The 52,063-nt window shown below is 74.4% G+C and carries 59 protein-coding genes, 1 tRNA gene and 1 pseudogene (1 of these 61 cut by a window edge); 33 read left to right on the forward strand and 28 right to left on the reverse strand.

What is annotated here, in order from left to right; translation table 11 throughout:
• Nucleotides 1–484, forward strand: a 484-nt coding sequence (locus tag ABTY56_RS27970; RefSeq protein ID WP_350631961.1) for a YcxB family protein, incomplete at its 5' end; no start/stop codon positions are given.
• Between the two features lie 76 nt (nucleotides 485–560).
• Here the strand turns inward: ABTY56_RS27970 and ABTY56_RS27975 are convergent.
• Nucleotides 561–893: a hypothetical protein gene (locus tag ABTY56_RS27975; protein ID WP_350631962.1), complete on the reverse strand. Its 333-nt coding sequence runs from the start codon at nucleotides 891–893 to the stop codon at nucleotides 561–563.
• Between ABTY56_RS27975 and ABTY56_RS27980 the strand changes: the two genes are divergently transcribed.
• The 6 genes from ABTY56_RS27980 to ABTY56_RS28005 all read left to right on the forward strand — a co-directional run bounded on the left by ABTY56_RS27980 (nucleotide 868) and on the right by ABTY56_RS28005 (nucleotide 6,847).
• Nucleotides 868–1,407 carry a hypothetical protein gene (locus ABTY56_RS27980; protein WP_350631963.1) on the forward strand — a complete coding sequence of 180 codons (540 nt, stop codon included), beginning with the start codon at nucleotides 868–870 and terminating at the stop codon, nucleotides 1,405–1,407. The two genes, ABTY56_RS27975 and ABTY56_RS27980, sit on opposite strands and share 26 nt — an antisense overlap.
• A 289-nt stretch (nucleotides 1,408–1,696) precedes the next feature.
• A complete protein-coding gene (locus tag ABTY56_RS27985) occupies nucleotides 1,697–2,971 on the forward strand; it encodes a cytochrome P450 family protein (protein WP_350631964.1) in 1,275 nt (424 codons plus the stop codon).
• Between the two features lie 242 nt (nucleotides 2,972–3,213).
• Nucleotides 3,214–3,579: a hypothetical protein gene (locus ABTY56_RS27990; protein ID WP_350631965.1), complete on the forward strand. Its 366-nt coding sequence runs from the start codon at nucleotides 3,214–3,216 to the stop codon at nucleotides 3,577–3,579.
• A gap of 193 nt (nucleotides 3,580–3,772) precedes the next feature.
• A complete protein-coding gene (locus tag ABTY56_RS27995) occupies nucleotides 3,773–4,522 on the forward strand; it encodes a hypothetical protein (RefSeq protein WP_350631966.1) in 750 nt (249 codons plus the stop codon).
• A 485-nt stretch (nucleotides 4,523–5,007) separates the two neighbouring features.
• The gene (locus ABTY56_RS28000; RefSeq protein WP_350631967.1) at nucleotides 5,008–5,544 is read left to right on the forward strand and encodes a hypothetical protein; all 537 of its coding nucleotides are present in this window, start codon (nucleotides 5,008–5,010) and stop codon (nucleotides 5,542–5,544) included.
• 382 nt (nucleotides 5,545–5,926) lie between these two features.
• Nucleotides 5,927–6,847 carry a LysR family transcriptional regulator gene (locus tag ABTY56_RS28005; RefSeq protein WP_350631968.1) on the forward strand — a complete coding sequence of 307 codons (921 nt, stop codon included), beginning with the start codon at nucleotides 5,927–5,929 and terminating at the stop codon, nucleotides 6,845–6,847.
• A gap of 46 nt (nucleotides 6,848–6,893) precedes the next feature.
• Here ABTY56_RS28005 and ypfJ read toward each other — a convergent pair whose 3' ends face one another.
• Together ypfJ and ABTY56_RS28015 are read right to left on the reverse strand one after the other, a co-directional pair.
• A complete protein-coding gene (ypfJ, locus tag ABTY56_RS28010) occupies nucleotides 6,894–7,796 on the reverse strand; it encodes a KPN_02809 family neutral zinc metallopeptidase (protein ID WP_350631969.1) in 903 nt (300 codons plus the stop codon).
• 154 nt (nucleotides 7,797–7,950) lie between these two features.
• Nucleotides 7,951–8,781 (reverse strand): helix-turn-helix transcriptional regulator, encoded by an 831-nt coding sequence (locus tag ABTY56_RS28015; protein WP_350632038.1) that lies wholly within the window; start codon nucleotides 8,779–8,781, stop codon nucleotides 7,951–7,953.
• Between the two features lie 151 nt (nucleotides 8,782–8,932).
• On the opposite strand from ABTY56_RS28015, the gene ABTY56_RS28020 reads away from it, so the two are divergent.
• From ABTY56_RS28020 to ABTY56_RS28045, 6 genes are all read left to right on the forward strand, one after another.
• Entirely contained in the window at nucleotides 8,933–9,463 is a 531-nt protein-coding gene (locus tag ABTY56_RS28020; protein ID WP_350631970.1) for an EF-hand domain-containing protein, read from the forward strand.
• A 92-nt stretch (nucleotides 9,464–9,555) separates the two neighbouring features.
• On the forward strand, nucleotides 9,556–9,687 hold the full coding sequence (locus tag ABTY56_RS28025; protein ID WP_350631971.1) for a hypothetical protein: 132 nt from the start codon (nucleotides 9,556–9,558) through the stop codon (nucleotides 9,685–9,687).
• A gap of 5 nt (nucleotides 9,688–9,692) precedes the next feature.
• Nucleotides 9,693–10,175, forward strand: a complete 483-nt coding sequence (locus ABTY56_RS28030) for a hypothetical protein (protein WP_350631972.1) — start codon at nucleotides 9,693–9,695, stop codon at nucleotides 10,173–10,175.
• 136 nt (nucleotides 10,176–10,311) lie between these two features.
• Nucleotides 10,312–10,770, forward strand: coding sequence for an SRPBCC domain-containing protein (locus tag ABTY56_RS28035; protein ID WP_350631973.1), 459 nt, complete (start codon nucleotides 10,312–10,314; stop codon nucleotides 10,768–10,770).
• Complete coding sequence (locus tag ABTY56_RS28040; protein ID WP_350631974.1) at nucleotides 10,767–11,132, forward strand: ArsR/SmtB family transcription factor; 366 nt, start codon at nucleotides 10,767–10,769, stop codon at nucleotides 11,130–11,132. The genes ABTY56_RS28035 and ABTY56_RS28040 overlap by 4 nt, the downstream gene beginning before the upstream one ends.
• Nucleotides 11,133–11,263: 131 nt before the next feature.
• The gene (locus tag ABTY56_RS28045) at nucleotides 11,264–12,121 is read left to right on the forward strand and encodes an NAD-dependent epimerase/dehydratase family protein (RefSeq protein ID WP_350631975.1); all 858 of its coding nucleotides are present in this window, start codon (nucleotides 11,264–11,266) and stop codon (nucleotides 12,119–12,121) included.
• A gap of 127 nt (nucleotides 12,122–12,248) precedes the next feature.
• Here ABTY56_RS28045 and fusA read toward each other — a convergent pair whose 3' ends face one another.
• Nucleotides 12,249–14,396 carry an elongation factor G gene (gene fusA, locus ABTY56_RS28050; protein ID WP_350631976.1) on the reverse strand — a complete coding sequence of 716 codons (2,148 nt, stop codon included), beginning with the start codon at nucleotides 14,394–14,396 and terminating at the stop codon, nucleotides 12,249–12,251.
• 357 nt (nucleotides 14,397–14,753) lie between these two features.
• Nucleotides 14,754–15,251, reverse strand: a complete 498-nt coding sequence (locus tag ABTY56_RS28055) for a hemerythrin domain-containing protein (RefSeq protein ID WP_350631977.1) — start codon at nucleotides 15,249–15,251, stop codon at nucleotides 14,754–14,756.
• A gap of 200 nt (nucleotides 15,252–15,451) precedes the next feature.
• Here ABTY56_RS28055 and ABTY56_RS28060 point away from each other — a divergent pair, with 200 nt between their 5' ends.
• The gene (locus ABTY56_RS28060; RefSeq protein ID WP_350631978.1) at nucleotides 15,452–15,973 is read left to right on the forward strand and encodes a DUF6328 family protein; all 522 of its coding nucleotides are present in this window, start codon (nucleotides 15,452–15,454) and stop codon (nucleotides 15,971–15,973) included.
• Between the two features lie 120 nt (nucleotides 15,974–16,093).
• A complete protein-coding gene (locus ABTY56_RS28065) occupies nucleotides 16,094–16,702 on the forward strand; it encodes an AAA family ATPase (protein ID WP_350631979.1) in 609 nt (202 codons plus the stop codon).
• Nucleotides 16,703–16,740: 38 nt separating this feature from the next.
• Here the strand turns inward: ABTY56_RS28065 and ABTY56_RS28070 are convergent, their stop codons facing one another.
• Nucleotides 16,741–17,733, reverse strand: coding sequence for a GlxA family transcriptional regulator (locus ABTY56_RS28070; RefSeq protein ID WP_350631980.1), 993 nt, complete (start codon nucleotides 17,731–17,733; stop codon nucleotides 16,741–16,743).
• Between the two features lie 51 nt (nucleotides 17,734–17,784).
• Between ABTY56_RS28070 and ABTY56_RS28075 the strand changes: the two genes are divergently transcribed.
• On the forward strand, nucleotides 17,785–18,180 hold the full coding sequence (locus tag ABTY56_RS28075; RefSeq protein ID WP_350631981.1) for a cupin domain-containing protein: 396 nt from the start codon (nucleotides 17,785–17,787) through the stop codon (nucleotides 18,178–18,180).
• A gap of 72 nt (nucleotides 18,181–18,252) precedes the next feature.
• Here the strand turns inward: ABTY56_RS28075 and ABTY56_RS28080 are convergent, their stop codons facing one another.
• The 4 genes from ABTY56_RS28080 to ABTY56_RS28095 all read right to left on the reverse strand — a co-directional run bounded on the left by ABTY56_RS28080 (nucleotide 18,253) and on the right by ABTY56_RS28095 (nucleotide 19,743).
• On the reverse strand, nucleotides 18,253–18,642 hold the full coding sequence (locus ABTY56_RS28080; RefSeq protein ID WP_350631982.1) for a hypothetical protein: 390 nt from the start codon (nucleotides 18,640–18,642) through the stop codon (nucleotides 18,253–18,255).
• Between the two features lie 109 nt (nucleotides 18,643–18,751).
• The gene (locus ABTY56_RS28085; RefSeq protein WP_350631983.1) at nucleotides 18,752–19,159 is read right to left on the reverse strand and encodes an NUDIX domain-containing protein; all 408 of its coding nucleotides are present in this window, start codon (nucleotides 19,157–19,159) and stop codon (nucleotides 18,752–18,754) included.
• A 135-nt stretch (nucleotides 19,160–19,294) separates the two neighbouring features.
• Nucleotides 19,295–19,543 carry a hypothetical protein gene (locus tag ABTY56_RS28090; protein WP_350631984.1) on the reverse strand — a complete coding sequence of 83 codons (249 nt, stop codon included), beginning with the start codon at nucleotides 19,541–19,543 and terminating at the stop codon, nucleotides 19,295–19,297.
• A complete protein-coding gene (locus ABTY56_RS28095; RefSeq protein ID WP_350631985.1) occupies nucleotides 19,543–19,743 on the reverse strand; it encodes a hypothetical protein in 201 nt (66 codons plus the stop codon). The genes ABTY56_RS28090 and ABTY56_RS28095 overlap by 1 nt, the downstream gene beginning before the upstream one ends.
• A gap of 241 nt (nucleotides 19,744–19,984) precedes the next feature.
• On the opposite strand from ABTY56_RS28095, the gene ABTY56_RS28100 reads away from it, so the two are divergent.
• The 3 genes from ABTY56_RS28100 to ABTY56_RS28110 all read left to right on the forward strand — a co-directional run bounded on the left by ABTY56_RS28100 (nucleotide 19,985) and on the right by ABTY56_RS28110 (nucleotide 22,031).
• Complete coding sequence (locus ABTY56_RS28100) at nucleotides 19,985–20,692, forward strand: helix-turn-helix domain-containing protein (RefSeq protein ID WP_350632039.1); 708 nt, start codon at nucleotides 19,985–19,987, stop codon at nucleotides 20,690–20,692.
• 185 nt (nucleotides 20,693–20,877) lie between these two features.
• Nucleotides 20,878–21,588 (forward strand): DUF5919 domain-containing protein, encoded by a 711-nt coding sequence (locus ABTY56_RS28105; protein ID WP_350631986.1) that lies wholly within the window; start codon nucleotides 20,878–20,880, stop codon nucleotides 21,586–21,588.
• On the forward strand, nucleotides 21,585–22,031 hold the full coding sequence (locus ABTY56_RS28110) for an NUDIX hydrolase (protein ID WP_350631987.1): 447 nt from the start codon (nucleotides 21,585–21,587) through the stop codon (nucleotides 22,029–22,031). The genes ABTY56_RS28105 and ABTY56_RS28110 overlap by 4 nt, the downstream gene beginning before the upstream one ends.
• A 127-nt stretch (nucleotides 22,032–22,158) precedes the next feature.
• Here ABTY56_RS28110 and ABTY56_RS28115 read toward each other — a convergent pair whose 3' ends face one another.
• Nucleotides 22,159–22,944 carry an oxidoreductase gene (locus ABTY56_RS28115; protein ID WP_350631988.1) on the reverse strand — a complete coding sequence of 262 codons (786 nt, stop codon included), beginning with the start codon at nucleotides 22,942–22,944 and terminating at the stop codon, nucleotides 22,159–22,161.
• 81 nt (nucleotides 22,945–23,025) lie between these two features.
• Nucleotides 23,026–23,601, reverse strand: a complete 576-nt coding sequence (locus ABTY56_RS28120; protein ID WP_350631989.1) for a TetR/AcrR family transcriptional regulator — start codon at nucleotides 23,599–23,601, stop codon at nucleotides 23,026–23,028.
• A 180-nt stretch (nucleotides 23,602–23,781) separates the two neighbouring features.
• On the opposite strand from ABTY56_RS28120, the gene ABTY56_RS28125 reads away from it, so the two are divergent.
• Nucleotides 23,782–24,582, forward strand: a complete 801-nt coding sequence (locus ABTY56_RS28125) for a DUF2785 domain-containing protein (RefSeq protein WP_350631990.1) — start codon at nucleotides 23,782–23,784, stop codon at nucleotides 24,580–24,582.
• Nucleotides 24,583–24,689: 107 nt separating this feature from the next.
• Here ABTY56_RS28125 and ABTY56_RS28130 read toward each other — a convergent pair whose 3' ends face one another.
• Nucleotides 24,690–25,430: a C39 family peptidase gene (locus tag ABTY56_RS28130; protein ID WP_350631991.1), complete on the reverse strand. Its 741-nt coding sequence runs from the start codon at nucleotides 25,428–25,430 to the stop codon at nucleotides 24,690–24,692.
• A gap of 270 nt (nucleotides 25,431–25,700) precedes the next feature.
• Here ABTY56_RS28130 and ABTY56_RS28135 point away from each other — a divergent pair, with 270 nt between their 5' ends.
• Nucleotides 25,701–26,138 carry a glutaredoxin domain-containing protein gene (locus tag ABTY56_RS28135; protein ID WP_350631992.1) on the forward strand — a complete coding sequence of 146 codons (438 nt, stop codon included), beginning with the start codon at nucleotides 25,701–25,703 and terminating at the stop codon, nucleotides 26,136–26,138.
• Nucleotides 26,139–26,223: 85 nt separating this feature from the next.
• Here ABTY56_RS28135 and ABTY56_RS28140 read toward each other — a convergent pair whose 3' ends face one another.
• On the reverse strand, nucleotides 26,224–26,739 hold the full coding sequence (locus ABTY56_RS28140) for an allene oxide cyclase barrel-like domain-containing protein (RefSeq protein ID WP_350631993.1): 516 nt from the start codon (nucleotides 26,737–26,739) through the stop codon (nucleotides 26,224–26,226).
• Nucleotides 26,740–27,130: 391 nt separating this feature from the next.
• Between ABTY56_RS28140 and ABTY56_RS28145 the strand changes: the two genes are divergently transcribed.
• A complete protein-coding gene (locus ABTY56_RS28145) occupies nucleotides 27,131–28,552 on the forward strand; it encodes a cellulase family glycosylhydrolase (RefSeq protein ID WP_350631994.1) in 1,422 nt (473 codons plus the stop codon).
• A gap of 58 nt (nucleotides 28,553–28,610) precedes the next feature.
• On the opposite strand, the gene ABTY56_RS28150 is transcribed toward ABTY56_RS28145, so the two are convergent.
• From ABTY56_RS28150 to ABTY56_RS28160, 3 genes are all read right to left on the reverse strand, one after another.
• Complete coding sequence (locus ABTY56_RS28150) at nucleotides 28,611–29,129, reverse strand: GNAT family N-acetyltransferase (RefSeq protein ID WP_350631995.1); 519 nt, start codon at nucleotides 29,127–29,129, stop codon at nucleotides 28,611–28,613.
• A gap of 75 nt (nucleotides 29,130–29,204) precedes the next feature.
• Nucleotides 29,205–29,777 carry a cysteine hydrolase family protein gene (locus tag ABTY56_RS28155; protein ID WP_350631996.1) on the reverse strand — a complete coding sequence of 191 codons (573 nt, stop codon included), beginning with the start codon at nucleotides 29,775–29,777 and terminating at the stop codon, nucleotides 29,205–29,207.
• A gap of 77 nt (nucleotides 29,778–29,854) precedes the next feature.
• Entirely contained in the window at nucleotides 29,855–30,367 is a 513-nt protein-coding gene (locus ABTY56_RS28160; RefSeq protein ID WP_350631997.1) for a MarR family winged helix-turn-helix transcriptional regulator, read from the reverse strand.
• A gap of 191 nt (nucleotides 30,368–30,558) precedes the next feature.
• Here ABTY56_RS28160 and ABTY56_RS28165 point away from each other — a divergent pair, with 191 nt between their 5' ends.
• Both ABTY56_RS28165 and ABTY56_RS28170 read left to right on the forward strand, forming a co-directional pair.
• On the forward strand, nucleotides 30,559–30,912 hold the full coding sequence (locus ABTY56_RS28165) for a VOC family protein (protein ID WP_350631998.1): 354 nt from the start codon (nucleotides 30,559–30,561) through the stop codon (nucleotides 30,910–30,912).
• Nucleotides 30,913–30,984: 72 nt separating this feature from the next.
• Complete coding sequence (locus ABTY56_RS28170; protein WP_350631999.1) at nucleotides 30,985–32,028, forward strand: aminoglycoside phosphotransferase family protein; 1,044 nt, start codon at nucleotides 30,985–30,987, stop codon at nucleotides 32,026–32,028.
• Nucleotides 32,029–32,605: 577 nt separating this feature from the next.
• Here the strand turns inward: ABTY56_RS28170 and ABTY56_RS28175 are convergent.
• Nucleotides 32,606–33,424 carry a helix-turn-helix domain-containing protein gene (locus ABTY56_RS28175; RefSeq protein ID WP_350632000.1) on the reverse strand — a complete coding sequence of 273 codons (819 nt, stop codon included), beginning with the start codon at nucleotides 33,422–33,424 and terminating at the stop codon, nucleotides 32,606–32,608.
• A 275-nt stretch (nucleotides 33,425–33,699) separates the two neighbouring features.
• Here ABTY56_RS28175 and ABTY56_RS28180 point away from each other — a divergent pair, with 275 nt between their 5' ends.
• Nucleotides 33,700–34,620: an alpha/beta hydrolase gene (locus tag ABTY56_RS28180; protein WP_350632001.1), complete on the forward strand. Its 921-nt coding sequence runs from the start codon at nucleotides 33,700–33,702 to the stop codon at nucleotides 34,618–34,620.
• A 36-nt stretch (nucleotides 34,621–34,656) separates the two neighbouring features.
• Here the strand turns inward: ABTY56_RS28180 and ABTY56_RS28185 are convergent, their stop codons facing one another.
• Complete coding sequence (locus tag ABTY56_RS28185) at nucleotides 34,657–35,631, reverse strand: hypothetical protein (RefSeq protein ID WP_350632002.1); 975 nt, start codon at nucleotides 35,629–35,631, stop codon at nucleotides 34,657–34,659.
• 232 nt (nucleotides 35,632–35,863) lie between these two features.
• Between ABTY56_RS28185 and ABTY56_RS28190 the strand changes: the two genes are divergently transcribed.
• Nucleotides 35,864–36,490: a hypothetical protein gene (locus tag ABTY56_RS28190; protein ID WP_350632003.1), complete on the forward strand. Its 627-nt coding sequence runs from the start codon at nucleotides 35,864–35,866 to the stop codon at nucleotides 36,488–36,490.
• A 110-nt stretch (nucleotides 36,491–36,600) separates the two neighbouring features.
• Nucleotides 36,601–37,251 carry a GNAT family N-acetyltransferase gene (locus ABTY56_RS28195; RefSeq protein WP_350632004.1) on the forward strand — a complete coding sequence of 217 codons (651 nt, stop codon included), beginning with the start codon at nucleotides 36,601–36,603 and terminating at the stop codon, nucleotides 37,249–37,251.
• A gap of 66 nt (nucleotides 37,252–37,317) precedes the next feature.
• Here ABTY56_RS28195 and ABTY56_RS28200 read toward each other — a convergent pair whose 3' ends face one another.
• Together ABTY56_RS28200 and ABTY56_RS28205 are read right to left on the reverse strand one after the other, a co-directional pair.
• A complete protein-coding gene (locus tag ABTY56_RS28200) occupies nucleotides 37,318–38,040 on the reverse strand; it encodes an HAD family hydrolase (protein ID WP_350632005.1) in 723 nt (240 codons plus the stop codon).
• Between the two features lie 163 nt (nucleotides 38,041–38,203).
• Nucleotides 38,204–38,569: an ArsR/SmtB family transcription factor gene (locus ABTY56_RS28205; RefSeq protein WP_350632006.1), complete on the reverse strand. Its 366-nt coding sequence runs from the start codon at nucleotides 38,567–38,569 to the stop codon at nucleotides 38,204–38,206.
• A 264-nt stretch (nucleotides 38,570–38,833) separates the two neighbouring features.
• On the opposite strand from ABTY56_RS28205, the gene ABTY56_RS28210 reads away from it, so the two are divergent.
• Nucleotides 38,834–40,021 (forward strand): MFS transporter, encoded by a 1,188-nt coding sequence (locus tag ABTY56_RS28210; protein ID WP_350632007.1) that lies wholly within the window; start codon nucleotides 38,834–38,836, stop codon nucleotides 40,019–40,021.
• Between the two features lie 123 nt (nucleotides 40,022–40,144).
• Here the strand turns inward: ABTY56_RS28210 and pgm are convergent, their stop codons facing one another.
• From pgm to ABTY56_RS28225, 3 genes are all read right to left on the reverse strand, one after another.
• Nucleotides 40,145–41,785, reverse strand: a complete 1,641-nt coding sequence (pgm, locus tag ABTY56_RS28215; RefSeq protein ID WP_350632008.1) for a phosphoglucomutase (alpha-D-glucose-1,6-bisphosphate-dependent) — start codon at nucleotides 41,783–41,785, stop codon at nucleotides 40,145–40,147.
• Between the two features lie 140 nt (nucleotides 41,786–41,925).
• Nucleotides 41,926–42,225 (reverse strand): YciI family protein, encoded by a 300-nt coding sequence (locus tag ABTY56_RS28220; protein WP_350632009.1) that lies wholly within the window; start codon nucleotides 42,223–42,225, stop codon nucleotides 41,926–41,928.
• Between the two features lie 43 nt (nucleotides 42,226–42,268).
• A tRNA-Tyr gene (locus ABTY56_RS28225) sits at nucleotides 42,269–42,348 on the reverse strand.
• Between the two features lie 496 nt (nucleotides 42,349–42,844).
• Between ABTY56_RS28225 and ABTY56_RS28230 the strand changes: the two genes are divergently transcribed.
• Both ABTY56_RS28230 and ABTY56_RS28235 read left to right on the forward strand, forming a co-directional pair.
• Nucleotides 42,845–43,183 carry a hypothetical protein gene (locus ABTY56_RS28230; RefSeq protein WP_350632010.1) on the forward strand — a complete coding sequence of 113 codons (339 nt, stop codon included), beginning with the start codon at nucleotides 42,845–42,847 and terminating at the stop codon, nucleotides 43,181–43,183.
• Between the two features lie 59 nt (nucleotides 43,184–43,242).
• Entirely contained in the window at nucleotides 43,243–44,745 is a 1,503-nt protein-coding gene (locus tag ABTY56_RS28235; RefSeq protein WP_350632011.1) for an FAD-binding protein, read from the forward strand.
• A gap of 65 nt (nucleotides 44,746–44,810) precedes the next feature.
• Here ABTY56_RS28235 and ABTY56_RS28240 read toward each other — a convergent pair whose 3' ends face one another.
• Nucleotides 44,811–46,331, reverse strand: a complete 1,521-nt coding sequence (locus ABTY56_RS28240; protein ID WP_350632012.1) for a multicopper oxidase family protein — start codon at nucleotides 46,329–46,331, stop codon at nucleotides 44,811–44,813.
• Between the two features lie 320 nt (nucleotides 46,332–46,651).
• Here ABTY56_RS28240 and ABTY56_RS28245 point away from each other — a divergent pair, with 320 nt between their 5' ends.
• From ABTY56_RS28245 to ABTY56_RS28255, 3 genes are read left to right on the forward strand one after another with little or no spacing between them, the layout of a single operon-like run.
• Nucleotides 46,652–48,172: a pyridoxal phosphate-dependent decarboxylase family protein gene (locus ABTY56_RS28245; RefSeq protein ID WP_350632013.1), complete on the forward strand. Its 1,521-nt coding sequence runs from the start codon at nucleotides 46,652–46,654 to the stop codon at nucleotides 48,170–48,172.
• A complete protein-coding gene (locus ABTY56_RS28250) occupies nucleotides 48,169–48,894 on the forward strand; it encodes an N-acetyltransferase (protein WP_350632014.1) in 726 nt (241 codons plus the stop codon). The genes ABTY56_RS28245 and ABTY56_RS28250 overlap by 4 nt, the downstream gene beginning before the upstream one ends.
• Nucleotides 48,891–49,556, forward strand: a complete 666-nt coding sequence (locus ABTY56_RS28255; RefSeq protein ID WP_350632015.1) for a DUF6875 domain-containing protein — start codon at nucleotides 48,891–48,893, stop codon at nucleotides 49,554–49,556. Before ABTY56_RS28250 ends, ABTY56_RS28255 begins: the two co-directional genes overlap by 4 nt.
• 74 nt (nucleotides 49,557–49,630) lie before the next feature.
• Here ABTY56_RS28255 and ABTY56_RS28260 read toward each other — a convergent pair whose 3' ends face one another.
• The 3 genes and pseudogenes from ABTY56_RS28260 to ABTY56_RS28270 form a co-directional block, all read right to left on the reverse strand.
• Nucleotides 49,631–50,593: a phosphatidylinositol-specific phospholipase C gene (locus ABTY56_RS28260; protein ID WP_350632016.1), complete on the reverse strand. Its 963-nt coding sequence runs from the start codon at nucleotides 50,591–50,593 to the stop codon at nucleotides 49,631–49,633.
• Between the two features lie 283 nt (nucleotides 50,594–50,876).
• Complete coding sequence (locus tag ABTY56_RS28265) at nucleotides 50,877–51,752, reverse strand: ABC transporter permease (RefSeq protein WP_350632017.1); 876 nt, start codon at nucleotides 51,750–51,752, stop codon at nucleotides 50,877–50,879.
• Nucleotides 51,712–52,063 (reverse strand): annotated as a pseudogene (locus tag ABTY56_RS28270) (ATP-binding cassette domain-containing protein) (it continues 532 nt past the right edge of the window). Before ABTY56_RS28270 ends, ABTY56_RS28265 begins: the two are co-directional and overlap by 41 nt.

Genomic DNA, 52,063 nt, shown 5'->3' on the forward strand with positions numbered 1-52,063 from the left:
GGCCAAGCAGAGCCTGGTCAAGGTGGTCGGCACCGCGACCTCCTGCGGCAAGACCCTGGAGGGCAGCGCCTTCGCCGCGCTGGGCTGCGCGGCGAAGGCGGCGACCGGCGCGGCGCAGCTGTCGGACGTGCTGCTGGTGGCCCTGCTGGCGGCCACGGCGCTGTTCGCGCCGCGCTCCCAGGTGCTGTCGGCGCAGCGGCGGGCCAAGCGGCGCGGCGGCCGGTACCGCGCGGTGGTGGACGCCTCCGGGGTGAACGTCACCGACGCGCGCGGCACCCGCGTGCTGCCCTGGGCGCGGGTGCCGCGCTCGCTGGAGACCGAGCACCTGTTCGTGGTGCTGAACCGCAGCGGCAACTGCTTCGTCGTGCTGCCCAAGCGCGGCACCTCCTCCCCCGGCGCGCTGCGGGCGCTGCTCGCCCGGCACACGGCGCCGGCGGGTGGGTCCGGCGCCCGGGCGGCGGGTTCGGCTGCCCACTCGGGGTAGTGCAGGTGGGTGTGCCGGCGGTGGCGTCGTTGGCGGCGGTGGCGTCGTTGGCGGCGGGGCCGGCGGGGCCGGCGGTTCAGAAGTGGTCGGGCCCCGACCACTCGTACCAGTGGTCGCCGACCGGGGTGTACCCGGCGTGTGCGGGGGCGCCGGAGGGGAAGTAGGCGTAGCCGTGGCCGGCGAACACGCCGGCGCCGGAGACGGTGAACTTGACTCCGCCACCGACGAGTTCGGCGTTGCCGATCGGCAGGCCGCCGATCCAGCCCGAGGCGCCGCGGGTCGTGCCGCCGTCGAGGGCCTGCTCGGCGGCGGCGGTCAGGGCGGGCCGGGCGAGGGCGAACCGGGCCTCCTGGGGCACGTCGGAGCAGGCCAGCGGCACCGCGATGCCGGCCACCAGCGGCGCGGCCACCCACCGCCACCGGCCGCCCGTCCGCGCGGCGCGCCCGGTGCTCGCCGTCTCGCCGTCTCGCCGTCTCGCCGTCCACGGTGCGCCCGTCCGCGGTGAGCACCAGCTGCCGGACGGTCCAGGCGAGCGGCAGCACGCCGAGCGCCGCCAGGCCCGCCCCGTACAGGCCGTAGTCCAGGTCCGGCACGCTCGCGCCCGCGACGACCGCGGCCGAGGCGAGCAGGCAGCCCAGCAGGGCGCTGTTGCCGGGGCGGTGGAAGCGCCGCGCCCGGCGCCGTACGGCGGGGAATGCGGCCGGCGCCGCCGCGGCCACGGCGAGCAGCACCAGGACCGGCGCGGGGAGCACGTGGACCACGGCGAGCGGGATCATCGCGAACAGGCCGGCGATCGCCGTCAGCATCGTCGCGACCGTGTGCGCGTAGCCGCCCGGCGCCGCCGCCACCGCGGCCAGCACGGCCGCCAGCAGCAGCGGCGCGCGGTAGCCGGGCTCGGTGAGGCGGCGGAGGGCGGCGGCTGAGGCGGCGGCGGGGGGAAGGAGGCGGTTCGTGTTCACGGCGACCATCCCTACCAGAGGGCGGATTCCCGCCGTGCGGCGGACCCCTGACGAGGCGGCGGATCGGGACGACGGCGGACCGGCGGCGGGTGGGCCCTCTCGACGCGGGCGTGCCCGGGGCCGCATCCTCGTCCCGGAGCGCACCCGCGCGGGTGCGCTCCGTCACCGCACCGCGTGGCCGCAGGGCAGTGACCCGCACCAGCGACCCGCGCCGGTGAGCGCACCGGCGACCGCACCAGTGGAGGAGCCCCCCGTGGACCGTCTCGTCCTGGACCCGACCGGCCGTGACCGCGACGCCGAGACCGCCGAGCTGCACGCGCGCGGCCCCGCCACGCCCGTCGACATCCTGGGGGTGCAGGCCTGGGCGGTGGCCGACCCGGACCTGCTGGAGGACCTGCTCAAGGACCCCCGGGTCTCCAAGGACCCCCTCCTGCACTGGCCGGCCTTCGCCGAGGTGGTCCCGACCTGGCCGCTGGCGCTGTGGGTGAGCGCCCGCAACATGTTCACCGCCCACGGCGCCGACCACCGCCGGCTGCGCCGCCTGGTGGGCAGCGCGTTCACCCCTCGCCAGGTCGACGCGCTGGCCGCGCGCGTCGGGCAGCTGACCGACGCCCTGCTGGACGACCTCGCCGCCGCCGGGCCGGACACGGTGGTGGACCTGCGCGAACGCCTGGCCTACCCGCTGCCGATCCGGGTGATCGCCGAACTCCTGGGCCTGCCCGACGACCTGAAGGACCGCTTCCGCACCCGCGTCGACCGGGTCTTCGACACCACCCTCACCCCCGAGGCGTCCGCGGCCAACGCGGCGGAGTTCCTCGCCATGCTGGAGGGGCTGATCGCCGCCAAGCGCCGCGAGCCGGGCGAGGACATGACCTCCCTGCTGATCGCCGCCCGCGACACCGAGAGCGCGGACGGCGAGGGCGGCGCGGGCGTCATGGACGGCGAGGGCCGTGACGGCAGCGCCCTGACCGAGGAGGAGCTGCGCGACACCCTGCTGCTGATCGTCTCGGCCGGGTACGAGACCACCGTCAACCTGATCGACAACGGCATCGCGAACCTGCTCACCCACCCCGACCAGCTCGCCCTGGTGCGCGCGGGCAAGGCCGGCTGGGACGACGTGGTCGAGGAGGCGCTGCGCCGCGACGCCCCGGTCGCACACCTGCCGCTGCGGTACGCGGTGGAGGACATCGAGCTGCCCGGCGGCGTGACCATCCCCCGTGGCGAGGCGATCCTCGGCGCCTACGCCGCCGCCGGACGCCACCCCGCCCGCCACGGCGACAGCGGCGCGGCCTTCGACGTCACCCGCCCGGCCAAGGACCACCTCGCCTTCGGCCACGGCCCGCACTTCTGCCTCGGTGCCCCGCTGGCCCGTATGGAGGGGCGCACCGTGCTGCGCAAGCTCTTCGAGCGCTTCCCGGCCCTCGCCCTGGCCCCGGGCGCCGAGCTGCGGCCCGTCGAGTCGATGATCTCCAACGGGCACCGCACCCTGCCGGTGCTGCTCGGCGAGCAGGCGCCGCCGGCGTCCTGAGCGAGCGGCGGCGCGGCGCCGGGGGCCGGAGGGACGGCAGGGGCCAGGGGCCGCAAGGGCCGCAGGGACGGCAGGGGCGGCAGGGGCCGCAGGGCGCGCGGTACGGGGATCCGAGGCGCCCGGGGCAAGCAGGCGCGCCCCTGTCAGGTGTCAGGGACCGCCGTGGCCTGCGCGTTCCTAGGCTGACGGGCACCGGTCCGGCCGATCGCCGGGCCCCGTACCAGCCAAGGGAGTACCACCCCATGCGCAGGATCACCCACGCCCTGGCCGCCCTCGGCCTCGCCACCGCCGCCCTGACCGCGATGGGCACCGGCAGTGCCGGCGCCGCGGACGGCTCCTGGGCGAACTGCCCGTCCGGCGCGGTCTGCATCTACCCGCAGAACCAGAACCCGGCCGTCTCCCCCACCGACGTCTACTACAGCTACGGCGCGCACAACCTGAGCAACCAGTACGGCAACCACTGGGTGCTCAACAACCAGACCGGCGGCGCGCACGCGCACCTGTGCCGCGGCTCGGGCGGCGCGGACTGCGTCTACGACATCCCGGCCCAGAACGGGGTGTACTACGACCTGGGGCCGATCAACTCGATCACCCTCGACCGTCCCTGACGCTGCGTCACACGACTGTTGGCAGTGCCCGCCGCACGGGGGACGGCGGGCACTGCCCGTCGTCCGCGCCGGGCTCCCGTGCGGCCCGGCGGGCGCGTCCAAGGGGTCGTGGCCCGGAGCGGGCTTCACGCTCCCGGGGCGGCCGGGTAGCGTGGGTTCGCTGATGCAGCCTTCACGGTGAAAAAAGAAGAACATGCACATCCTGGAGGACCGTTCAGGTCTGTCCCCGCGTGCCCTGGCCCTGCTCGACCGCACCGGATACCGGCAGGAGCCGTCGGAGCCCCGGCTTCCCACGGAACTGCTGCGGGTCCGCGACCGCAGGGGCCGGCTGATCCCCGCCCCGCTGGAACTGGTGATCCGGCGCGAGGGCTTCGCACAGAGGTACGGCGGACTGCGCTACGCCGTACGGAGAAGCATCGCGCACGCGAAGGGCGGGCGCTCGGAGCGCAGCCTTGAGTGGCGCCACGAGCTGGGGTCACATGTGTGGCCGGATCCCGTTCGGGGCTGGTTCTTCGACTGGCGCGGACCGAGCGCCGCCCACCCGATCCGCTACCTCGTCCACACCGACGGGCGCGTGGGAGCCGAGGACACCGCCGGCGACGGTGTCTTCCAGGAGACGGAGGCATCCATGATCCACCGGATCGAGTCCCATGCCGTCATGGACGAGGTCTCGGAATGGGATCCGTGGCCGATCGACGGGTACGGCCTCGCCATCGCCCGGCAGCTGGACGGCCTCGGCGAGGTCACCGAAGCGTCAGGCCCCGTGCTGAGCTGGCGGATGTCCGATGCCGTCGCCGTCATGGAGTTCGCCTACGTGAGCACGGAGTTCCCGCGCGAACGTCAGGCGTGGATCTGGTGCCGGGGCGAGGAGGGCCACCGGCAGGTCAGCGCGGCAGCCCTGCACGCGGCAGCAGCCGGGACCGATGGCCGGCAGGCTGCCTGACGGTGCGCCGGATTGCGATGCTCTTGCCCGCCCGGTGATGGCTACCTCGACGGGAGGACCCCGTTCGGCATGCGGGTGGGTCGCCGCGACCGGGCCCCCGCCGAAGACTGGCCCTTGCCGCCGGACCGTTCGCAGGACGGGCCCGGGCCGAAGCCGATCCTGCATGGCAACCCCGGCTGCACGACACCGGAATGCATCGCCGGCCGTTCCACCGGTCAAGAAGCATCACTTTTCGTAGCCACCCAACCGGCAAGCCTCCGCCCCGAACAGGTCCCAAGGCCTTCTATCGCCTGGTCGGCACGCTGTTCTCCGCCGAGCAGAGAGGCAGTCGGCTGACTAGAGTGGGCACAAAGGGCCCCGCATGTGAGTGCCGATCAATGCGGCCGGCGGGAGAAGACGGCCAGTCGTTCCCGCAGTGGTGACACACCACTGTTCAACGGTTGAAAAGTTCAACACCCCTCCGACGCTCGTAAGGAGGCGGAGTCATGGTGAGCGTTCTCAAACGCCGCGGTGCCGCAGCCCTCGCAACTGCTCTGCTGGCTGCGGGAACCATCGTCGGCCCGACCGCAGCGGTGGCGGCGGCCACACCCAGTAGTCCAGCCATCCTGCCGACGCAGGTCGTCATCAACCACAACGTGACCTTCAGTGGAGGTGTCCCGGTCGGCGGCTGGTACTCACTGAGCGTCTTCCCCAGCGGGTCGTACAACTACTCCGGCCACATGCACGACTCGGGCGCGCCGAGCTACAACTTCGCCGGCGTCTGCGTCGTACGCTTCAACAACGGCACGGCCTTCGTGTTCCAGACGGCCGGCCGGATGCACGGGACCTTCGAGTCGGGGTCCCGGGACTACAACTGGAACAGCAACGGCACAAACCAGTCCATCCGTGACGCCTGGCAGGCCTCGGGCGGTGGCTGGAACGCGCGCTGCAGCAGCAAGGTCAACGCCGACATCGGCGCTCTGGTCAACTCGACGGTTCAAGCAGTCGGATACGTCACACAGGTCATCGCGATCGTCGCCTGAACCGGGTGAGCCGGTCGGCATCGTCAGGTCTTGAGAGGAGCTGTGTCCGATGGACGCCCCTGCGGGGGGCGCCCATCCGGACACAGCTCCTTCCGGCAGCCGCAGCAACGCGCCTGACGGGACGTGAGGGTGGTGGGTGCGACCCTGCGGCCATGGACAGCAGCACGGCGGTTGTGGTTCATCCGTGTTCGGCCCTGGGGTGCGGGTCATCAGCAGGCGGACAGCAGGGATCGCGCAGCATCTCCGCGCGGGCCTGCCACTGGCCCGCAGCTGGCCTGATGACGCACTGCCCGCCAGCCCGCGTGAAGCCACGGATACCCTGCAGGATCAGGGATGGCGTTGTGCCGTCGGAGAGTCGGGGACAGGACGGGACGGGACGCCGGTGGACCTGCACACGCTCGGCCAGTTCCTCGCCGTGGCGCGGCTGGAGCACCTGAGCCGCGCGGCCGAGGAACTGCGCGTCGCCCAGCCGTCGTTGAGCCGCAGCATCGCCCGCCTGGAGGCCGAGCTGGGCACCCCGCTGTTCGACCGGGGCGGGCGGCTGCGCCTCAACGAGGCCGGACGGATCTTCCGCGGCCACGTCGAGCGCTCGCTCGGCGAACTGGAGGCCGGACGGCGGGCGGTGGCCGAGGCCGCCGGGCAGGGCTTCGGCACGGTCCGGCTGGCCTCGGAGACCTTCCTGGCCTTCAGCGGCCCGCTGGCCGCGTTCAAGCAGGCCCACCCCGAGGTGGAGGTCGAGCTGCACCAGCTGTCCGCCGAGGAGACGGCCCGCCGGCTGCGGGCCCAGGACATCGACCTCGCCGTCGTCTCCCAGCCGATCGCCGCCGAGGGGCTGGAGTGCGTCGCGCTGCTCGACGAGGAGGTCGGCCTGGCCGTCGCCCTCGGTCACCCGCTGGCCGCCCGCGCCGCGGTCGACATCGACGACGTCGCCGGCCACCCGTTCGTCGCCGCCCGCCCCGGGCACTGGCAACGGCGCCTGCTGGAGCGGCTGTTCGCCGGGCGCGGCCTGGTGCCGAGGATCGTCTGCGAGGTCGACGAGGTCGGCGCCATCGCCGAACTGATCAGCGCGGACCTGGGCATCGGCCTGGTGCCCGCCGTCGCCCGCCGCACCGTCACCCGCCTGCCGCTGGCCTGGGTCGCCGTCGACGCCCCCGACTGCCGCCGCACCCTCACCCTCGCCTGGGGCGCGGGCGGGCGCCTGACCGCCGCCGCCCGCCTGCTGCGCGACGCCGTCGCCGGCTGGGACTGGGAGGGCGGCGCGGCGACGGGCCCGGCGGGCGCGGCGGGCGGGACGACCGCCTGACGGACGCGCGCAACCGAAGCCGTGAGACCCCCTCCGGCTCCTCCTGCTACAGCTTCACCGCCGAGAAGGTGTCGCACCGGGCGAGGTCGCCGGTGCGGTAGCCGGTGGTGAACCAGGCCTTGCGCTGCTCGGAGGAGCCGTGCGTCCAGGCTTCCGGGTTGATCCGCCCGGTGGCCTGCTGCTGGATGCGGTCGTCGCCGACGGCTGCGGCCGCGTCCAGGCCCTGGGCGATGTCCTGGTCGGTGAGGGAGGCGATCAGCGGGCGTCCGGTGGAGGGCTGCGGGGTGGTGGTGGCGTGGTGCGCCCACACGCCGGCGTAGCAGTCGGCCTGCAGTTCCAGGCGCACCGAGGCGCTGTTCGCGCCCTGGCGGTCGCTGCCGACCTTCTGCATGGTGCCGGTGAGGGTCTGGATGTGGTGGCCGTACTCGTGGGCGACGACGTAGGACTCGGCGAAGGGGCCGCCCTTGGCGCCGAAGCGGGCGGAGAGTTCGTTGAAGAAGCCGAGGTCGACGTAGGCCTTCTTGTCGCCGGGGCAGTAGAACGGGCCCACGGCGGAGGTCGCCGGCCCGCAGGCGGTGGAGACCCGGTCGGTGAACAGCACGGTCTCGGCGTTCTTGTACGCGATGTCGGTGCGGCGCGGCAGTTCGGTGCGCCAGAACTCCTGCAGGCTGTTGGTGACCGCCACGATCCGGCAGTCCTGGCGCTTGTTGGCGTCGGCGCCGGTCTTGCAGGCCTGCTGGGCCTCGCCGGCGGTGCGCACGCCGGACGAGGAGGAGGAGCCGCTGCCGGAGGACAGGCCCAGCAGCTGGGGGTCGACGCCGAGGACGACCGCGAGCAGCACGGCGACCAGGCCCACGGCCCCGCCGCCGATGGCGACCTTCCCGCCCGGGATGCCGCGCCGGTCGTCCACCTGCGAGGTGTCGAGGTCGCCCTGGTCGTCGAACTGCATGCCCTGCCTGCCCGTTTCTGTCGCGTTCCGCCCCGGTGGTGACGGTCTGTACCGCCGACGGCCCGCCCAGCCTACGGGCAGCGGCGCCCGGCCCGGCGTGGCGGGGGCGGGGCCCCGAGACCCGGGGGCCGGGCCCGGGGCCTCGGGCAGGCGCTCAGGCGGGGGCGCCGACGACGCGCAGCAGGTCCAGGCGGGAGGCGCACTCGCTGCCGGGTGCGGCGGTGTGCACGAGCAGCAGTTGGTCCTCGCCGGCGGCGGCGAGGACCTCGCACTCCAGGTCCAGCGGCCCCACCACCGGGTGCAGCACCCGTTTGCGGCCGCTGCGCCGCCGGGCGACCTCGTGGCGTTCCCAGCATGCGGTGAACTCGTCTCCGGTGGCGAGGAGTTGCTCCAGCAGGTCGGCGGCGCGCCGGTCCCCGGGGCGGGCGGTGCGGGCGGAGCGCAGGGCGGCGACGTGGGCGCGGGTGAGGTCGTCGTGGTCCTCGGGCGGGAACAGCGCCCGGGTGTGCGGCTCGGTGAACCAGCGCAGCAGCAGGTTGCGCCGCTCGGGCGGCAGGGGGTCGAGGTCGCCGAAGAGGGCGGCGGACATCGGGTTCTGCGCGAGGACGTCCCCGAGGTCGGTGACCACCTGGGCGGGTGTGTCGTGCAGCCGGTCCAGGATCAGCAGCAGCCCCGGCCGTACGTGGCCGAGCGGCCCGTGGCGGCGCGGCGGTTCGTGCCCGGCGAGGCGGAAGAGGTGGTCGCGCTCGTCCTCGCTCAGCCGCAGGGCCCGTGCCAGCGCCGCCAGCAGCTGCGGTGAGGGCTGCGGCCCGCGCCGCTGTTCCAGCCGCGCGTAGTAGTCCACCGACAGGCCCGCCACCTGTGCCACCTCCTCCCGCCGCAGCCCGGGGGTGCGCCGCCGTGCCCCGGGCGGCAGGCCCAGGTCGGCGGGGGTGAGCCGGGCCCGGGTGCGGGTGAGGAAGTCGGCCAGTGCCGCGCGGTCGATCATGCCCCCCAGCATGGCGTGCCGGGGCGGCCCGCAGCCAGGGATCGGTGGTCCCCGGCTCCCCGGAGGCCGCGCCTCCCCGGTCCTAACCCGTCCCGCCGATAGTGTCGCGACCTGCGGAACTTCCCCTTGAGGAACGGATGGTGACGATATGTCGGACGAGGCGAAGCGGCGCATCTTCGCGATGCTGGACACCGACGGCGACGGTGTGATCTCCCACGGCGAGTACCTCGCCCGGGTCGACCGGGCGGCCGCGGCCTGCGGGCGCGGCCCGCAGGATCCGCTGGTCGCGGCGGCCCGCACGGCCCACCGGGAGGTGTTCGCGCAGATGGACGGTGACGGGGACGGCGGTGTCACCTTCGAGGAGTACCGCACCTGGGCCGGCCACGAGGCCTTCGAGCGGACCTGCCGCCCCGCCCTCGGTTCGCTGTTCGACCTCGCGGACGGCGACGGCGACGGGCGCCTGACCCGCCCGGAGTTCACCCGGCTGCGGACGGCGAGCGGCAACCCCGCCGGCGGGGCCGACGCCGCGTTCGACGCCCTGGACCCCGACGGCGGGGGCACCGTGGGCCGCGCCGCCTACCTGGCCGCGATCCGCGACTTCCTCACCACCGGCTCCTCCCCCATGGCCGGCGCCTACGGCGGCGTCCGCCCGGACGGGCGGGAGCTGTCCGCCCGCTGACCGCGCCCCCGACGGCGGGCGGCCGAAGTCCCGCGCCCGCGCCCACCGGGAATCCGGGTGCCCCGCCGGCGGGGCCGTGCGAGCATCGGCGGGTGATCGACATCGAGGAGCCGGCCGGCGCGGACCCGGCCGGCGGGCGGCTGCCGAAGGTGACCGCGGCGTGGCACCACCACGGCGACGACGGGCCGGCAGGCGCCGCGGCGCCGGCCGCCGCAGGGGGCTGAGGACGATGGCCACCCACCCCGGCCGCGACTACGCGGTCACCGCAATGTACTCCGTGACCGAGGACGCCTGGCACCTGGAGCTGGAGTTCGTCCGCGAGCAGCGCACCCTGGCGATCGCGGTCGTCCCCGACGAGGACCCGGGCCGCGAGCCGACGGTGAGCTTCGCCCCCCGAGGGCGCTGCCCGGACGTCCCGTTCGAGGTGCTGCGCTGGTTCGTGGAGCAGGTCGAGGAGGAGATCCGCACCTCCCGCGCGTGGATGCGGCTGCGGCCCGAGCTGGTGGACGTCGTGCACGGTCTGCGCCGGGAGCACGCGGGCTTCGTGGACGACGCCGAGTTCCCGGGTGTCCTCGGGCAGTTGCGCGCCTCCGTCGCCGCGCCGGATCTGCCCGCCGTCCTGGCGGCCGCCTTCGGACGGGGTCCCGACGGCACCGAGCTGAGCGGCGGGCAGGCGCTGCGGCTCATCGAGGGGGCGGCAGCGGCCGGCTGACCGGCCGGGGACGGGGCGGGCCGGAACGGTCGGCGGGAGTTCGCCGACTCACCGCCCACGCGCAACCGGCTGATTGCGCATCAGCTCCCGGATGTGCAACCTTTGGGTTGCACATCCGGACGAGGAGAGGCTGCCCGTGATCCCCGACACGATCGAACGCACCGTCGTCATCAACGCCCCCCGGGAGCGGGTCTGGTCCGTCCTGACCGAACCCGCCTTCCTGGGCCGCTGGTTCGGCAGCGGACAGCCGGTCGAGATCGACCTGCGCCCCGGCGGTCTCGTGGTCTTCGACCACGGTGTCCACGGCACCATCCCCGCCCGCATCCGGGCGGTCGAACCGCCGCACGCCCTGTCCTGGCGGTGGTCCCAGGGCGCCGCCGGCCAGGAGCCGGACGACACCAACGCCACCCTGGTCGAGTTCACCCTGGCCGCGGACGTCCCCACCGGGGGCACCCGGCTCACCATGGTCGAGAGCGGCTTCGCAAGCCTCGGGCTGCCTGCCGGCGAGGCCGCCGACCGGCACCGCGCCAACACCCTGAACTGGCCCGGCAAGCTCGACCGCCTGTGCGCGGACTGCGAACAGATCGCGGCATGACCCGCACCGCCGGGGGCGGCCCGGCCCCCGAGGACGTCCTGGTGGCCCTGGCCGACCCGATCCGCCGGGACGTGCTGGCCATCCTCGCCCGCGACGGCGGCGCGACCTCCACATCGCTGGCGGCGAGGCTTCCCGTCACCCGCCAGGCGGTGGCCAAACACCTGGCCGTCCTCGACCGCGCCGGGCTCGTCCACGCCCACCGGGCCGGACGCGAGGTCCGCTACGAGGCCGACCTGCGCCCGCTGAAGCGGACGACCCGGTGGATGGACACCCTCGCCACCCGGTGGGAACACCGACTCGACGCGATCAAGGACCTGTCGGAAGGGGACGCCGCGCGGTCCGGGAGCGATCCCGCCCCGTGAGGGCCGTGCCGTCCGGGGCCTCCCAGCCAGGGATCGGCGGTCCCTGGTTCGGGAGGTCTCTGCCGCGCCGTTCGGGGCGCGGGCAGGGTGGTGGGTGTCGGAGGACATCAACTTCCCTGGAGGAGACGGCGATGACGAGGATCCTGGTGACGGGTGCGACCGGTTCGGTGGGCAGCCGGCTGGTGCCGCGGCTGCTGCGGTGGGCCGGCGCGGACGGCGCCTCGGTGCGGGTGCTGGTGCGCGACGAGCGGAAGGCGGCCGCCCTGGCGGGGCTCGGCGCGCAGCTGGTGGTCGGCGACCTGTGCGAGCAGGCGGACCGGGCGCGGGCGCTGGAGGGCACGGACGTGGTGCTGAACGTGGCGGCGGCGCTGCGCGGGGTGCCGGACGAGGCGGCGTGGGCGGTCAACCGGGACGCGGCGGTGGCGCTGGGCCGGGAGGCCGTGAAGGCGGGGGTGACGCGGTTCGTCCACACCAGCACGAACCTGGTGTACGGGCGCGGGCTGGGGCGCCCCGCGGTGGAGGACGACCGGCCGGCGCCCGACCCGGCGTGGGGGGTCTACGCGGCGTCCAAGGCGCAGGCCGAGGCGGGCCTGCGCGCCCTCGGGGACGAACTGCCCCTGGTGGTGGCGCGGTTGGCGTTCGTGTACGGGGACGGCGACCCGCACCTCGCGCAGTCGCTGCAGTGGGCGGCGACCTGGCCCGCGCACCAGCGCCTGGCGGTCGTGCACCACGCGGACGTGGCGCGGGCGCTGTGGCGGGCGGTGGTGACACCCGGCATCGAGGGCCGTACGTACAACGTCGGCGACGACGCGCCGCTGACGGCCTGGGACCTGTTCGCGCTCAACGGCCTCACGCACCCCGGCGGTTCGCCGGACGCGCCGTTCGACTTGTGGGAGGGCCAGGTGTCGACCGCGGCGGCGCGCCGGGAGCTGGGCTGGCGCCCGCTGTACCCGTCGGCGTGGGCGGCGGCCGAGGCCGGGGCGCTGTGACGCAGGAGCACCCGTGCCCGGCCCTCCCGGGGACGGGAGGGCCGGGCAGCGGGCTCAGCCGGCGGGCTCGGCCCCGGCTCGGCCCGCGGGCGCGGGCTCGGCCCCGGCTCGGCCTGCGGGCGCGGGCTCAGCCGGCCGAGGCCGGCGCGGGCGCGTAGCCGGCCGGGCGGGTGGTGAAGGTGCCCCGGCCCTGGGTGCGCCCGCGCAGGCGGCCCGCGTAGCCGAACAGTTCGGCCAGCGGCACCAGCGCGCTCACCCGGGCGGTGCCGCCGTGTCCGGCCGTGGTGGCCCGGACGTGGCCGCGGCGGGCGGCGAGGTCGCCGAGGACGGTGCCCAGCGCGTCCTCGGGCACGGTGACCGTCACCTCCGCGACCGGCTCCAGCAGCCGCATCCGCGAGGCCCGCAGCGCCTCGCGCAGCCCGAGGCGGGCGGCGGTGCGGAAGGCGAGCTCGGAGGAGTCCTTGGGGTGGGTGGCCCCGTCGGTGAGGGTGACGGCGACGCCGGTGACCGGGTGCCCGCCGAGCGGGCCCTCGGCGAGGGCGTCGCGGCAGCCCGCCTCCACGGCCTGCACGTACTCGCGCGGCACCCGCCCGCCGGTGACGGTCGAGGCGAACGCGAACTCGCCGTCGGCGTCGTCCGCGAGCGGCCGGACGTCGAGGACGAGGTGCGCGAACTGGCCCGCGCCGCCGTCCTGTTTGGCGTGCCGGTACACGAAGCCGTCGACGCCCTCGACCAGGGCCTCGCGCAGCGCGACCGTCGGCCGTCCGGTGACCGCCTCGATGCCGCTGTCGCGGCGCACCTTCTCCACCGCGACCTCCAGGTGCAGCTCCCCCAGGCCCGACAGGGTGCGCTGGCCGGTCTCCGGGTCGGTGGCCAGGCGCAGCGAGGGGTCCTCCTCGGCGAGGCGGGCCAGGGCGGCGGCGAGCTTGTCGGTGTCGGTGGCGCGGCGGGCCTCGACGGCGACGGTGACGACCGGTTCGGCGCTCACGGGTGCCTCCAGGCGGATGGGGTGGTCGGGGTCGCACAGGGTGGCGCCGACGCGGGCGGTCTTGGGGCCGATGACGGCGACGATGTCGCCGGCGCGGGCGTGGTCGGTCTCGCTGTGGCGGTCGGCCATCACCCGCAGGATGCGGGCGACGCGTTCGGTGCGGCCGGTGGTGGTGTCGAGCACGGTGGCCCCCTTGTGCAGGGTGCCGGCGTACAGGCGCAGGTAGGTCAGGCGCCCGGTGGGGGCGGCGACGACCTTGAACGCCAGGGCGGTCAGGGGCTGTTGGGGGTCGGCGGTGCGCTGCTGCACGCCGTCGGTGCCGGTCCCGCCGGAAGTCGCGCCGGAAGTCCCGTCGGGTGTCCCGTCGGGTGTCCCGCCGGGGGCCGTGTCGGCGGCCCGGACGGGCGGGACGTCGAGCGGGGAGGGCAGGTAGGCGACGGCGGCGTCCAGCAGGGGTTCGATGCCGCGGTTGCGGTAGGCGGAGCCGCACAGCACGACCACGGCCTCGCCGGTGCGGGTGAGTTCGCGCAGGGCGGTGGCGAGGGTGGCGGCGGTGACGGTGCCGTGGGTGCAGAACTCCTCCAGGGCTTCGGGGTTCAGTTCGGCGACGGCCTCCTCCAGGGTGCGGCGGCGGGCGGCCGCCTCGGCGGCCAGGTGGGCGGGCACCGCCGTCTCGGCGGCCGGGGTGCCGTCGTCGTGCCAGGTGAGGGCGCGCAGGCGCAGCAGGTCGACGACGCCGGTGAACGACTCCTCGGTGCCGATGGGCAGTTGGACGGCGAGCGGGCGCGGGTGCAGGCGTTCGCGGATGGAGGCGACGGCGGTGTCCAGGTCGGCGCCGGCGCGGTCGAGCTTGTTGACGAAGGCGATCCTGGGCACGCCGTGGCGTTCGGCCTGGCGCCAGACGGACTCGCTCTGCGGCTCGACGCCGGCGACCGCGTCGAACACCGCCACCGCGCCGTCCAGGACGCGCAGCGAGCGTTCGACCTCGTCGGCGAAGTCGACGTGGCCGGGGGTGTCGATGAGGTTGATCCGGTGCCCGGCCCAGGCGCAGCTGACGGCGGCGGCGAAGATGGTGATGCCGCGGTCGCGTTCCTGGGGATCGAAGTCGGTGACGGTGGTGCCGTCGTGGACCTCGCCGCGCTTGTGGGTGGTGCCGGTGAGGTAGAGGATCCGCTCGGTGACGGTGGTCTTGCCGGCGTCGACGTGGGCGAGGATGCCGAGGTTGCGGACGGCGGCGATGGCGGCGACGGTGGCGACGGTGCTGCTGGTGGTGGTGTGGGTGCGCATGGCCCGGAGTGCCTTTCGAGGCGGTTTCGTACGGGTGGGCGCGCGATTGCCAGTGCCGGCGGACCGTCGGATCTGCCGTTCCCGCGGGGCCCGTACGGGCCGGGGACCGGGGATGCCGGGATTGCCGGGTTCAGACGGTGGCGGCACTGCTCCGGTGCCGGCCGCGCAGCGGGCACCGGAAGAGCGGGGACACCAGGATCACCTCGTACCGCGACGCGGGAGAGGGGGCGGCGGCGCACTGCTTCGGCACGGCCGCTCGCCCCCTCTCTCGTCTCGTCCTTCGGCACGGTGGCCGCGCGTCGGGGCGCGGCTGCGTGGCGAGTGTAGGGAAGGCGGGCCCGGCGGGGCGACGGGTTTTTACGGGGTCCCGAAGCGCAGGACCGGTTCGGACCAGCCGTCGTCGGCGACGCCCGCGTCGAGGGCGGCGCCGATGGCCCGTTCCTCGTAGCCGAAGTGGGATTCCATGATGGCGGCCAGTCCGTCGAGTTCGCGCCCGACGGCCTCCAGGGCAGCGGGGTCGGCGGCGGACAGTGCCGCGGCCTGTTCGGCGAGGTCGCGTACCCGGGTGAGGATGGCGGAGATGAACCCGTGGTCCTCGACGAGTTTGGCGACAGTCGGTGCCAAGTCGGGGCGTTCGCGCAGGAGTTGGGCGAAGAGGCCGTCGTCCTCGCCCTGGTGGTGGTTGGTCAGGGCGGTGCAGAAGGCCAGGCAGTGCGTGAGGAGCGGGTCGCCGCCGTCCGGGCGGCGCCGTCCGAGGCCGGCGCGGACGTCGGCGAGACGGCGGCGCAAGTCCTGGTGCGCGCGGGAGAGTTGAAGGCTGAGGGCGGCCGTACGGCCGTCGGAGGGGGAGGCCACGGGTGGCGGTCCCTTTCGGTCGTGCACCTCCATGCCTGACGCAGTCCGTCACCGGCACGCGATGCCGGGCGTCATCCGATCACGCGAACCGGCCGCCGGGCAAGCGCGCCGGTGCGGCCGGGCTCGGGTGCGGGTACGGGCGCGGGCTCGTCGGGGTGTGGGAGCCGCCCGTCACTGCACGGCACGGCGACAATGTGGCCATGACCAGCACACCGCCGCCGCCGGACGCCCCGCAGCCCTCCCCCGCGCCCCCGCCCGGCTGGGAGAACCCCGCCGTACGGGCCGACCGGCGCCTGGTGGAGATGCTGCAGGAGCTGCGGGTGCTGCAGACCGGCGTGCAGATCGTCTTCGCCTTCCTCCTCGGCATCGCCTTCACCCCGCGCTTCACCGAACTCACCGACGCCCAGCAGGACATCTACGTCGCCACCCTGCTGCTGACGGTCGTCGCCGCGGCCGTCCTCGCCACCCCCGTCGCCCTGCACCGCGGCCTGTACCACCACCCCGCCAAGGAACGGATCGTCACCGTCTCCACCCGCATCGCCCAGGCCGGCCTGGTGCTGCTCGCCAGCGCCCTGACCGGCGCCGTCCTGCTGGTCCTCGACGTCGTCCTCGGCACGGCGGTGGCCGTCCCGATCGCCTGCGTCATCGCGCTGACCTTCACCGCCCTGTGGTTCGTCCTGCCCTGGTCCGTCCGCCGCGCCGCCACCCGCGACCGGCTCTGACCCGCGCGGCACGGCGGAGCCCGCGCCCCCGCCCCCTGGGGGCCGGCCGGGAGTCCCCTCCTCGGCCGGCCTCCCCACCCCGCCGGGCCCCTGCGCGCCGCCGGCGCCTACCGTGGCCGTATGCACACCGACGACAGCCCGTGGGACGTCCTGCTCATCGGCGGCGCCTCGGGGATCGGCAAGAGCCGCGCCGCCGCCCGCCTCGCCGCCCGGCACGGGGCGTTCACGGTGGAGTTCGACGACGTCGTCGCCGCCCTGCAGGCCGCCACCACCGCGGCCACCCACCCCGGACTGCACCACTTCACCGGCGGGAACGACACCGCGGACGCGGCCGCGAGCGCCGAGCGCGTCCTGGAGCTGCAGATCGCCACCGCCCACGCCCTGGAGGCGGCCCTGCTCGGCGTCGTGCGCAACCGGCTCACCGTGGACGTGCCCGCGATCGTCGAGGGCGACTACCTGACCCCGGCCGCCGCCGCCCGCGCCGACGCCGAAGCCGCCGGACAGGGGCGGCGGGTCCGGACGGTCTTCCTCCACGAGGGCGACCCGGCCCGCATCGCCGCCAACTACGCCGAGCGCGAGCCCGACTGCGGCCCCCAGCCCGAGCGCGCCGCCGTCAGTGCGAGCTACTCGCACTGGCTCGCCGCCGAGGCCGCCGCGCACGCCCTGCCGGTGCTCGACTGCCGCCCGTACGCCACCCTGCCCGAACGCCTCGCCGCCGCCCTGGCCTGACCGACCCGGGCCGGCGCGGCGCGGCGCCCGGAGGGCCGTCAACGCCCCTCGGCCCCGAACCGGCGCTGGTACGCCGACGGCGTGATGCCCGTCGCACGGCGCATCAGCGCCCGCAGGTTGGCCGCGGTGCCCAGCCCGCTGCGCCGCGCGACGACCTCGAAACGGCGCTCGCCCCGTTCGATCAGCCGGCAGGCCAGGGCGAGCCGCTCCCCCGTCAGCCACGCCAACGGGGTCGTCCCCAGCTGCGCCCGGAAGCGGCGGTGCAGCGTCGCCGGGCTGACCGCCGCCCGCCCCGCGAGGTCCGACACCGTGAGCGGCGCGTCCAGGCGTTCCTGCGCCCAGGCCAGCACGGGCGCCAGGGACTCGTCCGGCAGGTCGGGCATCGGCCGCTCGACGAACTGCCGCTGCCCGCCGTCCCGGTGGGCCGCGAAGACCAGCCGCCGGCTCACCGCGTTGGCGACCTCCGCACCGTGGTCACGGCGCACCACGTGCAGCCCGAGGTCGAGCGCGGCCGCGCTGCCCGCGGCGGTGAGGATGTCGCCGTCGTCCACGAACAGCACGTCCGTCTCGAGGCGGACGGAAGGGAAGCGGGCCCGGAAGGAATCCGCCCACTGCCAGTGCGCGGTGGCCCGGCGCCCGTCGAGGACCCCCGCCTCGGCCAGGGTGAACGCCCCGCTGCAGAAGCCGATCAGGCGTGCGCCGCGCGCGTGCGCCCGGCGCACCGCGTCCAGCACCGCGCGGCGGCGGGGCACCTCGGGGTCGGGGCGGTTGGGGACGATCAGGGTGTCCGCGGCGTCGGCCGCCTCCAGCCCCGCGACGCCCGTCAGCGTGAAGAACCCGTCCCGCATCAGGGTGCGGGGGCCGGGGGAGCACAGCCGGAAGTCGTAGAGGTCGCGGCCGATCTCCGGCCTGCGCAGACCGAAGACCTCGGTCGCGCACCCGAGTTCGAAGGGGTTGGAGTTCTCGTCCACGATCACGACGACCCGGTGGACGCCCGCCGCGCCGCCCGGCTGCGAGGATTCTTTCGTCATGTGCGATTCCTAGCACTCCCGCCGTCCGGCCGTCGCGGCGAGGATGAGCCCATGAGCAACCGGCCCATCCCCCTCCACGAGGCCCTGGCCTCCTTCGACGCGCTGTGGAGCCCCCGCATCGTCACCCGCGTCAACGACTACGACGTCCGCATCGCCAAGGTCCACGGCGAACACGTCTGGCACGCCCACGACGACACCGACGAGTTCTTCCTCGTCCTCGACGGCGAACTGCACATCGCGCTGCGCGAACCCGACGGCGAGCGCACCGTCGTGCTGCCGAAGGGATCGGTCTTCACCGTCCCGCGCGGCACCGAACACAAGCCGTCCGCCCCGTCCGGCGCCGCGATCCTCCTGTTCGAGCCGACCGGCACCCCGACCGTCGGCGACCGCCACGACGAGATCCCCGACCACGTGGACGCGACCACCGGACACGCCCTCGGCACCTGAACCCGGCGCCGAAGGAAGGACTCCCGCCCCGCCCGGGCCGCATGCCCGGGCGGGGCCCACGGGCCCGGGGCCTCAGCCTTCCTCGATGTCCGAGATCAGCTTGGTACTCAGGTCGCTCTGCACCGCCAGCCGGGTGTGCCCGGCGTCGGGGCCGGTGCCCCAGGTCAGGGTGATGGTGGTGAACAGGTGCCCGGCACCGGAGTCGTGGTAGCGCACCTCCCAGCGGGTCGGCACGTCCTGGGCGCGCAGCACCCCGTCGGCGTGGTTGACCTCCTCCCAGGCCGCCAGCCGCCGGCGCAGGTCCTCGGTGAGGTAGTGGGCGCGCAGTTCGCCGCCCAGGTCGTCGGTGCCGTCGGAGACGGCGTCGATGTAGGCGCCGTAGAAGTCGGCGACCCGGTCCACCGCGGAGTCCGGGCTGCCGCTGCGCACGGCCGCGCCGGCCTCGGTGTCAGTGTCGGTCATGGAAGGTCCTCTCCCTCGGGGGCCGGGACAATGCGCTGCCGCCGGCCGGGTCGGTCGACCCGCCCGGGACAACGAGCCCGCCCCCGGCCGGTTGCGCCGACTCCGTGACTCAGGTGGGGCGTTGGCCGTGGAGGAGGACGGGCAGGGCGCGGCCGGCGAGGGCTTCGGTGACGCGGGCGGCCTGGGCGGGGGCCATGGCGTTCGGGAGTTCGCGCACGGGGACGAAGCGGGCGCCGAGCAGACCGCTGTACTGCGGCGCGGGGACGGTGATGCGGGTCCCGTCGCGGACGGTGCCGCCGTCGAAGACCAGGCTCAGGCGTTCCAGGTAGCGGTCGGCGGGGGTGAAGTCGACCGCGAGGACATCACTCAGGCGCAGGTGCAGGCCGGTCTCGGCGTGCAGGTGCCGCGCGGCCGCGAGGTTCGGCGGCTCGTTGGGCTTCGCGGAGCCGCCGGGAAGGATCATGCCGTCCATGTAGTCCGGGTCCACGAGGAGGACGTCGCCGCGCCGGTTGCGCACGAGGACGAGACAACCGAGCCGGCACACCGGCGGCTTGGCCAGAAGGCGGGGGTCTTGCACAGTGAAGTTCACTTTCTCAGCGCACGGGACAGGAGGAGGCACAGGCCCGCCCACCACAGCAGACGGGCCAGATGATCAGTCGTCATACGTCAGGCGCTCGTACCGCAGCCCCTTGCGCAGCAGGTCGAGAACGCGCAGCAGTTCCAGCGGCCGGGCCGAGCCGAGGTCGACCAGGTAGGTGCCGGTCCTGCGCCCGAACTCCCAGTCCACGGCGATGGAGGGCAACGTCACCCCGCCCAACGCCATCACGGAGACCAGGTCTTCCACGATGGAAGCGGCCTGCCGCCGCTGCTCGGCGGTCACACGGGAGAGCACCGACCCCATCACCGCTCCCCAGGGCGCTTGTGGACCTCGAAGACGCGCCAGGCACTGTAGGCGTCCCCGAAGAAGGTGAACGAGGCCAACTCACCGGAGTCCCGGCACAGCCACTCCCCCGTGATCTCGTTACGAACCCGGTAGCACTGCGCCCCCGGGTCGAAGCGCACCCCGTACCCGTGCAGCCGGGGAACCTGGTCAGGAACCATAAAAAATCAACCTTCCGCAGTCGAACTTCGACCTCTTCGGTCGGACCGGCTGCACGAGATCGCGTGCCGCAGGCGTAGTCAGATCGTGCCGGTGGACGCGGAGCCATTGCGACGACGGGAAGGCGTCGCTCCGGTGCTCTGACAAGACGTCATTTCGGCGTCAGAGGAAACTGCTTGGAGCTAGCCTGTTGCCGTGACGACGCCTAACGAGACTCTGCGGGCCGTTCGCCGCGGACTGCGCCTGAGCCAGGACGAGTTCGCCAAGCGCCTGCGGACAGCAGGAATGGAACAGGGCGAGCCCAACGAAGCGAGCAAACGCCTTGTCCAACGCTGGGAATCCGGGGAGGTACGAGCCCCTCGACCGGTGTACGTTCGTGCTCTTGAGGCTGTCACCAATCTTCCTGTGGACCGCCTCGGGTTCGAAACACCGCAGCTACCTTCCGGGGTGACCCTGGATGGCACAGGAGGGCACGACATGGCCAGCAGCGAACCGGGCATACCGGCGCAGGCAGCTCCCGCCCCAACGGGCGAGGATCACACCGGGGTATGGCTGAGCCGCTACGAGTTCTTCAGCAGCAGCCGCGACGGCACCTTCATCGGCCTTCACCACGTCGTCCTGACCCAGCACGGGAACCGCATCACGGGGCACTCACTCCCCGGCGCATCATCCAACCCCGGCTCTCCGCTCTCCTTCGACCTGACCGTCGACCGGAACATCGTGACCGGCACCTGGGTCGAGCAGACCGCGCCTGACGGCTACTACCAGGGCGCCCGGTATCACGGGGCCATTCAGCTACTGATCGACCCGACCGGTCGGCGAATGGCGGGAAAGTGGGTCGGATTCGGAAAGGAATTCGACGTGAACACGGGCCCCTGGGAGCTCCGGCTGATCGACAAATCCACAGCGGACGAAACCCTGGGCCACTACAGCACACCGCCCGTGGAGTAGCCGACCGACCTCCTTGTGCAGCCGGATGTCCTGCGAGGGCGACGGCACGAACACAGCCACCTCCGCCGAGCCCGGCCCAACGACGGCCACCGCCCCACCGGACCGGACACCGACGCACGGGAAGTCGGCCCCGCCGACTTCCCACTCCACGTGCCACCGTTTCGAAGCGAGGGGTTGATGAACGAGTGATCTGGCCCAACAGCGTCCGGGCGAACGTGAAGACCGGGCACGACCGGGAGGTGTTCGCCGTCTACCCGTACCGCTCGGCCTGCCCCCGATCGGTATGGGCGCAGCTGATCGCCGAGGCGCGGTCCGAGATCTTCCTCGCCGGGTACACCAACTACTTCGTCTGGCTGGAGCAGCCCGCCCTGCCGCAGACTCTGCGGCGCAAGGCCGAAGCCGGCTGCCGGGTGCGCTTCCTGCTCGGGGATCCCGACTCCGACACCACGCGCCGGCGGGAGCAGATCGAGGACGTGGCCCTCTCGGTGTCCACCCGGATCCGGGTCACCCTGGAGAACCTCGCCAAGCTCGCCGGTGTCCCGGGGGTCGAGGCCCGGTTCAGCGCCTGTGAGGACGGCCCGAACCACGTCGGCCTCTCCGTCTTCCGCTTCGACGAGCACGCCCTCGTCACACCCCACCTCGCCCGTACCGTCGGCCACGACTCCCCGCTGATGCACCTGCGGCGCAGCGAGGAGCAGGGCATGTTCGACCGTTTCGCCGACCACATCGAGGAACTCTGGTCCCGGGGAGGCGACATCCGCACCAGCCCGGCCCGCGCGTGGGAAGTCGGCCCCGCCGACTTCCCACTCCACCCGGCTGTCGCCCCGCTGCCCCGGGCCGGGGCAGCGGGGCGTTCTGGTTCTCGCCCCTCGCGCTGCCTACCCTCGTGCCCATGAGCAGCCACGCCTCCCCGCCGCCCCTGCACTCCGTGTCCGTCGCAGGAGCGGTGGTGCGCGAGGACGGGCGGGTGCTGGCGATCCGCCGGGCCGACAACGGCGCCTGGGAACCGCCGGGCGGGGTCCTCGAGCTCACCGAGGCCGTCGAGGACGGCCTGCGCCGTGAGATCCACGAGGAGACCGGCCTCAAAGTCGGTGTCGACCAACTCACCGGCGTTTACAAGAACATGAGCCGTGGCATCGTCGCCCTCGTGTTCCGCTGCCACCCCGAGGACGGCGCCGAACAGCTCTCTCCCGAATCCACCGCCATCGCCTGGTTCACCCCCGACGAGGTCGCCGACCGGATGGGCGAGGTCTACGCCGTCCGCATCCTCGACGCCCTGAGCCCCGGTCCTCCCCGCGTCCGCTCCCACGACGGCCGGCGCCTCACCACCCGCGCGTAGGAAGTCGGCGGGGCCGACTTCCTACGCGCGGTGCCCGGCCTTGCCGGACGGCGGCTGCGTGCGGGTGGTGGCTGGTGGCGGCTGTCGGGCCGGCGGCGGGTGCCGGGCGGCCTGGTGTGAGGCGCTGTCAGACGGTCTTGATGGTGCCGCCGTCGATGACGTGGTCGGCGCCGTGGATGTTGGCGGCGCGGTCGGACAGCAGGAAGGCGACCAGGTCCGCGACTTCCTCGGGTGCGGTGAGGCGTCCCGAGGCGATGCCGAACTTCCCGGGCAGGCCTGCGAGCAGGGCGTCGTGGTCCACCCCGGACGCGGCGGCCACCTTGCTGCCGAAGCCGTCCGGGTCGGTCCACACCGGAGTGGCGGTGGGACCCGGGGAGACGGTGTTGACGCGGACCCCGCGTGGCGCCAGTTCCTCGCTGAGCCGCTTCCCGAACTGGTTCAGCGCGGCCTTGGCCTCCGCGTAGCCGACCGGCGCGCCGGTCGGCATGCGGGCGTTGATCGAGGAGATGTTCACGATCGCGCCCTTGCGTTCCAGGATGCTCGGCAAGGCCGCCTTGGTGGTCCACACCGCGCTGAACAGGTTGAGGTCGAAGATCGTCTGCCACTGCTCGTCATCGACGTTCAGGAACCCGTCGAGGGACAGGTTCCCCGTATCGCCGCCGACGTTGTTGACGAGGAGGTCGATTCCGCCGGCCGCGGCGAGTGCTTGGCCGACGACCGACCGTGCTCCCTCGCGGGTACTCAGGTCGACGGACAGGGCCGCGACGGCGACCTCCTCCAGCTCGGGCGTGACGGTTCGGGCGGCACCCACCACCCGGACCCCCTCCGCAGCCAGGTTCCGGGCGATCGCGAGGCCGATGCCTCGACTCGCGCCGGTGACCAGAGCGGTCTTCCCGCTGATGCCGAGATCCATGATCCACCCCTCTTGGGACTAATTCTTGAACTTGAGGTCTAAAATCAGGGCGCAAAAAGTCGCCGACCGAGACATCGCGTCTCAGAGGCCCGCCAGGGCCGTGTCGATGATCCGGCGCAGCACCGGCCGCTCGAAGGTCCGGGTCATGACCCGCAGCCCCGCGAGGGTGGTCTGCAGCAGCAGGGCCTGCGCCCCGGCGTCGACGCTCCGGTCGACGTCGCCGTCCCGCTGCCCCTGCTCGATGCGGGCGGCGAACAGGGCGATCATGCGCTCCTCGATGCGGTGCACCGCGCGGGCGGCCTCCTCGTCGCGCCCGCCGAGCTCCTCGACTGTGTTCTGGGCCAGGCATCCGCGACGCACCGGCCCGGCCAGGTCCGTGTCCACGAGCAGCACGAGGTACGCGTGGATGCGCTCCTTGGCGGTGCCCGGCCGGGAGAGGAACTCCTCGGTCTGCCCCGAGCCGATGCGGCCGTAGAGGTCCAGGGCCCTGGCGAACAGCTCCCGCTTGGAGCCGAAGGCGTGGTAGAGGCTGCCCTTGGCCACCCCGGTCGCCTCGGCGAGGTCGGCCGGGGAGGTGGCGCAGTAGCCCTTGGTCCAGAACGTCTCCATCGCCTGCGCGACGGCCACGTCCGGCTCGAAGCCCTTCGGTCTGCCCATGCCGCCACCGTAGTGAGTAGTTGACCCGGAGGTCAACTACTCGGGCCGCAGGCCGGGCCGCCCCACCACCCTGCGCCCGCGCCGGCGAACGCGGCGCTCCGGTCCCGGGCCTGACGGCGCGCCACCTCCCGGGCCTAATTCGCAGGCGTACGGCACCGGCGGCGGCCTATCCTGCGCGTCATGATCGACATGATCGACTGGAAGAGCGTCGAGGCCGCCGACTTCGCCGTACCCGCAGGCCTGCCCATGGACGACCTCGTGCGCGAGCTGTCCCTCGCCCTGGCGGATCCCGATCCGCTGGTGCGCGACGGCGCGCCCTATGCCGTGCTCGCGACGTGGACAGCCCGTGGGGTGATCGGGGCGCCCCGGCGGCTGGAGCTGGGGGACGAGATGGCCGCCCGCTTCACCGACCCGCGCGTCGAGGCCCGTACCTTCGCGCCGCTGGTACTCGACATGCTGGTGTCCGCGGGGGACTTCAGGGCCGGCTGGGTGGACGCGTTCGAGCGCTGGTACCCGGCGGAGCACGACCTGCGCGGTTACGACGACGTGCTCGGCTGGCTGCACGCGGTGGCCCACGGCGCGGACCTGCTGGCCGCCTTCGGCCGCCACCGCGAGGTGGCGCCGGTGCGGATGCTGGACCTGGCCGCCGCCCGCCTGACGGCACCCACCGACCACGTCTACGACCAGCTGGAGGACGACCGCCTGGCGCGGGCGATCGCCCGCGTCCTCACCCGCACCGACCTGGGCGAACGCGAGGCCGTCGGCTGGCTGGACCCGATCGCCGAGCGCTTCGGGGCCGACCGCCTCAGCACCCCGGTGCCCGCCCACCTCAGCAACTGCCTGCGCACCCTGCGCCTGCTCTACGTCCTCGCCGACCGGGGCGTGCGCCCCGCCCAGGACCTGCCGGCGCAGCCGCTCCCCCACCGCGACGCCGTCAAGTCCGCCGTCGCCGCCGTCCTGGACCGGATCGTCAAGCGCTGACGCGGCGGCGCCCCCGGCGTCCGAGGTGGTGCCGGGAGAGCCGCGGCCGGTCACCGCGGGTCACCCCGGCGGCGCCGGGCGGCCCGGGGTGGCCGGCGGCGCCGGTGCTACTGGACGATGACCGCCATGTCCTGGTACGTCGCGTAGCCGGCGTCGAAGGTGGCCTCGCTGATCCAGGACTCCCCGCGGGCCGGGTCCTCGATCAGGAACTGGCCGTCCCGGGCCGCGGCGACGACCACGGTGTGTTCGGCCGGCCCGGCGTAGAGCACCTGGCGGCCGTCGTAGGCGGTGTACGAGCCGGCCGCGACGTCGCGCCAGCCGTAGTCGACCCAGACGATCGCCGGATGGCCCGCGGCCACCTGCGCACGCAGCTGGGAGGGGCTGACGCCCTGCCCCGCCTGCGTGACCGCGAGGCCGAAGGAGCGCGCGGCCTGGGCGACCGGCGGGTAGTACACGCCGTAGCCGGTGCCGGCCGCCTCCGAGCCGTTGGGGTCGCCCACGAAGGCCCGGTACGGATCGCCGGACAGCGGTCCGGAGACGCCGAACTGGTAGTGCACCCGGTCGACGCCGATCCGGGCGAGCACGGCCTGGTCCCCGACCTGGACGCCGCGGGCGGCCAGCACCATGCGCAGCGATGCCGCCTCGCAGTCGTTGGCCAGCTGCTGGGAGTAGTGCGGGACCCCGGTGGCGGCGGCGGTGGAGGGTGCGGCGCACAGCAGCGTGGCCGCACCGGCCAGGGCGGCGGCCAGCGCCGTGAGCCGCCCGCCGAACGGTAACCGCCTGGAGGACCCGCGACGCGTGGGCTGCGGCTTCCCCGGGTGGTGGCGGGTGCGCTCGCTCCTCGTCATGGCGCTTCTCCTTACGCTGCCTTTCCCCCTTCCATGGCACCTCGTCCTCGCGCGCCTCGCAGCTGGGGGGAGCGAGAAGTTCGCCCTCGGCCCGGATGCCGCCTGCGCGCGGGCGGCTTCGCACGGGAGCGGCTTCGCGCGCGCCGGCGCGGCCGGGCAGCCGCGGCTGCCGCTCGGCCACCCCGGCGGACGCAACCGTGTGGCCCCGGGGCTCAGCGCCGACGGCCCGGCCGACGGCCCCGGGGCGGAGTGCCGCTAGTCTGCGGACCCATGACGCGCCATTGGATCCTGCCTGCCCTGCTCGTGCTGTCCGGCGCGGTCGTCGCGACGGGGCGGGCCGCCGAGGGGGACATCGGAGCGGCCGCGGCGCTCCTGCTGCTGTTCCTGGCGCTCGCCGCCGTGAACACGCCGCTGGTCTTCCCGAGGTCGGTCAGCGCCTCCGAGGCGCAGCGCCGCAGCGCCGCCGACGGCCGGCCGGTGGTCTACTGGCGGCCGGGGTGCATGTACTGCCTGCGGCTGCGGATCCGGCTGGGGCGCAGTGCCCGTCGGCTGCACTGGGTGAACATCTGGCGTGATGCCGAGGGGGCGGCGGCGGTGCGGGCGGTGAACGACGGCAACGAGACGGTGCCGACGGTCTTCGTGGCGGGCCGGGCGCACACCAACCCCGGGGCCGACTGGGTGCGTGAACAGCTCTCGCCTGCCGCGTGATCCGCTGCGGGCGGGGCGCGGCGGGCGGGGCTGTCGGGCAGGGCGTCGGCCGGATCGCGGTCCGGATCGCGGCCCGGGCCGCGGGTCAGTGCCGGATCTCGGCCCGGGCCCTTTCGTTCGGTGTGCCGATGTCCCAGAAGCGGACGGTGCCGCGGGCGCCGGCGTAGGCGCCGGTGCCGCCGGTGACGGCCATGTCGAGCGGGGCGGTCGATCCCTTCGTCCAGAGGGACTGCAGCGTCAGGGAGCCGCCGTCGACTTCCATGGTGAGCAGGCACTGCGCGGTGGTCCCTGCGGCGTCGGTCTGGACGACCTGGCACGATCCGCCCCCGCGTCCGACGGTGCGGCCGTCCTTGACGGTGGTGCCGGAGTAGACGTCCAGGTCGCCCAGGCTCGGCCCGGCCGGGCCGAGGTCCACGGCCTCGTACTGGCCGTTGTGGACCTCGAGTTCGAGGACTTCGACGTGGGCGCGTCGTGGGGTGTCGGCGTCCGCGGTGCCCACGGCGGTGCCCGTTGCGGCGATGGCGATCGCGGCGGTGGCCAGGGAGGCGGCGAGGAGCCTCCTGGCCGTCAGGTGCCTGGTGCTGTTCCCGTCGGTGGGCATGGTGGGTTCCCTTCGCTGTGAACTCGTGCGGTTCGTACGGCTCGTGCCACTCGTGCGGCTTGTGCGGCTCGTGCGCGAACTCCCTCGACGCTATGACCGGCGGGCCGGTCTTTTCCAAGACCAATACGGCTATCGCGCCATGCCCGCGCGGACATGACCGTCGCCGGGGCCGTCCGTGCGCGTCCTGCGGTGCGTGTGGCGCCGCGGCGGGGTGTCGTGACCGGATCCGGGTGGCGGTGGATAGCATCGGCGCATCGGTGCCGCTCCGTCGACAGTCCGTTGACGGTCCGTTGACAGTCTCGTTCCGCGGCGATCGATCCACAGCTTTCCCGTTCTCGTCGTCAGCGCCGTGGGATTGTCGTCGGTGCTTTCCCGTCGGAAGGTTCGTGCCATGACTGTCATCTCTTCGGCGGCGCGGTGTCTCGGGGCGGCCATGCTGGTGCTGGGGCTGACCGCGCCGGCCTCGGCGGCACCCGCGGCACCGGCCGCGCCGGCGGCTGCCGGGCCTGGGCACGCGGGCCGCTGGCTCACCGACGACCAGGGCCGGGTGGTGACCGTGCACGGCGTGAACCTGGTCTACAAGAAGCCGCCGTACTTCCCCGCGGCGGGCGGGTTCGGCGAGCAGGACGCGCGGTTCCTGGCGGAGAACGGCTTCAACGCGGTGCGGCTGGGCTTCGCGTGGAGTGCGGTCGAGCCGCAGCCCGGCGTGTACGACGACGCGTACATCGAGCAGATCCGCCAGACCCAGCAGCTGCTGGCCCGGTACGGCATCCTCAGCCTCGTCGACTCCCACCAGGACGCGTTCAACGAGTCGGTGGGCGCGAGCTGGAACGGGTTCCCCGACTGGGCGACGTTCTCCGACGGGTACCCGGTGCAGCCGAATCCGGGCTTTCCGGAGGTGTACTTCACGAGCCCCGCGCAGAACCAGACCTGGGCGAACTTCTGGCACGACCACGCCGCGTCCGACGGCGTCGGGGTGCAGGAGCACTACGCGGCGATGTGGGCGCACGTCGCGCAGCGCTTCGCGGACCAGCCGTACGTGCTGGGCTACGACCTGATCAACGAGCCGTGGCCCGGCTGGGACTACCCGACGTGTTTCCCGGACGGCTGCCCCGCGTTCGAGCGCGGCGTGCTGGCGCCGTTCGAGGCGAAGGCCATGGCGGCGATCCGCGGGGTCGACCGCCGGCACCTGCTGTTCTACGAGCCGTCCCTGACCAACGACTTCGGCACGCCCGACTTCGTGCCGAACCCGACCGGCGACCCGGACGCGGGGCTGAGCTTCCACGACTACTGCTTCGGCCCGGTCGACACCTGCGTGACCAACGGGCTGGCGCGCGCGGCCGCCGACGGCGCCGTCGGGGTGGTGACGGAGTTCGGCGCGACGACGAACGCGACGAGGCTGACCCGCCTGACCGACCGGTTCGACGAGAACATGGCGTCCTGGATGTTCTGGTCCCTGGCGCAGAACCAGACGCCCCATCACCCCCAGGAGCCACCGACCGGCCCGAACCTGACGGACCCGGCGATCGTCCGGCCGTATCCGCAGGCGGTCGCCGGCACCCCGCAGCAGTGGCAGTACGACGGCACGACCGGGACGTTCACCCTCCGCTACAGCACCCGCCGCGCCGACTCCGGCGGGCCCTTCGCCCCGGGCGCCCGCACCGAGGTGTTCCTGCCGCAGGCCGTCTTCCCCGGCGGCTACCGGGTGGACAGCCGGGGCGCCACCGTCGTGTCCGCGCCCGGCGCCCGGCTGCTCCAGCTCACCGCCGACCCGGGGCAGGAGACCGTGCAGGTGACCGTGACGCGCCCCTGAACCGGCCGAACCGGATGAACCGGCGCGGCGGTGTGCACGGCGGCCGCGCCGGGGCCCGCTACAGCAGGTCCTTGCACATGATCGTGCACACGGTCTCGTGGCGGCGGACCGAGCCGTCGGGCGCCTCCTCGTCCCAGGCGTCGGGCCGCCGGTCGAAGGCGGTGTAGCCGAGCCGCTCGTACAGGGCGCGGGCCCGCGGGTTGTCGTCCTCCACACCGAGTTCGGCCCGCGGCAGGCCCCGGGCCCGGATGCGGTCCTCGGCGCAGCGCACGAGCAGCGTGCCGAGCCCGTGGGACTGCAGGGCCGGGAGCACGGCGAGCTGCCACAGCGTGCCTGCGCCGGGGGCGCTGCGGTAGTCGACGCCGCCGATCGCCACGGGCAGGCCGGCCCTGGTGCACACGGCGAGGTAGTCCACCTCGCCGGCCGCCGCCCGTTCCAACTCCCGTGCGACCTGGCGCAGATGGGTCGCCGATCCGGACCAGGTGCAGGCCGGCAGGTCGGCGGGCGTCAGGTCGCGGACGTGGACGGGGACGGAGAGGGACACGGGGAGGGGGACGGCGGCCCGGTGGGAGTCCATGGGCGCCATCCCATCAAGCCGCCGGCCCGCGCGCGACGGGTTTTCGGGTGCGGTTTCGGGTGCGGTGACGTCCTGTCAGGTCCGTGCGGTGGCGAGGAGGGTGTCGGTGGTGGTGACGGTGGCGCCCAGGCGGCGGAAGGCGTGGAGGGCGGCGGTGTGGGCGGGGGCGGCGAGGGCGGTGACGGCGTCCTCGGGGACGGCGACGGGGTAGCCGAGGCCGACGGCGGTGCCCACGCTCTCGCCGACGCCGTACTCGGTGGTGATGCCCGCCATGACGAGTCGGGTGGCGCCGAGGCGGCGCAGGCGGTCGGCGAGGTCGGTGCCGTCGAAGGCGTCGATGCCGTACTTGGTGACGACCTCGTTGCCGGGGCGGGCGGCGACGGCCGGCGCGAAGCGGTTGAACGCGGAGTCCGGTCCGCCGTCGCTGCCGTCGAGGCGGGCGTAGCGGACCAGGACGACGGGCCGGCCGGCGTCCTCGTAGGCGGTCTTCAGGCGGGCGGCGGCGCGGACGACGTCGGCGCCGGCCAGCGGGGCGGAGGGGCGGTCGACGATCCACTGCTGGAGGTCGACGAGCACCAGGACGGTGCCCGGGGCGGTGACGGGGTCGAAGGCGGCGGGGGTGGCGGGGGTGGCGGGGTGGTCGGTCATCGGGGTTCCTCGGGTGGGCGGTGGCGCGGGCGGGCGGCCGTGCGCGGCGGCGGGCCGCGTACGGGCGGCCCGGGCGGTCAGTCGGTTCCGCGCAGGGCGGCGGTGGAGCGTTCCAGGAGGTGGCGCAGCTGGGCCTGTTCGGCCGGGTCGAGGGCGTCGGTGAGGCGCTGTTCGACGCCGCGGGCCAGGGTGTCGGCCTTCCTGGTCAGGGCGTGTCCGGAGCGGGTGAGCCTGGCCACGAGGACCTTCTGGTGGACGCTGGAGGTCTCGCGGGTGATCAGGCCCTTGTTCTCCAGGTTGGTCAGGACCGTGGTCATGGTCTGCGGGGTGACCATGCACGCGCGGGCGAGCTGGGCGCCGGACATCCCGGTGGACTGCTGGAGGACGAGCAGGGTGACGTACTGGGGCACCGTCAGGTCGACGGTGCGCAGTGCGCGGGTCTTCTCGCCGATGAGGGCCTGTTCGGCGCGTTTGATGGCGTGGCCGAGGCGGTCCTGGAAGTCGGGCGGGGCCGGGGCCGCCCGGGCCGCCGGGTCGGTGCTGTGGTCGCCGCTGTGGTCGGTGCCGTGGTCGGTGCCGTGGTCGGTCATGCTGATCGCGTCCCTGACTGCAAGGACCCTGTTCGATATCAGGGCCCTGATTCATGACGCGGGGGACGCTACCGACTCGCCGCAGCGGGCGTCAAGGCGCTTCGGCAGTGGGGCGCGTGACGGACCGTCGGCGCGCCCGGGCCGGGCGGCCGTCGGCCGGCACGGCCTGCGGGCTGGCAGGATGGGGCGGCATGGAACGTGTGCTTGGAATCGGCGGGTACTTCCTGCGGGCCGCCGACCCCGCGGCGCTCGGCGCCTGGTACCGCGACTGCCTGGGGCTGGACGCCGACGCGAACGGCCTGTGGCGCCAGGAGGGCGGGCCGACGGTGTTCGCGCCGTTCGACGCCGACACCGACTACTTCGGCTCCCCCGCCCAGCAGGTCATGCTCAACTTCCGGGTCCGCGACCTGGACGCGATGCTCGCGCAGCTGCGCGCCAAGGGGGCGCAGGTGGCCGAGCGGACGCAGGACATGGCGGGCGTCGGCCGCTTCGGCTGGGTCACCGACCCGGAGGGCAACCGCATCGAACTGTGGCAGCCCGCCTGACCACACCAAGCCGCTCCGGCTCCGACTCACCTCACGGGAAACACCGTCCACCCCCCGTGCAAGGATGGGCCCGTGGAGTCGACACTGCCGTTCGGGGAAGAACTGCTCGCCGCTCTCGGCACGCCCCGCCGGGCCCGTCTGCTGGACAGCAGCCCGCGGTCACGGGTGTGGCGGGCGGAGCTGTCCGGCACGCCGGTGGTGGTCAAGCAACTCGTCGACGCCCCGGAGGCCGACGAGCGCTACGCCCGCGAGACGGCCGCGCTGACGCTCGCGGCCCGGGTGGAACCACCCGTGGTGCCGCGGCTGCTGGGCACCGACCCCGCCCGGCGGGTCCTGGTCCTGGAGTACCTGGAGCACCGGCCGCCCGCCGAGGACTGGGTGGTGGCCTACGCCGCGGCCCTGGCCCGCCTGCACGCCGCCACCGGCCCCGCCGACGCGGGCGCGCTGCCCGCCTGGCCGGCCCCGGGCCCGGACGACACCGACTCCTTCCTCGCCCTGGCCACCGCCCTCGGCGTCCCGGCGCCGCCCGCCGTACGGGCCGAGCTGGACGCCCTGCGGGCACGTCTGCGCGCCGCACCGGGCCACGCGCTGCTGCACGGCGACCCCTGCCCCGGCAACGACCTGCACACCGGCGACGGCGTGCGGTTCGTCGACTTCGAGCAGGCCTCGCTCGGCAGCGGCCTGGCCGAACTCGCCTACCTGCGCATCGGGTTCCCGACCTGCTGGTGCTCCACCGCCCCGCCCGCCGCCCTGCTGGACGAGGCGGAGGCCGCCTACCGCGCCACGTGGCACGCCGCGACGGGCACCGAGGCCGGGGACGACCTCACCGACGCGTGCGCCGGCTGGCTGCTGCGGGGCGACGCACTGGTCCAGCGGGCCGAACGCGGCACCGCCGACCACCTGGCCAGGGCCGTGGAACAGGACTGGACATGGGGCACGGCCACCGCCCGCCAGCGGCTCGTCCACCGCCTCGACGTCGTCGCCCGGCTGACCGCCGACGGCGGCGGCGGCGAGCTGCGTGCCCTCGGGCTCCTCGCGGCGGACGTCCGCCGGGCCATGCTCACCCGCTGGCCGCACCTGCGCCCGCTGCCCCTGCTGCGCCCCCGGCAGCCGTAGCAGGGCCGCCGGGCACGGCTGCATCTCCAGGGCCATGCCCCTGATCAACGAGGCGTACTGCGCCGCCCACTTCGCCCGGCTGCGCGACGTGGCCCTGCTCGTGGCGGCCCGCCACCTGCCGCCGGCCACGTGAGCGCCCCGCCCCAGGACTGGTACGCGCGGGCCCTGGAGGCGCAGCGGCTGCAGGACTGGCGGACGGCGATCGCCCTGGTGGCCGCGCGGGCCGTCTGCTTCTCCCCCGGCCACCTCGCCCACGCCCACCACCTGTGGCACCTGGACCTGCCGGCCCGCGCCGGCCGCCTCGCGGAGCTCGCCGACCTCGCCGACCTCGCCGACCTCGCCGGCGGGAACGTCCACGCGCGCCGCAGGCTCGACCGGGCGCTGCACGAGCGCGGGATGGCGGCGCAGCTGTGCGAGCGCGCCGGGGGCGGGGACCGCTACGCCCTGTACCGGCTCGTGCGGCTGCCGGGCGAGACGGGCCGGCTCCCGCAGGCCCGGCGGGCCGTGGGAGTTCGGTGCGCGGGACGCGTAGGCGCACCGGCTCCTGGACGGCTTCCGGGAGCGGGCCGACGGGTGATCACCTCGCGGCGGCGTCCTCCACGGCGGCGCCGTCCGGGGCGGCACTGTCCGGCGCGGCGCCGTTGCCGGCCGTACCGTTCCCGGCTGCGTCGTTCCCGGTGGCGGGTGCGGGTTTGGTGTGCAGGACCTCGCGGGCCTGTTCGGCGGCGCGGATGATGCTCTCGCTGATGAAGTCGAGGAAGCGGGCGACGTTCTCCAGGCGGTGGGCGGCGGGGGTGTCGGCGCCGAGGATCGCGGCGCCCTGGCGGGCGGTGGCGACGAGTTGGTCGTTGGCGCGGGCGCTGGCGACGGTCGCCTGGTAGAAGAGCTCGTCGTCGACGATGTAGCGGTCGCGGCGGCGTTCGTCGCGTTCGCGGCGCACCAGGCTCTGGCTCTCCAGGAAGGCGATCGCCTTGGAGATGGAGGCCGGGCTGACCTGCAGGCGCCGGGCGAGTTCGGAGGCGGTGAGGCTGCCCGCGTCGGTGGTGAACAGGCAGGTCAGGACGCGGGCCGTCATCCGGGACAGGCCCGAGCCCATGAGGACGGTGGTGAGCGTCTCCTCGTAGTCGGCCACGGCCTCGGCGTCGCGGCCCTGCGGCCGGGCGGCGGAGTCCGGGCCGTGGGAGGCGGCGGGCCTGCGCCGGTGGGCGCGGCGTTCGGTGGCGCGGTGGGCCAGGTCGGCGCGGTAGGCGGTGGGGCCGCCGTTGCGCATCACCTCACGCGTGACGGTCGAGGTCGGGCGCTCCAGGCGCCGGGCGATCTCGGCGTAGGGGAGGCTGTCGGCCAGTCCCAGCGCGATCTGCTGGCGTTCCTGCTGGGTGAGTCGGCCTCCCGGCATCGCGGTCTCCTCGGTGGTGCCTCGTGGTGGTCCTTGATCCCCACCATAGCGTTCACTTCACATCCATTGCAATGAGCAAGTCTCATGTCGTTGCGTTACGGTCAGAACCGTTGCAACAGTTTCCCACACCTCACCTGCAGGGATAGCAACCTGACGCAACGAGGGCGTTGCTGGTTCATGGAAAGCAACGTAGCGTTTCCGGTGTCAGAAACACCGGCCGGGCACCACGGCCGGACACCGAGTCAGAACACCGCGACCGAACACCGGAGAGCACGATGCAGACGTTCGACACCCCCGCCGCGATCACCGCCGTCCTGGACGTCCCCCGCACCCCCGCACCCTCACCCTCCCCCGACGGCCCGCAGGAAGGCACCCCCGTGAACATCGAGACGAACGCCCGCCCGTCCGCCTGGAGCGGCCTGGTCCCGGTCGACGACACCGCCCTCGCCACCACCGACACCGGCGGCCCCGGCATCCCCGTGCTCTACTGCAACGGCCAGTTCGCCACCCAGGGCTACTGGAAGCGCGTCATCGCCGAACTCGGCGACGGCTACCGGCACATCACCTTCGACGAGCGCGCCCGCGGCCGCACCTCCGGCCGCTCCGCCGACTACTCCTTCGAGGCGTGCGTGCGCGACGTCGACGCCGTCCTCGCCGCCCGGGGCGTGGACCGGGCCCTGGTGATCGGCTGGTCCTACGGGGCGTTCGTCGCCGCGCACTGGGCGAGCCGCAACCCGCAGCGCGCCCTGGGCGCGGTCCTGGTCGACGGCGCGCAGCCGCACGACTGGCTCGACGACGCCATGGAGCAGCGCATCCGCAAGCAGTTCCGCCAGTGGGGCCGGCTCCTGCCGCTGCTGCGGCCCACCGGCCTGACCCCGCGGATGAACGCCGAGGAGATGGCGCAGTGCAACATCGAGCTGGGCCGGGTCGCCCGTGAGCGCGCGCTGGCCCCCGTGCTGGACGCCGTCGTCGTGCCCACCCGCTACGTGGTCGCCTCGGGGTCGTCGCTGGGCAGCCGCGGCGACGAGCAGGAGCGCATCCGCGCGAGCCTGACGGCGGTGGCCGCCCGCAACCCGCACATCGAGATCAGCGCGAAGGTGGCGAGCAATCACGGCGCCATCCTGAAGAAGGACTTCCGAGCCGTCGCCACCGCCGTGCGCGAGGTCACCGCCGCCGGCCCCCGCGGCGGCCGGTGACACCGGGGCCCGCGGGCGCCACGGGCGCTACGGGCGCTACGGGGTGTTGCCGTTGGCGGCGAGGCGGGCGCTCATCTCCGCGTGGGCACGCCGGGAGTGGGGGTTGGCCCCGTCGTCGACGAGCCGCAGGTAGTCGTAGAGGACCTGCACGCACCGGTCCCGGGTGGGGAAGGAGGCGTCGGCGGCCAGTTCCAGGCGGTCGGTGACCTCCATCAGCCGCCCGTCCGCCGCGGCGTAGACCGGGTGCCAGACGAGGCGCACCGCCGGGTGGAGCGCCATGACCACGCGCAGCTGCGGGACTTCCTGCGCGATGAGGACGCTGTCCGGGTCGTAGGCCCGCAGGAAGATGTGGACGGGGCCGCGGGCGCGGCTGACGAAGGCCTTGGACAGGACGTTCCACATCGGGGTCTTGAGCATCCAGTCCGGGGTCAGGGTCAGCTTGTCGACCACGCCGCCGAACGCGGTGGCCTCCAGCGGGGTGTGGCCCTTGGCCAGGGCGTAGTCGCTGACCTCCCGCCCGCCCGACCACAGGGCCAGCGTCGGCGTGTCGATCGCCAGGTAGTCGCCGACGACCTTCACCAGCTCCTGGTACCAGGTGTTCGACGCGCGGTGGTCGCGCTGCTCCTGGCGTTCGGTGAACCCGGCCATGGCCTCGTCGTTGAGCCGCCCCTGTTCGGCGATGCCGCCGAGGACGAGCTGCCAGGCCGCGTCCGTGACGGCGTCGGGGAAGCCCGCGAGCGCCATCGTGTCGCGAAACGCCCCCCACTCGCCGTGCCCGGTGGGATCGGCGGCGTCGCGCCGCGCCTGCTCCCTGACCCCGGGGGCCTCCTGCCGCTGCAGCCGGCGCGTCACCGCCGCGTTGCCCACCGTGCGCTGCAGGACGGCGAGTTCGCCCGGATGCGGCGCCCTGCCGGCGCCCTGCGGGGCCGCGCCGCGGGCCGTCCGGGCGGCCTTGGGCGCCGCCGCCGTCCCGGACACCGGCGGCACCGGGTGCGCCACTGCCTTCCGCACGCTCCCCAGCCCCTTCCTGCGCGCCGCCCACCCGACCGTCACACCGAGCCCCGGGTCCCCGAGTCACCGAGTCACCGAGTCGCCGAGCCCCCGGGTCCCCGGGTCCCCGGGGATGAGCCCCCCAGGGCCCCGACGCTACGGCCTCGCACGCATCCCGGCGAGGCCCGAAAGGGCAGCCGCGGGGCAGGACCCGGTGCAGGCGCGGCGGCCGCCGCCGGGCACAATCACCCCCGTGGGAACGGACATCCGGGGATTCGTGGAATGCCGCACCTGGGACGACACCGGTGCGAAGGCCTGGCGCAGCGCCGTCGAGCTCTCCCTGCTCGGCATGACCCGGGACTACCCGGCCTTCGCCTGCCTCTTCGGCGTCCGCGACGTCGGCGGGCGCTGGCGGCCGGTCAGCGCCGGTCGGGGGCTGCCCGCCGACGTGGCGCAGCGCACCCGCGCCGGGCACGCCTCGTGGGGCGCGGCGGCGTTCGGCGCCACCTGGCTCGCCTGGGACGAGGTCCTCGCCGTCGACTGGGACGAGCCGGCGCTGCCCCGGGCGACCACCATCGCCCGCTACCGCCGGCACCCGGACGGCTCCCTGACGCTCAGGCACCGGGGCGACTGGAGCCGCGGCTTCGCCCGGGCCACCGGCATCGACACCCGCAGCGTCGGCCCGGACCGCATCGGCGAGCTGTGGGCCGAGGGCACCACCTGGGACGTCGGCACCACCGTCTTCCGGGCCGAACGCGAACGGCGCCGCGACGCCGTGCCCGCCGACGGCTCGTGGCGGCCGGTGTGGAGCGTCATGCGCGCCCTCGCCGAGGTCCACGGCGACCAGGACGTGCGCCTGGTCGTCTGGTTCGAGGAGTAGCGCCCCTGCCCCGGGAGGTTCGCCGTCCGGAGGCCGGGGGCTCCTTCCGTGCGCGGCCGGCGGCGGGAAACTCCGGTGCGGGCGGGGGGTCGGCCCGGCACACTGTTCCGATGCTCATCGACCATTGGCCCCTGATCGGGCTTCGCGTGATCTCGCCGCGCCTGGAGCTGCGGCTGCCCACCGAGGACGAACTGGCGGAGGTGGCCGATCTCGCCGGCCGCGGCATCCACCCGCCGGACGCCCGTCCGTTCCTGGTCCCCTGGGGCGAGCTGCCGCCCGCCGAACGCGCCCGGCACGTCGCGCAGATGCACTGGCGGCGCCTGGGCCGCTGGACGCCGCAGGAGTGGGCGCTGAACCTGGTCGCCTTCCACGAGGGGCGCCCGGTCGGTGTCCAGGACGTGCGGGCCAAGGAGTTCGGGCTCCGGCGTGAGGTCGTCTCCGGTTCCTGGATCGGTCTGGAGCACCAGGGCCGGGGCTTCGGCACCGAGATGCGCGCCGCGATGCTCCACCTGCTCTTCGCCGAGCTGGGCGGGCGGTTCGCGACGTCGCTGTCGTTCACGGACAACCTGTCCGCCCTCGCGGTGTCCCGCAAGCTCGGCTACCGCGAGGACGGCATCGAACGCGACGTCCTGGACGGGCAGGTGGTGCAGTCCGTGCGCCTGCGCCTGTCGCGGGAGGACTGGGCGCGGCACGCGCGGACCCCGGTGACCGTCACCGGCCTGACGGACGGCTGCCGCGAGCTGCTCGGGATCGCCGGCTGACGCTCCGGCGAGCCGGGGAACGGGAAGTCGGGCGGGCCGACTTCCCGTTCCCCGGCGCCGGGCGGGTCAGTGCCCGTCCAGGGCGGCGGGCAGGGCCGCGAGGGAGTGCAGGACGCGGATGCCCGGCGCGACCGGGGCGCCGGCGGCGGTGCGGTCGAGCCAGAAGGCGTGCAGGCCCGCGTCGCGGGCGCCGAGCGCGTCGAGGTCGTACCTGTCCCCCACGTGGGCGACCTCGTGCGGCTCCAGGCCCAGGCGCTCGCACCCGGCCCGGAAGATGCCCGGGGCGGGCTTGGCCTCGCCGTGCTCGTCGGAGCAGACCAGCACCTCGTCGCCGAAGTGGCCCAGCAGGCCCACCGCCCGCAGCTTGCCGCGCTGGTGGGCGAGCGAGGAGTTGGAGACGATCCCCAGCCGGTGGGTGGGCGCGAGCGCGGCCAGCGCCGGCGCGGCGTCCGGGAACGCGGCCCAGGCGGCGTCGCGGTGGGCCGCGTACCCGGCGAACCAGGCGGCCGCCCGCTCGTCCGGCAGCCGCTCGGCGCCCTCCTCGCCGAGGCGGGCGAGGAACTGCCGGATGCGCTCGCGCTGCTGGCCCGCGAAGGTCAGCTCCCCGGCCAGGAAACGCGCGTACTGCTCCTGTGTGACGCCCCGCCACAGCGCCACCGCCGCCGCGGGCTCCGGGAAACGCCCCAGCAGGCCCAGCTCGCGCAGGTGCGCGAGGATGCCGGCCTCCTCCGACCCCGAGTAGTCGAACAAGGTGTCGTCGACGTCGAAGAGCACACCCCTGATCGGCACGACCCGTCCTTCCCGCTTCCGCTACCGCTACCGCTTCCGGCCCGGACCCTACGCGACCCCCGGGCCGGGCCCTGCCCGGGGCCGAATGCCGCCGGGGTGGCACTCACCCCGGCGAACGTGAGGCGGCCGGCCGGACGACTCCCGGGTGAGCGGCTGCCGGCGCTCAGGCGGGGGTCGAGGCGGCCGCCAGGAGGGCGTCGAGCAGGCCGGGGAAGCGGGTGTCGAGGTCGGCGCGGCGCAGGCGTACGAAGCGGTTGCGGCCGGCGACGCGGGTGGTGGTGATGCCGGCTTCGCGCAGCACGCGCATGTGGTGGGAGACGGTCGACTTGTGCAGGTGCTCCAGGCCCAGGCCGCGGGGGTCGCAGGAGTGTTCGGCGTCGTCGGCGTAGCTGAGCAGCAGGGTGAGGCGGACCGGGTCGCCGAGGGCGTGCAGGACGGTGACGAGGTCGATGTCGGCGGTGGCGGGCTGGGGCAGCCGCTCGCCCTCGCCCGCGGCGCTCCCGGCGCCCGCAGCCCTCTCGGTGCCCACAGCCCTCCCGGTGCTCTCGGCGCCCGCAGCCCTCTCGGTGCCCGCAGCTCTCGCGGTGCTCGCGGTGCTCGCGGTTCTCGTGGCGCTCATGGCGCTCGGCCTCCGGGGGGTGCGGGGAACGACGGGGAATGAATGGTTTGACAATCATCCACCAATCCCCGAATGTTTGGCGAGCGTCAAACTGTTGCACATCCATCCAACCGTTCCGTTCAACGTTCCGTCCGACCGTTCCGTCCGACGACTCCGCCCCCGGGGGGCCCGCCCGTGCCCGTACGTCTGCTCCTGCTCGCCCTCGGCACCTTCGCCATGGGCACCGACTCGATGGTCGTCGCCGGCATCCTCGGCCCGATCTCCGCCGACCTGGGGGTGACGGTGCCGGCCGCCGGCCAGCTGGTCACCGTCTTCGCCCTCGGCTACGCGCTGCTGGCCCCGGTGCTGGCCACGCTCACCGCCCGCTGGCCGCGCCGGCGCCTGCTGCTGACCGCGCTCGCGGTGTTCAGCGCGGCCAACGCGCTCAGCGCGCTCGCCCCCACCTACGGCCTGCTGCTGGCCACCCGCGTCCTGGCCGCGGCCGGCGCCGCCCTCTACACGCCGACCGCCAACGCGGTGGCCACCACCCTGGTCGCCCCCGAGCGGCGCGGACGGGCGCTGGCGACCGTGCTCGGCGGGATGACGGTGGCCACCGCCCTCGGGGTGCCGCTGGGCACCTGGGTGGGGCGCGCCGACTGGCGGCTGACCATGTGGCTGGTGACCGCGCTCGGCCTGGCCGCGCTGGCCGGCCTCGCCGCCCTGCTGCGCGGCCTGCCCGCCCCCACCGCCGCCCCCACCCTCCGGGCCCGCCTGGCGCCGCTGGGCCGGCGCCGGGTGCTGGGCGCCGCGGCCACCACCCTGGTGTTCTTCCTCGCCTTCCAGAGCGTCTACATCTACCTGGCCACCGCCGTCTCCGGGGCCACCGGCGGCGACGCGGACCGGCTGAGCGTGGTCCTGCTGACCTGCGGCGTGATGTCGGTGGCCGGCAGCTGGCTGGGCGGGCGCCTGGTGGACCGGGCGGGGGTGCGGCGGGTGCTGCTGGCCGGCTCGGCCGTCGCGGCGTGCGCGTTCGCCGCCCTGCCGTGGCTGGGGCGCAGCATGCCGGGGGCGCTGGTGTACGCGGTGGTGGTGCCGCTGGCGGGGTGGGCGGTGTCGGTGGCGCTGCCGCACCGGCTGGCGTCGATCGATCCGGGGAACGCGCCGGTGCTGATCTCGTTGAACAGCAGTGCGCTGTACCTGGGGACGGCGGCCGGGGGTGCGGCGGGTTCGGCGGCGGTCGCGGTGCTGGGCGGGCGGTGGTTCCCGCTGGCGGCGGCGGTGCTGGCGGCGGTGGCGTGCGCGGTGGCGGCGGCGACCACGCGCGACGAGCGCTCCCCCGCGTCCGCGTCCGCGTCCGCTCCGGCGGTGGCGGCGCGGTCCTGAGCGCCGGTCCTGAGTGCCGGTCCCTGAGTGCCGCTCCGGGCCCGGGCCGCTGTCCGGGCCCGGGCGCCGTACGGCCGTGCGGCCGTGCGGCCGCCCCGCGCCGGGGGCGGCCGCACGGGGCCGTCAGTTCCCGAGGACCTCGCCGACCAGGGCGCGGGCCTCGTCCTGGACCCGGGCGAGGTGGTCGGGGCCGTGGAAGGACTCGGCGTAGATCTTGTAGACGTCCTCGGTGCCCGAGGGGCGGGCGGCGAACCAGGCGTTGTCGGTGCAGACCTTGATGCCGCCGATCGGGGCGCCGTTGCCGGGGGCGGCGGCGAGGACGGCGGTGATCTTCTCGCCGGCGATCTCGCCGGCGCCGACCCGTTCGGGGGACAGCCGGGCCAGGCGGGCCTTCTGCTCGCGGTCGGCGGGGGCGTCGACGCGGGCGTAGGCGGGGGCGCCGTGGCGCCGGGTCAGTTCGCCGTAGCGGGCGCTGGGGGTGTCGCCGGTGACGGCGGTGATCTCGGAGGCGAGGAGGGCGAGCAGGATGCCGTCCTTGTCGGTGGTCCACACCCCGCCGTCGCGGCGCAGGAAGGAGGCGCCGGCGCTCTCCTCGCCGCCGAAGCCGATCGAGCCCTCCAGCAGGCCGTCGACGAACCACTTGAAGCCGACCGGGACCTCCACCAGGGTGCGGCCGAGGTCGGCGGCGACGCGGTCGAGCATCGAGGAGGAGACCAGGGTCTTGCCGACGCCCGCGTCGGCGGGCCACTCGGCGCGGTGGCGGTAGAGGTAGTCGACGGCCACCGCGAGGTAGTGGTTGGGGTTCATCAGCCCGCCGTCGGGGGTGACGATGCCGTGCCGGTCGGCGTCGGCGTCGTTGCCGGTGGCGATGGCGTACTCGGCGCGGCGGGTGATGAGGGAGGCCATCGCGAACGGGGAGGAGCAGTCCATGCGGATCTTGCCGTCCCAGTCCAGGGTCATGAAGCGCCAGGTCGGGTCGGTGAGCGGGTTGACGACGGTCAGGTCCAGGCGGTGGGTGTCGGCGATGCGTGCCCAGTAGGCCACCGACGCCCCGCCCAGGGGGTCCGCGCCGATGCGCAGGCCCGCCGCGCGGACCGCGTCCAGGTCCAGGACGGAGGGCAGGTCGTCCACGTAGGCGGTGAGGTAGTCGTGGCGGGCGGTGGTGGCCGCGGCCAGGGCCCGCGCGTAGGGGACCTTCCTGACGCCGCGCAGGCCCTCGCGGATCAGCTCGTTGGCGCGGTCCTGGATCCACCCGGTGGCCTCGGAGCCGGCCGGGCCGCCGCTGGGCGGGTTGTACTTGAAGCCGCCGTCGCGCGGCGGGTTGTGCGAGGGGGTGACCACGATGCCGTCGGCCAGCGCGCGGGGGCTGCGCCGGTTGTGGGCGAGGATCGCGTGGGAGACCGCCGGGGTGGGGGTGTAGCCGTCGGCGGCGTCGATCAGCACGTGCACGCCGTTGGCGGCGAGCACCTCCAGGGCGGTGACCTTCGCCGGCTCCGAGAGGGCGTGGGTGTCGGCGCCGAGGAACAGCGGCCCGGCCACGCCCTGTTCGGCGCGGTACTCACAGATCGCCTGGGTGGTGGCGGCGATGTGGTCCTCGTTGAACGCCGCGTCCAGCGAGGAGCCGCGGTGCCCCGACGTCCCGAACGCCACCTGCTGCCCGGGCTCCTGCGGGTCCGGGTGCAGCGCGTAGTAGGCCGTCACCAGCCGCGCCACGTCCACCAGGTCACCGGGCTGCGCCGGCTGCCCGGCCCGTGCGTGTGCCATCCGTCTTCTCCCGCCAGTTCCGACTTGTGTGCCGTACGCGTGCTTGCCGCCCCCGCGTCACCGATCGTAGCCAGAAGACGACGGTGCCCCGAACCGCGGCGGGCGGTCCGGGGCACGGCAGTCCGGTGAAGTCTTGCCGCTCAGCCGGGCAGCTGCTGGCGGTAGGGCTGCAGGGCGGGCGCGGTGGTGGTCGCGAGGAACTCGGTGACCCGGTAGGCGCACACCCCGGCGACCACGAACGGGTCGGTGGCCGCCAGCGCCTCGATCGCGGCCCGGTCCTCCCCCACGGCCAGGATCACCCCGCCCTCACGCGGCACCTTGCGCCCGGAGGCGAGGAACGTGCCCGCCGCGTAGTGCACCTGCAGCCACTCGACGTGCTGCGCCAGCACGGCGTCGACCTGCTCCAGCTCGGCGGTGTAGCTCAGCTCAAGAACGAACATGCGCCCAGGCTAGACCCGGGCGGGCAGGCGGTCGCGGCAAGGGTGGGCGAGGGCGGATTCGAACCGCCACAGCCGAAGCGGGGCCTTTACAGGGCCTTGGGCTCGCCGGTGCCCAGCTCGCCCTCGAAAAGGGGGCGTCAGCACCCGTGCACGACACGGAAGAGGAGAACAGGAGCGTGCGGATCGCCCGGCTACGGGCGGGCGGCGGCGCGGCGGGCGTACGGGGGGCGGTGATAACCGCGGCCACGGGCCGGTACGGCGGTCATGGCGAACTCCCCTTTCGCTGCGCGGTGGTGTCCGGCGCCGTGCGGCGCGGTACGACCCCACTGTGCCGCAGTGCCGAGCCGGGCCGCAAAGGGTTTTCCGTTCCCGGCCCCGGGAGGGTGCCGACCCCAATCCTGCCAGGTCAGGCAACGTTTCGGTAGGACTCAGCACACCCTTCTTCGGTCTTGCCGCGCGGTGGGCGCAGCCCGCAGACTCGTGCAACATCCCACCCCCTTCCACGGCCTGACGTGCCGGCGTCCGCGTTGCGGGCGGCCGGTGCGTGGTGCCGTCGTGCCCGCGGGCCGGCCAGGGCGGGTGGGTGAAGCAGGGCAGGACGACGAAGGGGGACACAGGCATGGACGTGAACGGGGACCTGGTGCTGAAGGCGCGGGTGCGGCTGCTGAGCCACAACGAGCGGGTGCTGCACGGCGAGGAGGGGCTGTGGGTGTACCGGACGCTGTTCGCGGTGACGCCGCACGTGTACGCGTACAAGCTGGCGCTGGTGCTGCGGGAGGCGGCGGAGGGGCCGCGGGTGGCGGGCCTGCCCGGGGCGCGGGAGGCGTTGCTGGCCGAGGCGCGGGAGGCGGCGGCGCGGATCCCGGGGGACGCGCCGGTGTACCAGCGGCGGATGTGGGAGCAGTCGGTGACGGATCTTCGGCTGACGGAGCAGCAGGTGGGGCGTACGGGGCTGTAGGTGGTCGCGGGATGGTTGCGGTACAACAATCCCTTTGTGGCGACTGATCGGAGAACGTGATGAGTGGGTCGGGACTGTCGCGGCGTTCGCTCCTGGCGGGAGCGGTGGCCGGGGCCGGGGCCGTGGTCGTCGGCTGGGACACCGGCGCGCGGGCGTGGGCCGCCGGGCCCGGTGCGGACGTGGCGCAGCTGCCGGTGCTGGACGGGTCGGTGACGCTGGAGGGGGCGGGGCTGGAGCGGTTCTCGTCCGACTTCGGGCATCTGGTCACGGCGGCGCCGCGGGCGGTGCTGCGGCCCGGTTCGGTGCGGGACGTGCAGCGGGTGGTGGCGTTCGCGAGCAGGCACCGGATCCCGGTGGCGGTCAACGGGCAGAGCGGGGACGTGGCGCAGGTCGGCGCGGCGGGGCTGGAGTCGCACTCCAGTTACGGGCAGGCGAGCGCGTGCGGGGGGATCGCGATCGACGCGCGCGGCCTGTCGCAGGTGGTGTCGGTGGGTCCGGGGCGTGCGGTGGTGGAGGCCGGGGCGACGTGGGCGCAGGTGGTGGAGGCGGGGCTGGCGGCGGGCTGGGTGCCGCCGTGTCTGACGGACTACCTGCACCTGTCGGTGGGGGGCACGCTGAGTGTGGGCGGGATCGGCGGCGGGGTGCAGCGGTTCGGTCTGCAGGCGGACCGGGTGCTGGAGCTGGAGGTGGTGACCGGTACCGGTGAGCTGCTGACGGCCTCGCCGGTGCGCAACCGGGAGCTGTTCGAGGCGGTGCTGGCCGGCGGCGGGCAGGCCGGGATCATCGTGCGGGCGACGCTGGCGCTGGTGCCGGTGCGCGAGCGCGCCCACGTGTTCTCGCTGTACTACGACGACCTGGACGTCTATCTGGCCGACCAGGAGAGGGTGATGGCCGAGGGCCGTTTCGACCTGCAGGTCGGCGATGTGGAGCGCAGCGCGGACGGGTCGCGGTGGCGGTACAAGGCGGAGCTGGTGGCGTTCGCGGACGCGGGGCACGCAGTGGACCGCGAGGCTCTCCTCGCCGGGCTGCGGCCGGCGGCGGGCGGGGTGTCGGTGGTGGAGCAGGGCTGGCGCGAGTACGCGTTCCGGGTGGACGCGTTCGCGGGGTACCTGCGGGCGGCGGGGTTGTGGGGGCTGCCCAAGCCGTGGCTGAGCGTGTTCCTGCCGGCTTCGACGGCGGGGGTGTTCATGGCGGAGGCGGCCCGGGTGCTGGGGCCGGCGGATCTGGGGGCGGGGCTGCTGCTGTTCTACCCGTATCTGCGCGAGCGGGTGAAGGCGCCGCTGGCGGTGCTGCCGCGTGGTGAGGTGGGCTGGCACTTCGACCTGCTGGCGTTCCCGGGGCCGGGGGCGGACACGGCGGCGATGCTGGAGCGCAACCGGCGGCTGTACGACCGGGCGGTGGAGCTGGGCGGCAAGCGGTACCTGATCGGGGCGGTGCCGGGGATGACGGGGGCGGACTGGCGGCGTCACTACGGGGGGCTGTGGGAGCGGGTGGCGCGGGCCAAGCGGCGGTTCGACCCGGCGGGGATCCTGGCGCCGGGCCAGGGCATCCACGCGGCCTGACGGGCGGACGGCCCGACAGGCCGGCGGGGCCGGCCGCGCGCGGGGGGCGCGGCCGGCCCCGGGTGTCAGCCGATCTCCATCTGCGCCATCATGCCCATCGCGGAGTGGTCCAGCAGGTGGCAGTGGTAGGGGTAGCGGCCGCGGTAGGAGTCGAAGGTGGCGTGCAGGCGCACGCTTTCGCCGGGCAGCAGGCGCACGGTGTCCTTGAGGCCGGACTCGGCGGGGCCGGGTGCCTTGCCGTTGCGTTCCAGTACGCGGAACTGCACCAGGTGCAGGTGGAAGTTGTGCGGGACGTCGGTGTTGGCGTTGACGACCGTCCAGATCTCCGAGGTGCCGAAGGCCACCTGTGCGTCCACGCGGTCCGGGTCGTACACCTTGCCGTCGATGAGGCCGCGTGGCGCCGAGCCGGCGGTGCCTTCCTCGACCTTCAGCACCACGGTGCGCTCGCGTACGGCCGCGCCGGGCGCGGGCAGGGTGCGCAGGGTGTCGGGGACGCCGGAGGGGTCGGCGGCGGAGCGCACGATGTCGAAGCGCATGACCTGGCCGACGTGTTCGGCGGGGCCGGGGGGCAGGGAGTTGGTGAGGACGACGGTGGAGCCGACCTTGTAGCGGGAGAAGTCGATGACGACGTCGGCGCGCTCGCCGGGCGACAGGTCGACGGTGTCGGTGGTGTAGGGGTGTTCCAGCAGGCCGCCGTCGGAGCCGATCTGGGTGATCGGGCCGCCGTCGGCCAGGCGCAGGGAGAAGAAGCGCAGGTTGGAGGAGTTGAGCAGGCGCAGCCGGTAGCGGCGGGCGGCGACCTCGGCCTTGGGCCAGGGGCGGCCGTTGGCGAGGATGGTGGTGCGGTTGAACGGGTCGTCCATGCGGTAGACGAGGTTGCCGGAGGCGTCGAAGCGGGCGTCGCGCAGGGCGATGGGCAGGTCGTAGCGGCCGGTGGGCAGCGGCAGGGCGCGTTCGGTCTCGTCGGTGAGCAGGTAGGTGCCGGCCAGGCCCCGGTAGACGTGCTCGGATTCCATGTGGTGGGCGTGGTCGTGGAACCACAGGCTCGCGTGGGGTTGGTCGTTGGGGTAGGTGTAGGTGCGGCTGTCGCCGGGGTCCAGCAGGTTCATCGGGCCGCCGTCGCTGGTGACGGGCACCCGGGAGCCGTGCAGGTGGACGGAGACGGCGTCGTCGAGCAGGTTGGTCTGGCGCACGATCACCGGCCGTCCGGAGCGGGCGCGGATGACGGGGCCGGGGAAGGCGCCGTTGTAGGTGAGGACCTCGGTGCGGTGCCCGGGCAGGATGCGGGCGAAGGAGCGGAGCATGGTGACGGCGTAGGTGTCGGCGCCGCCGTCGGTGGAGACGGGGCTGAGCACCGGGGGCACCGGCAGCGCGGTGGTGAACTTCTCGACCAGGCCGGGGCCGGCGTCCGGGCCGGGGTCGGGGGCGTCGGTGCCCGACGGGTGGGGGTGGTGGGCGGCCGCGTCCTGGACGGCGGCGGCGGAGGCCGCGTCGGCGGAGGCGGCCGGGCGCAGCGTGGTGCGCATGAGCAGGACCCCTCCTCCGGTCGCCAGGGCGGCGCCGATCATCCTGCGTCTGGTCACCATCGCGTGTTCCTCCCGCGTGCTCCCCCGCCTGCCCTGCGGGTGCGGGGCGGCCTTGTCCGGGGGTGATTGCAGCAGCGCCGCCTTGGGTGCGGCTTGGGTCCGGCTTGGGCGGGCGGGTGCGGGCGGGGTGGGGGCGTGCGGTGGCGGGGCGGGGGCGGGTGGGGGTGGTGGGGGCGGGGGGCGGCGGTGAGCTGCGGGTGTTGCGGGCGCGTTGCGCGGCGCCTCCACGGTGGCTCGGGGTGCGGTCGAGGAAGGCTCGCGGCACGAGGCAGCCCCGGGCCCGGTGGGCTCGCAGAGGACTCGAAGGGAAGGGCCCAAGCGTGGACCTGCGGTACTGGCTGCCGAGGGCGGCCGAGGTGGCCGAGCGGTGGGGCGAGCGGTTCGGTGCTTTCGCCGCGCACCCCTCGCACGCGGTGGACGAGGCGGAGTTCGCCGTCGCGTTCGAGCGTTTCGCCAAGCGTCTGGAGCACAACTACCCGTTCTTCCATCCGCGCTACGCCGGGCAGATGGTCAAGCCGCCGCATCCGGCGGCGCTGGTGGGCTACCTGACGGCGATGCGGTTCAACCCGAACAACCACGCCTACGAGGGCGGGCCGGCGACCAACGACATGGAGCGCGAGTGCGTGGCGCAGCTGGCCGCGATGTTCGGCCTGCCCGCGCACGTGGGTCATCTGACCAGCAGTGGGACGATCGCCAACCTGGAGGCGCTGTACGTGGCGCGTCAGAGCCATCCCGGCAAGGGGGTGGCCTACAGCGCGCAGGCACACTACACGCACAGCCGGATGTGCCATGTGCTGGGTGTGCAGGGGCACGCGGTGGCGTGCGACGCCGAGGGGCGGATGGATCCGGGGGCGCTGGAGGAGGTGCTGCGCACCGGCCGGGTGGGCACGGTGGTCGTGACCTGCGGGACCACGGGGGCGGGTGCGGTGGACCCGGTGCACGAGGTGCTGGCGCTGGCGCGCCGGTACGGGGCGCGGGTGCACGTGGACGCCGCGTACGGCGGGTTCTTCGCGCTGCTGGCCGCGGACGACGCGACGGCTGCGGGGCTGGGCATCGACGTGGCGCCGTGGCGGGCGATCGCCGGCTGCGACTCGGTGACGGTCGACCCGCACAAGCACGGCCTGCAGCCGTACGGGTGCGGTGCGGTGCTGTTCGCGGATCCGGCGATCGGCCGGCACTTCGCCCATGACTCGCCGTACACCTATTTCACCGATGCCGAGCTGCACCTGGGCGAGATCAGTCTGGAGTGCTCGCGGGCGGGTGCCTCGGCCGCGGCGCTGTGGCTGACGCTGCAGTTGCTGCCGCTGACCGCGCAGGGGCTGGGTGCCGGTCTCGCGGTGGGCCGGCGGGCCGCGCTGGCCTGGGCCGGCCTGATCGAGGCGAGCGGTGAGCTGACGCTGTACCAGCGGCCGCAGCTGGACATCGTGACCTACTTCCCGACCCCGGCGGGGGTGCCCGCGCTGTCGGCGGTGGACGCCGCGAGCGAGCGGGTGCTGCGCCGGGGCATGGCCGATGAGCAGGACCCGGTGTACCTGAGCGTGCTGCGTGTGGACGCCGCCGACTTCGCGCGCCGTCACCGGGGGGTGGTGGCGGACGCCGACGGGGCGCGGGTGCTGCGCAGTGTGCTGATCAAGCCGGAGGCGCAGGCGTGGCTGCCGCGGCTGCACGCGCGGGTGGCGGCGCTGGCCGCCGAGGCGGTCGCCGAGGTGGCCGTGCCCGCCGCAGTGCCCGCCCCTTCGTCCTCCCCTTCGTCCTCTCCCTCGTCTTCCCCCACGCCCGCCGTCGCGCCCGTACCGCCTGCCCCCTCGTCCGTCACCTCGCCCGAGGAGAGTGCCCGTTGACCACCGTCACCGCCCTGCCCGCCGCCCCGGGCACCGCCCCGCGGCCCGCCGCCGGGGCCGCCGATGCCACCGGGGCCGCCGCGGCCGCTTCGGCCGCCGGCGTCGCCGTACGCCGGGCCCGCCCGCAGGAGGCGCCCGCCCTGGCCCCGCTGCTCGCCGAGGCCTTCGCCGACGACGCGCTGATGCTGTGGGCCTTCCCCGACCCGGAGCACCGCGCCCGGGTGATGCCCGCCTTCTTCCGCGTCCACCTCGAACAGTGCCTGGCGCACGGGGGCGTCGTGGTCGCCGCCGACGACACCGGCGCCCTGCTGGGGGCGCTGCTGTTCCTGCCCCCGGGCGTGTGGGAGGACCCGGGGCACGCCGACGGCGCCGCCACCCGCGCCCTGACCGAGGCCATCGACGCCGACCGGCACGGCGAGTCCGCGCGCCGCCTGGACGCCATCACCCGCCTGCAGCAGCACCGCCACCCGCGCCACCGCCCGCACTACTACCTGGCGTTCATCGGCGTGCACCCGGGCGCCCGCTCCGCCCGCGCCGGCGAGGCGATGCTGGACGCCGTCCTCGCGGAGGTCGACGCCGCCGGGCAGGCCGCCTACGCCGAGACCAGCTCCACGGGCGGCGCCCGCCTGTGCGAGACCCACGGCTTCACCCGCTTCGGCGAGGCCATCGCCCTGCCCGGCGGCGGACCCCGCCTGGCCCCGGTGTGGCGGGGGCCCCGATGACCGCGTCCGCACCCGCCGCCGAGAGCGCCCTGCGCCTGTTCAGCGCCGAGCACATCGACGCCGGCCACGCCGCCGCCCACCCCGAGGCCGGGGAGGTCCTGGCCTGGGCCCGCCGCTTCCTCACCACCGCCCACCCCGACCTGGGGCGCAGCGGCCCGGTGTGCCCGTACACCCAGCCGTCGCTGCGCCGGGGCCTGTTCCACATCGCGGTCGCCGACGGTGACGGGAACGGGGACCTTCCGGCGCTGGTGGGTGAACTGCGGGCCCGTTACGACGCGTTGCTGGCGGAGCTGACCGAGGAGTCGGACCGTGAGCTGCTGACGGTGCTGCTGGTGCTGCCCGCGCTGGACCGCGCGGACTCCACGGCGCTGGACGAGGCGCAGCGCAAGGCGAAGGACGAGTTCGTCGAGCAGGGCCTGATGATCGGGCAGTTCCATCCGGTGTGCGAGGAGCCGGGCCTGTGGAACCGGACGTTCCGGCCGCTGCGGGCGCCGGTGCCGCTGCTGGCGGTGCGCAAGCTGCTGGTGTTCGACCTGCCGTTCCTGACCGGGGACGAGACGCATCTGAACCACTACCTGGCGCGTTTCGCGCCCGAGGTGCCGGCGCGGATCCGTGACCAGCTGGTCTCCAGTGTGCGTGCCCATCAGGGGTCCGTTTCCTGACCCGTACCCTCTCCCCCTCGCGCGCGCGGAGCCGGCCGGTGCCCGGCTCCGCGCGCGCCTTTGGGGCGGTGCGGTCAGAGGCCGAAGTTCCAGTCGACGATCATCTGCAGCAGGTCCTTGCGTTCGTCCACGAAGTCCATCGCGATCACGCCGTAGTGCGCGCGCTGGGAGATGCGCGGCGTCAGGTAGTCCTGGATGGAGGGGTTGACGACCTTGGCGATCTTGTACGGGTCCTCGGGGAAGCTGCTGGCGCTGGCGAAGTGGATGTACAGCTTGTCGTCGTCCTGGTGGTAGAACGCCTGGTCCAGTCCCCACTTGACCCGCTGGACCTTCTGGCTGGACCCGTCGCCGAAGTAGTCCTGCAGCCAGATCCGGGAGTCGTCGCCCCAGCGCAGGGGGTCGTAGCGGCCGTCGCCCCAGGTGAAGTCCGACATGATGGGGATGATCTTGCCGCGGACCTGGCCCAGCGTGGGCAGTCCCTTGGGGAGCGAGCCGGCCTTGGGGAGCCAGAACCAGGGCCGGTAGTTGCCCTTCCCGTCAAAGCCGTCCATGTAGTAGTTGAAGATCTCGCTGAAGCGGTAGTCCTGCCCCTCGGTGTATTCCTTCCGGATCCGCATGATGATCGTCTCGTGGGGGTTCGACTTCAGGAAGTCGATGCACTGGTTCAGCACGTCGCCGAAGTTGATCTTCTGGTAGATCTTGTCGTGGTGGATGGTGAAGACGTCACCCATCACCCGGCACCGGATGTCGAGGAAGCGCACCCCCGCCTGGAGTTGCTGGGGAATGCGCCACTCCTGGCACTGGGCGTAACCGAAGGCGCCGCCGTCGTAGAGCGCGCAGGTCTCGTGGGTTCCGGGGATCGTCAGTTGCGACAGCTTCACGTTGTCGCCCAGCAGCGACATCCACTTGTTGGTGGGGCGGTGGACGAGGCGGTCCGGTGCGGCGGAGGCAGGCGCGACCGAGCCGGCGATGCCCAGGGCGCCGGTGGTGGCCGCGAGCGCCGCGCCCCTGAGCAGGGTCCTACGGTTGATCGGCATGCACGAAACCTCCGGTTGCGGGCCCGAGGGCGATCGGGCGCGAGTGTGTCTCCTGCCCGTCTCAACGGGCCGCCGCCGCAACGGGGTTCATCGTCCGCGAACTTCCCCGCGCGGGCGGACACCGGTGGCGCGTTCCCGCGGGCGCGATCCACAACGCCGTGCAGACGCCGCGCCGGGCGCACGCGTACGGCAAGGCCCGGCGGCCGGCGGGCGAGGCGGTCAGCGGGCGAGGCGGCCGCCGGGCGAGGCGGTCAGCGGGCGAGGCGGCCGCCGGGCGAGGCGGTCAGCGGGCGAGGCGGCCCATCAGGGCGGAGGCGGCGGCGATGCCGGCCAGGGCGGCGGCGGTGAGGACGGCGAAGTCCAGCGGGAGGTGGGAGGGGGTGCCGATGAGCAGGCCGCGCAGCGCGTCGACCTGGTAGCTGAGCGGGTTGGCCTTGCTGACGGCCTGCAGCCAGCCCGGCATCAGCTCGACCGGGTAGAGGGCGTTGGAGGCGAAGAACAGCGGCATGGTGATGGCCTGGCCGATGCCCATCAGGCGGTCGCGGGTGAGCACGATCCCGGCGATGGCCATCGACAGGCAGGAGAAGAACGCCGAGCCGAGCAGCACGGCCGCCACCACGCCGAGCAGGCGCAGCGGGTTCCAGGTCATGGCGACGCCGAGCGCGGCGGCGATCAGCACGACGACGGCGGCCTGCAGGACGGCCTTGACGCCGGCGGCGAAGGCCTTGCCGGTCACCAGGGCGGCTCTGGGGGTGGGGGTGACGAGGAGTTTGGTGAGGACGCCGGAGTCCCGCTCCCAGATGATCATGATGCCGTAGAAGATCGCGATGAACATCGCGGACTGGGCGATGATGCCGGGCGCGAGGTAGTCGAGGTAGGGGATGCCGCCGGTGGGGATGACCTTGAGGCGGGTGAAGGTCTGGCCGAAGATCAGCAGCCACAGGGCGGGCTGGATCGCGCGGGTGTAGAGCTCGGTGCGGTCGTGGCGCAGTTTCTGCAGTTCGACCGTGCACATCGCGGTGACGCGGGCGGGCACCAGGCGCCAGCCGGTGCGGGCGCGCGGGGGCACCAGGAGCAGGGCGAGGTCGGGCCCGGCGGCGGGGCCGCCTTCGGGGGGTTCAGCCGACGCGGCCTGCGGTGCGGCGGGTGCGGCGGACATCGCCGAAGTCTCCTTCCGTGGCGTCGGCCAGGTCGCGGCCGGCGTAGTGGCGGAACACGTCGTCGAGGGTGGGGTCGTCCTGGCGCGGGTCCGCCCGGCGCACCCGGTCCTTGAGCTCAGCGGGGGTGCCGAGCGCGCGGATGCGCCCGCGGTCCATGAGGGCGATGCGGTCGCAGTGGCGGTCGGCCTCGTCCATGATGGGCCCCTCCTGCCCGCCGGCGGGCAAGGAGGGAGGGTGGTGACCAGGACGGTCATGCCGGTGGCCTGGCGGACGGCGTCCACGCGTTCCCACACGCCGGTGCGGGCGATCG

It is taken from the genome of Kitasatospora sp. NPDC097691 (assembly GCF_040302665.1).
In the GTDB taxonomy this organism is placed as follows: Bacteria; Actinomycetota; Actinomycetes; order Streptomycetales; family Streptomycetaceae; genus Kitasatospora.

Excerpts from the sequence above, each read along its gene's own strand:
- ABTY56_RS28030 (WP_350631972.1), top strand. The coding sequence starts at position 9,693 with ATGGCCACCCACCCCGGCCGCGACTACGCGGTCACCGCAATGTACTCC.
- ABTY56_RS28115 (WP_350631988.1), bottom strand. The coding sequence starts at position 22,944 with ATGGATCTCGGCATCAGCGGGAAGACCGCTCTGGTCACCGGCGCGAGT.
- ABTY56_RS28165 (WP_350631998.1), top strand. The coding sequence starts at position 30,559 with ATGGAACGTGTGCTTGGAATCGGCGGGTACTTCCTGCGGGCCGCCGAC.
- ABTY56_RS28235 (WP_350632011.1), top strand. The coding sequence starts at position 43,243 with ATGAGTGGGTCGGGACTGTCGCGGCGTTCGCTCCTGGCGGGAGCGGTG.
- ABTY56_RS28060 (WP_350631978.1), top strand. The coding sequence starts at position 15,452 with ATGACCAGCACACCGCCGCCGCCGGACGCCCCGCAGCCCTCCCCCGCG.
- ABTY56_RS28155 (WP_350631996.1), bottom strand. The coding sequence starts at position 29,777 with ATGACCGACCACCCCGCCACCCCCGCCACCCCCGCCGCCTTCGACCCC.
- ABTY56_RS28130 (WP_350631991.1), bottom strand. The coding sequence starts at position 25,430 with ATGACGAGGAGCGAGCGCACCCGCCACCACCCGGGGAAGCCGCAGCCC.
- ABTY56_RS28070 (WP_350631980.1), bottom strand. The coding sequence starts at position 17,733 with ATGACGAAAGAATCCTCGCAGCCGGGCGGCGCGGCGGGCGTCCACCGG.
- ABTY56_RS28180 (WP_350632001.1), top strand. The coding sequence starts at position 33,700 with ATGCAGACGTTCGACACCCCCGCCGCGATCACCGCCGTCCTGGACGTC.
- ABTY56_RS28255 (WP_350632015.1), top strand. The coding sequence starts at position 48,891 with ATGACCGCGTCCGCACCCGCCGCCGAGAGCGCCCTGCGCCTGTTCAGC.
- ABTY56_RS28110 (WP_350631987.1), top strand. The coding sequence starts at position 21,585 with ATGAGCAGCCACGCCTCCCCGCCGCCCCTGCACTCCGTGTCCGTCGCA.
- ABTY56_RS28120 (WP_350631989.1), bottom strand. The coding sequence starts at position 23,601 with ATGGGCAGACCGAAGGGCTTCGAGCCGGACGTGGCCGTCGCGCAGGCG.
- ABTY56_RS28075 (WP_350631981.1), top strand. The coding sequence starts at position 17,785 with ATGAGCAACCGGCCCATCCCCCTCCACGAGGCCCTGGCCTCCTTCGAC.
- ABTY56_RS28020 (WP_350631970.1), top strand. The coding sequence starts at position 8,933 with ATGTCGGACGAGGCGAAGCGGCGCATCTTCGCGATGCTGGACACCGAC.
- ypfJ (WP_350631969.1), bottom strand. The coding sequence starts at position 7,796 with ATGCAGTTCGACGACCAGGGCGACCTCGACACCTCGCAGGTGGACGAC.
- ABTY56_RS27995 (WP_350631966.1), top strand. The coding sequence starts at position 3,773 with ATGCACATCCTGGAGGACCGTTCAGGTCTGTCCCCGCGTGCCCTGGCC.
- ABTY56_RS28195 (WP_350632004.1), top strand. The coding sequence starts at position 36,601 with ATGCTCATCGACCATTGGCCCCTGATCGGGCTTCGCGTGATCTCGCCG.
- ABTY56_RS28125 (WP_350631990.1), top strand. The coding sequence starts at position 23,782 with ATGATCGACATGATCGACTGGAAGAGCGTCGAGGCCGCCGACTTCGCC.
- ABTY56_RS28175 (WP_350632000.1), bottom strand. The coding sequence starts at position 33,424 with ATGCCGGGAGGCCGACTCACCCAGCAGGAACGCCAGCAGATCGCGCTG.
- ABTY56_RS28095 (WP_350631985.1), bottom strand. The coding sequence starts at position 19,743 with ATGGTTCCTGACCAGGTTCCCCGGCTGCACGGGTACGGGGTGCGCTTC.
- ABTY56_RS28260 (WP_350632016.1), bottom strand. The coding sequence starts at position 50,593 with ATGCCGATCAACCGTAGGACCCTGCTCAGGGGCGCGGCGCTCGCGGCC.
- ABTY56_RS28135 (WP_350631992.1), top strand. The coding sequence starts at position 25,701 with ATGACGCGCCATTGGATCCTGCCTGCCCTGCTCGTGCTGTCCGGCGCG.
- ABTY56_RS28000 (WP_350631967.1), top strand. The coding sequence starts at position 5,008 with ATGGTGAGCGTTCTCAAACGCCGCGGTGCCGCAGCCCTCGCAACTGCT.
- ABTY56_RS28045 (WP_350631975.1), top strand. The coding sequence starts at position 11,264 with ATGACGAGGATCCTGGTGACGGGTGCGACCGGTTCGGTGGGCAGCCGG.
- pgm (WP_350632008.1), bottom strand. The coding sequence starts at position 41,785 with ATGGCACACGCACGGGCCGGGCAGCCGGCGCAGCCCGGTGACCTGGTG.
- ABTY56_RS28150 (WP_350631995.1), bottom strand. The coding sequence starts at position 29,129 with ATGGACTCCCACCGGGCCGCCGTCCCCCTCCCCGTGTCCCTCTCCGTC.
- ABTY56_RS28220 (WP_350632009.1), bottom strand. The coding sequence starts at position 42,225 with ATGTTCGTTCTTGAGCTGAGCTACACCGCCGAGCTGGAGCAGGTCGAC.
- ABTY56_RS28065 (WP_350631979.1), top strand. The coding sequence starts at position 16,094 with ATGCACACCGACGACAGCCCGTGGGACGTCCTGCTCATCGGCGGCGCC.
- ABTY56_RS28080 (WP_350631982.1), bottom strand. The coding sequence starts at position 18,642 with ATGACCGACACTGACACCGAGGCCGGCGCGGCCGTGCGCAGCGGCAGC.
- ABTY56_RS28265 (WP_350632017.1), bottom strand. The coding sequence starts at position 51,752 with ATGTCCGCCGCACCCGCCGCACCGCAGGCCGCGTCGGCTGAACCCCCC.
- ABTY56_RS28145 (WP_350631994.1), top strand. The coding sequence starts at position 27,131 with ATGACTGTCATCTCTTCGGCGGCGCGGTGTCTCGGGGCGGCCATGCTG.
- ABTY56_RS27990 (WP_350631965.1), top strand. The coding sequence starts at position 3,214 with ATGCGCAGGATCACCCACGCCCTGGCCGCCCTCGGCCTCGCCACCGCC.
- ABTY56_RS28160 (WP_350631997.1), bottom strand. The coding sequence starts at position 30,367 with ATGACCGACCACGGCACCGACCACGGCACCGACCACAGCGGCGACCAC.
- ABTY56_RS28240 (WP_350632012.1), bottom strand. The coding sequence starts at position 46,331 with ATGGTGACCAGACGCAGGATGATCGGCGCCGCCCTGGCGACCGGAGGA.
- ABTY56_RS27980 (WP_350631963.1), top strand. The coding sequence starts at position 868 with ATGCCGGCCACCAGCGGCGCGGCCACCCACCGCCACCGGCCGCCCGTC.
- ABTY56_RS28090 (WP_350631984.1), bottom strand. The coding sequence starts at position 19,543 with ATGGGGTCGGTGCTCTCCCGTGTGACCGCCGAGCAGCGGCGGCAGGCC.
- ABTY56_RS28230 (WP_350632010.1), top strand. The coding sequence starts at position 42,845 with ATGGACGTGAACGGGGACCTGGTGCTGAAGGCGCGGGTGCGGCTGCTG.
- ABTY56_RS28140 (WP_350631993.1), bottom strand. The coding sequence starts at position 26,739 with ATGCCCACCGACGGGAACAGCACCAGGCACCTGACGGCCAGGAGGCTC.
- ABTY56_RS28040 (WP_350631974.1), top strand. The coding sequence starts at position 10,767 with ATGACCCGCACCGCCGGGGGCGGCCCGGCCCCCGAGGACGTCCTGGTG.
- fusA (WP_350631976.1), bottom strand. The coding sequence starts at position 14,396 with ATGCGCACCCACACCACCACCAGCAGCACCGTCGCCACCGTCGCCGCC.